Below are 57,671 nucleotides of genomic sequence, written 5' to 3' on the forward strand. Positions count from 1 at the left end.
AGCCTGCTCGCGAAGGCGGTGTGTCAGGCAACATTGATGTCGACTGATATTCCGTCTTCGCGAGCAGGCTCGCTCCCACATTTTTTTGGATTGCGTTTAACAGATCAGGCGCCAAAACCACCGTCGATGGCCAGGCTCGCCCCGGTGATGTAACCGGCTTCCGGCCCTGCCAGGTAGGCGACGAAGCTGGCGATTTCTTCGGCAGTGCCGTAACGCCCCACCGCCATCAGCGGGATCAGGCTTTCGGCGAAGTCACCACTGGCCGGGTTCATGTCAGTGTCGACCGGGCCTGGTTGCACGTTGTTGATGGTGATGCCGCGTGGGCCAAGGTCGCGGGCCAGGCCTTTGGTCAGACCGACGAGTGCCGCTTTGCTCATGGCGTACGGACCGCCACCGGCGAAGGGCATGCGATCGGCGTTGGTGCTGCCGATGTTGATGATGCGACTGCCTTCGGTCATGTGTCTGGCGGCAGCCTGGGTGGCGATGAACACGCTGCGCACGTTGATGGCCAAGGTCTGGTCGAAATCTTCCAGTTTGAAATCTTCCAGCGGTGCAACAGCCAGCACGCCAGCGTTGTTGACCAGGATGTCCAGGCGACCAAAGGCTTCTACGGTGGCGGTCACGGCGCTGCGAATGGCCTCGGCGTCGGCGCTGTCAGCCTTGATGGCGAGGGCTTTACCGCCATTGCCGGTGATGCTGTCTTGCAAGGCTTCGGCTTTGGCCGTGGAGCTGACGTAGGTGAAGGCAACAGTCGCGCCTTCAGCGGCCAGGCGTTTGACAATGGCTGCGCCGATGCCGCGGGACCCGCCTTGAATCAAAGCCACTTTACCGCTGAGGTTCTGAGTAGTCATATCGATCTCCGAAGTCCCGAGGCGAAATGTCTCGGTTGATGGAGCCTAGTATCGATTCAGGATTGCACGCTGAGTAGACGGTAATTGCGATAGTCTGTGTAAACCAAAAGTTTATAGTGGCGCTTATGGAAACCTTCAGCAGTATCGAATGCTTCGTGCGCAGCGCCGAGGTCGGCAGCTTCGCCGAAGCTGCGCGACGCTTGAGTCTGACCCCGGCAGCGGTGGGTAAAAGTGTCGCAAAGCTTGAGGCGAGGCTGGGTGTGCGGCTGTTCCAGCGCAGCACGCGCAGCCTGACGCTGACGGAGGCCGGTCATCTGTTTCTCGGCGAAGTGAGTTCCAGTCTTCACACGATCCAGAATGCCGTGGCCAATCTGGCCAGCGCTGAGGGTCGACCGGCGGGGACGCTGAAAGTCAGCATGGGCACGGTGTTCGGGCGTTTGTACATCGTGCCGTTGCTCGGCGAGTTTCTACGGCGATTTCCGGCGATCAACCCGGACTGGCATTTCGATAACCGTCAGGTCGATCTGATTGCTCAGGGTTTCGATGCAGCGATTGGTGGGGGATTTGAACTGCCGCAAGGCGTGGTGGCGCGCAAGCTGACACCGGCGCATCGGGTGTTGGTAGCGTCAGCCGAGTATCTGGCGATGCGGGCTGTGATCATCGAGCCCGATCAACTCAAGGACCACGACGGCATTCTGATCCGCTCCCCGCAAACCGGCCGTGTGCGTTCCTGGCAGTTGACCAGTCGCACTCAGCAACACAACCCGCTGACGCTCAAGGCGCGAATGACCATGAGCGATTCGGAGGCGGCGTGCGCGACAGCCGCCCAGGGGTTGGGCATTGCATTGGTGAGCATGCCGTTTGCGGCAGGATATCTGGAGGCCGGGACGTTGCAACGGGTGTTGCCGGACTGGTATGTCGACGACGGCAACATTTCTATCTATTACGCGGAACACAAACTGCTGCCGGGCAAGACCCGGGTGTTTGTGGATTTCATTATTGAGCAGTTTGCGGAGCAGGGGTTGGGGCAGAGGTTCAGTGCGGTTTGAGTTGGCTTGAGACCGAGTAATCGTTCATCGCGAGCAGGCTCGCTCCCACATTGGATTTATGTCGTTCACAAATTCCCTGTGGGAGCGAGCCTGCTCGCGATGGCCGCACCTCGGTCTATCTGCCAAACCGTCCCGGCCAGCCAATGATTTTCTTGGGCCGCGGCGTCGCATAAGTCCGCACCTTGGAAGTCGACAACCCCAACCGCACCAACGACTCGGCAATCGTCACCGCCGCCGTCACACCATCCACCACCGGCACGCCAGTGCGCTGCCGAATCTGTTCATCCAGCCCGGCCATGCCGCCGCAGCCCAGGCAAATCACCTCAGCCTTGTCCTCCAGCACCGCCAGTTCTGCCTGACGAACAATCGCCTCCAGCGCCCGTTGCGGATCGGATTCCAGCTCCAGCACTGCCAGGCCACTGGCCCGCACCGACGCGCAGCGGTCCCACAGCCCGGACAGTTTCAGCCGATCCTCGATCAACGGCACGGTGCGGTCCAGGGTGGTGACCACCGAATAGGCATGACCAAGAAACATCGCCGTGCTGGCCGCCGCATCGGTGATGTCCACCACCGGCACGTTGAGCAATTCCTGCAAGCCTTCGCGACCGTGCTCGCCATAACCGGCCTGGATCACGGCATCGAAGGGTTGATCGTAAGCCATCACCCGATCCATCACCGCGATGGCGGCCAGGTAGCTTTCGAAATTGCCTTCGATGGAATCGGCGCCGAAGTAGGGCGTCAGGCCGATGATTTCGGTACCTGGCGCGGCCACGGCTTGTGCGGAACGGGCGATGGCCTGGGTGATGGATTCGGTGGTGTTGACGTTGACCACGAGAATTCGCATGGGAAGTCCTTATTGCGGGTGGTTCCGCGACCCGACGCTGCCGGGCCGCCAGTGAGTTAGTGGCTGACGTTGTCGACCGCGATGCTTTCACCGCTGACGTCGGCGTAATGGGGCTGCCGCTTGGCGATGATCAGGTAGAGCATCCCGGCAATCCCGGCACCAATCAGCCAGGAGAAGGGCGATACGGCGTGGAAACCTGGCACCAGCGCCAGCACGATGGCGATCAGCGCCGCAGGAATGAACGCCGCTACGGCGCGTAAATTGACCCCGCGGCTGTAGTAATAAGCGCCGTTGGGGTCTTCGCTGTACAACTGCGGCACGTTGATCTGGCCTTTTCGTACAAGCCAGTAGTCGACCATGATCACGCCGTACAAGGGGCCAAGCAGGGCACCAAGACCGGACAGGAAATACACGATCACCAATGGGCTGTTGTAGAGGTTCCACGGCAGAATCAGCACCGCAATGGTCGCGCTGATCAGCCCGGCACGGCGGAAAGTCAGGTACTTGGGCGCCAGGTTGCTGAGCACGAAGGCCGGGGCGACGAAGTTGGCCATGATGTTCACCGCCACGGTGACGATCAGGAAGGCCAGGCAGCCAAGCACCAGGAAGAAGGTGTTGGGGATCGACGCGATGATTTCAGTCGGGCTTTCGATGATCCGGCCATTGATCTGGAACTGCGCACCGCAGAGCAGGACCGTGATGGCCGCGAACACCAGAATATTCACCGGCAGGCCCCAGAAATTTCCGACCTTGATGGTTTTGCGGCACGGCGAGGAGCGGGCGAAGTCGCAGAAGTTGAGGATCAATGTGCCGTAGATCGCCAGCCACAACGCACCACCGGCAAAGATGTTGCGCCACATCTCGCCACCGGTCAGCGGTTCGCGAATCGACCAGGCGATGGTTGCGTTGGCCTGGGTGTACATCCAGGCGGCGAGGGCGGCGACGGTCAGCAGAATCACCGGGCCGGCGAACGCTTCATAGCGCCGCACCATTTCCATGCCATAGGCGAGGATGCCCAGTTGCACCAGCCAGATCGCCACGAAGCACACCCAGCCCAGGCTCGACAGGCCAAGGATCGAGTCGTGGGCGTAGTCGGCGAAGCCGGGGTGCACCGCCGTCAGCAACACGCGAAACACCACCGACGCCAGGTACGTCTGAATACCGAACCAGGCGATGGCGATAACGGCGCGGATCAATGCAGGAATTTGTGCCCCATGGATACCGAAACTGATCCGGCTGATGACAGGAAACGGCACGCCGGTCTTTTGCCCCATGTAGCCGGAGAGGTTCATGAAGCAATACACCAGCGCCGCACCGATCCCCAGGGACAACAGAATCTGCCAGCCCCCCAAACCCAACGCATACAACCCGATGGCGAAGGAGTAGTTGGCGATGTTGTGAACGTCGTTGGTCCACAGGGCAAAGATGCTGTAGCGGCCCCAGCGTCTACCTTCGGCTTTGGTCGGCGCCAGGTCCTTGTTGTGCAGGCGCGGGCTGAGCACCACGGGTTCTTGAAACGTTTGGTCGTGCGGGGTGGGTGATAAGGAGGGCAGATCCAGCGCGATGTTGTTATTGGAGAGGCTAGTACGCATTCCGGCAGGCTCCGAGCTTGGCGTCGCGATGACTGTGCATGAGCGTGGGCTCGACAAATCTTCGTCGCGGGCAACAAGCATCATTGGTTACGGGGCATCTGCAGCCTGTACGGGATAGGGCGCTTCAGGCTTGCGGATCTAAAGTGTGTGTATGTTTTGAGGTGATTGTATACAAAACATGTATGCACTTAAGCCAGATCCATGCCAGTTACAGGCCTATGAAAGTGGGTGCTAATTTCGATTTGTTATCGAGGTGAGATAAGTGACTGAAAAAAAGGCGATATAAATTGACCGATTGAACAGGTATTTATTTTTCGGTGGAGTATGTGGCAAAGGGCGACTGAGGAAGTCAGGAAAGGAGGATGTAACTTTTTGGGGCGTAGAAACTAAAAGTGCACACACAAATGGCACCTATGGTGACATTCGTGTGTACACATTTATAAGGTCGCACACAAAACCTGTGGGAGTGAGCCTGCTCGCGATAGCGTTGTGGCAGTCGACATCAATGTTGAATGTCAGTCCGTCATCGCGAGCAGGCTCGCTCTACAGGGGAATTCACAGGGCAGGGGATTACGCCTTGGATTTACTGATGATATTCCCCGCATGCAACCCACATTCTTTCTGCGTCGCTTCTTCCCACCACCAGCGGCCTTCACGTTCATGCTGGTTCGGCAGCACCGGACGGGTGCACGGTTCGCAGCCAATGCTGATGAAGCCGCGTTCATGCAGGCTGTTGTACGGCAGCTCGAGCATGCGGATGTAACCCCAGATCTCTTCGCTGGTCATCTGCGCCAGCGGGTTGAACTTGTACAGGGTGCGTTCCGGAGTGGAAAACGCGGTGTCGATTTCCATTACCGCAACGGCACTGCGAGTGCCTGGGCTCTGGTCCCGACGCTGGCCGGTAGCCCAGGCGCTCACGCCGGACAGCTTGCGGCGCAACGGCTCGATCTTGCGGATGCCGCAGCACTCGCCATGGCCGTCCTTGTAGAAACTGAACAGGCCTTTTTCCTTCACGAATGGTTCAAGTTTCGTGTAGTCCGGCGACACCAGTTCGATGTCGATCTTGTAGTGCTCGCGCACCTGATCGATGAAGCGGTAGGTCTCTGGATGCAAGCGACCGGTGTCGAGGCTGAACACCTTGACGTTCTTGTTCAGCTTCCAGGCCATGTCCACCAGCACCACGTCTTCGGCGCCGCTGAAAGATATCCACAGGTCATCGCCAAACTCGGCAAACGCAAGTTTCAGGATGTCCTGGGCGGATTTGTTGGCATAGGTCGTGGCGAGTTCCACGACATCGAACGATGGGCTCATCAGGGCGGCTTCCTACAGGTCGGTGGCGCTTGGCGCTCTATATGGGGCTGATGGTAACAAAATCCTGCGGCGGCGGGCGCTCCCTCTGCGTTGCACGGGGCAGCCTGAGTCGCTAGAGTTCGGCAGTCCTTTTACTCGCTCGACTCAATAATCAATACAAATGGGAGTGTCTTGTGGAAATTGCCTGTCTGGATCTCGAAGGTGTGCTGGTCCCGGAAATCTGGATCGCGTTCGCTGAAAAAACCGGTATTGAATCCCTGAGGGCGACGACCCGGGACATTCCCGACTACGACGTGCTGATGAAGCAGCGTCTGCGGATTCTCGACGAGCACGGCTTGAAACTCACCGACATTCAGGAAGTGATCGCCACGCTAAAGCCACTGGATGGCGCCATCGAGTTTGTCGACTGGCTGCGCGAGCGGTTTCAGGTGGTGATTCTTTCCGACACTTTCTACGAATTTTCCCAGCCGCTGATGCGCCAGCTGGGTTTCCCGACCTTGCTGTGCCATCGCCTGATTACCGACGATTCCGGGCGGGTGACGAGCTATCAGTTGCGTCAGAAAGATCCGAAGCGGCAGTCGGTCCTGGCGTTCAAGAGCCTGTACTACCGGGTGATTGCGGCGGGGGATTCGTACAACGACACCACCATGCTGGGCGAGGCGGATGCGGGGATTCTGTTTCATGCGCCGGATAACGTGATTCGCGAGTTTCCGCAATTTCCGGCGGTGCACAGCTTTGAGGATTTGAAGCAGGAGTTCATCAAGGCTTCCAACCGCGCCCTGACTTTGTAAAACCGATACCTGTGGCGAGGGAGCTTGCTCCCGCTGGGGCGCGAAGCGCCCCCAAAACCAGATACCGCGCATCGTCAGGAAGAACGTGTGCGCAGTCGAGCGGGAGCAAGCTCCATCGCCACAAAAGCTAGAGGTTTTGCAGGGTATCGAGCAGCACCTTCACCTTGGTGATCGACTCTTGATACTCGGCCTGCCACTCCGAGTCCGCGACAATCCCGCCGCCGCCCCAGCAGCACACCTGCCCATCCTTGACCAGCAAGCTGCGAATCGCGATGGAGCTGTCCATCTCGCCGCGCACGTCCAGGTACAGCAACGAGCCGCAGTACAACCCGCGCCGGGTCGGCTCCAGTTCGTCGATGATCTGCATGGCCCGAATCTTCGGTGCACCGGTAATCGAGCCACCCGGAAAACTGCCGGCGATCAGGTCCAGTGCGTCGCGGTCATCCGCCAGTTCGCCGGTCACGCTGCTCACCAGGTGATGCACATTCGGATAGCTTTCCAGACTGAACAACTCCGGCACCCGCACCGAACCGATGCGGCAGGTGCGGCCGAGGTCGTTGCGCAGCAGGTCGACGATCATCAGGTTTTCCGCGCGGTCCTTGGGGCTGGCCAGCAGTTCGGCGGCGTTTGCCGCATCTTCGGCAGCGGTCAGTCCGCGAGGGCGGGTGCCTTTTATCGGGCGGGTTTCCACATGACGTTCGCTGACTTTGACGAAGCGCTCAGGAGACAGGCTCAACACAGCGTCGCCGTCGGGCAGGCTCTGGAAGCCGGAAAACGGCGTTGGGCACGCGGCTCGCAGCGCGACGTACGCGGCCCACGGATCGCCTTGGCATTCAGCTCTAAAGCGCTGGGCGAAGTTGACCTGGTAGCAGTCGCCGGCCTGAATGTATTGCTGAATGCGTTCCAGGGCGTGGCGATATCCATCGGCACTCAAATCGGCCTTCATCGGCGCTTTCAGTTTAAACGGCTCGATCGGTTCCACCGCCGGCTGACTGAACAAGGCGATCAGGCGCTGGCGCTCGCTGTCGACCATGGACGGGTGGAAGACCAACTGAGTTGTGCTCAGTTGGTGATCGCTGAGCAGCGCCCAGTCGTACAGACCGAAGCGCGCGTCAGGCAGTTGCAGGTCGTCCTGCGCCTGGTTCGGCAGATGTTCCAGATGGCGTCCGAAGTCATAACTCAGGTAACCGATCAGGCCACCGGCGAACGGCAGCTCATCAGGAACGGCCGCGTCGCCGAGTCGGGCCAGATTGTCGCGAAGGCGTTGCAGGAAATGCAGGCCGCTCTCGTCCGGCAGCACTGCCAACTGCTCCAGCGGCCAGGCGCTGAGCAGGTCATAACGCCCGCGATCAGCGGTTGGCCGACCGCTGTCGAGCAGCACGGCACCGGGGGCATGACGAATCGCCGCGAAGTACTCGGCGGGGTTGGCGCGGTAGGGCAGCGGGTGTACGGAACAGGTCAACATGGGCGGGGCAGATCAGCCATCGAGGCGGGGGTGGCGATTGTAGTCCTCTGCAGGAGTTGCTCCTAGAGGGGATGTCGGGGATTGGCAGATTGGGAGCGGCTTGCAGGAGACCTGTGGCGAGGGGATTTATCCCCGTTGGACTGCGCAGCAGGCCTGTTTTTTGGGGCCGCTTCGCTGCCCAACGGGGATAAATCCCCTCGCCACAGGTCAACCCTCAACCGCAGGAATATGCCCAAACATCTCCTGAACAAACTCCACTCGTTCGCGCACCGTCTCAGTGATCCCGCGCGCTTTCAACTCTTCCAACCGCGCTTCGACCGCATGCGTGCGCAGCGTCAGCCCGCAGTCATTGGCAATCTGAATGTTCAACCCGGGCCGGGCATTTAGCTCAAGAATCAGCGGGCCCTTTTCCTGGTCGAGCACCATGTCGACACCGATGTAACCCAGCCCGCACAGTTCATAGCACCCGGCAGCGAGTTTCATGAAGCCGTCCCAGTAGGGCAGCTGCACGCCGTCTACCGCATTGGTGGTGTCCGGGTGTTTGGTGATGATGTTGTTCAGCCAGGTGCCGCGCAGGGTCTGCCCGGTCGCGAGGTCGACGCCGACACCGATGGCGCCCTGGTGCAGGTTGGCCTTGCCGCCGGACTGGCGCGTCGGCAAGCGCAGCATGGCCATCACCGGGTAGCCCATGAGCACGATGATGCGAATGTCCGGCACGCCTTCATAGCTGATGCTTTTGAAGATCTGGTCCGGGATCACCCGGTACTCGATCAGTGCGCGGTCACGGTGACCGCCCAGGGAATACAGGCCGGTGAGGATGCTCGAGATATGGTGCTCGAGTTCCTCATGGCCGATGATCTTGCCGGACACCGTGCGATAACGGCCCTCGAAACGGTCGGCAACCACAATGATGCCGTCACCGCCGGCGCCCTGGGCCGGTTTGATCACGAAGTCGCTGCGCCCACCGATGATCTCGCCGAGCTTGTCGATTTCCTTCTCGGTGGAAATCACGCCATACAGTTCCGGCACATGAATGCCGGCCTTGATCGCGCGTTCCTTGGTGATGATCTTGTCATCGACAATCGGGTACAGACTGCGCTTGTTGTACTTGAGCACGTAGTCTGCGTTACGCCGATTGATCCCCATGATGCCCCGGGCTTCCAGGGCCTTCCAGGTCTTCCAGAAGCCGAACATCAGGCGTCAGCCTTCTTCAGGAAAGCCTTGAAGCGAACCAGTTCGGTCAGGCGGTAACCGCGATAACGACCCATCGCCAGCATGAAGCCCACCAGGATCAGCAGGATCGCCGGGAAGGTGAACACGAAGTACACCAGCTCCGGCACGCTCATGATTAGGTGCGCCAGGGAGGCGGCGAACAGCGTGCCGATCGCCACTTTCATCGCATGCCCGGAGCCGCGTTCTTCCCAGGTGATCGACAGGCGCTCGATGGTCATGGTCAGAATCACCATCGGGAACAGCGCCACCGACAGCCCGCGTTCCAGCCCGAGTTTATGACTGAACAGGCTGATCGCCGCGATCAGCACCACCACAAACGTCAGCACCACCGACAGCCTCGGCAGCATCTGCAACTTCAAGTGTTCAAGGTAGGAGCGCAGCGACAGCCCCAGCGCCGTGATCACCGTAAACAACACGATGCCGAAGCCGAGCTGGGTTTCGCGGAAGGCGAGGGCGATCAGCACCGGGGTAAAGGTGCCGAGGGTCTGCAAGCCGATCAGGTTGCGCAGGATCAGGATCACCAGCACGCCGATCGGGATCATCACCATGATCATGAACGTCTGCTGGGTTTGCAGCGGCAAACCGTACAGCGAGTATTCGAGGAAGTTGGCGTCGGTGTTTTCGTCGGTCAGCTTGGCCAGGCGAATCGCGTTCATTTCGCTGTTGTTCAGGCTGAACGTCACGTTGGCTTTCTTGCCGCCATCGACGGTGATCAGGTTTTCGTCACCGGTCCACCACAGCAGGCGGTCGGTCGGCAGGCCCTGTTCGCCGGTCTCCGGGTTGAAGTACAGCCAGTCGGTGCCGTTGAAGCTGCGCAGCCAGAGTTCCGGCAGTTGCGGCTGGTCGGCCACCAGGCGGATGGTGTGGACCTTTTCTACCGGCACGTGGGCGATGGACAGCACCAGCTCGACGATTTTCGCCTTGTGGCCGGGGGACGGATCGCCGCCCAGCAACAGCTTCACGTTGTCGTCGTTGAGATTGTTGACACGCTTGATGGCTTCGCCGATGAAGGTTTCGACGTCGGCCGAGTGTTGGCGGATCGGGGCGAGCAGGGCCTCGGCGGCGACTTTTTCCGCGCCTTCGACGGCAATGCTGTCGCGGAAGGTTGGACCTTTGACCTTGGATTTCTCGCCGGTGTAGCGCTTGGTCAGCACCAGGCGGTAATAAAGCGTTTGATTGCCCTTGGCCCGACGTGCCGACCAGGTCACCTTGCGGTTGCCGTCGACGCGGTTCACGGCCACGCCATAGTTGTTGGAAATGAAGCTCTCATTGAGGCTGACGTAATCGCGGCTCAGCGGCGGCACGAACATCTGGATCTTGACCGGGTCTTTGGCACTGGCGACGAACTCGACCTTGGCGTCGATGTTCCACAAGTCGTCGGTGGCGTCTTCGGTCACGGGAATACCGAGCACGAAAATCTGATAGGCCGTAACTGAAATGCCCAGCACCACCAGGATGGCGATCAGCAGTTTCAGGTGGAGGGTAAGAGAGCGCATTGGAATTACTCTGCGGTATGTGCGTCGGTGGCGCAGGCGGGTTTGCCAGCAGCGTATTTAAGACTGGGGTCGACCAGCGCGTCGAAGCGTTTCAGCGCTTCGGAGCCAATCAAGAGCGGGTATTGGAAGGCACTTCGGTCAGTTAGGTTCACTTCAATGCTGCGTAAAGCCGAACCCATGCAGATATCCAGCTCGATCACCGGACGGGCGGTGTACTTCTTGCCTTCGTCCGGGTCGTAGTCGCCCGCACGGCGCTTGATCTTGCTGACGCGGGCCAGTGGCCGTTCGATAGGGTGCGAATGCGCGGCGTCGATGGCCAGATAGAAGCGCACCCACGACTCGCCATTGCGTTTGAAGCGTTTGATGTCGCGGGCACTCAAGGACGCTGTTTTCGCCCCGGTGTCGAGTTTGGCGGCGACTTCCAGGTCGATGCCATTCAGCGAAGCGTACTCGTTGAGGCCGTACACGGTCTTTTCCCCCGCCGCGGCGAAACCGGGCAGGCAAAGAAGATAAAGGAAGGTGGGGAAGGGCTTGAGTCTCATAAATCCTGGTGCGCAGCGGTCCGTACTTCGATTCAAGGCCCTGGCATTGCTGCGCAAGCTCCCTCGTATGCCTATCAACTATTTATGACAAGCCGTGCAGATGTCACAAACAAATGCGGGCGGCATTCTAGCACGGTGGGTTTATGGCGCCACCGCTGGCGGGCGGCTATAAACAGAGGGGCTGCTTCGTTGTGGTGCAGTCGGTTATTAGACGATTGTCGACACTATCTATTTATTCTTTGACTGTTGCGCCTGTTTTCGCTAGTTTTTGCGGCATTGGCTTTCAAGGTGTCGACAATATGCTGGATCAACTCGATCCCCCGGTGATAACGCAAGACGAGTCGGAGACGCTGTCCGAAAACGTCTTCCGCCGTATTCAGGCGGCTATCGTCAAAGGCGAGATCGCCCCGGGCAGCAAGATCTCCGAGCCGGAACTGGCCCGTACCTATGGCATCAGCCGCGGACCGCTGCGCGAGGCGATCCATCGTCTGGAAGGCCAGCGCTTGCTGGTGCGTGTGCCGCACGTCGGGGCGCGGGTGGTTTCGCTGAGCCACGCCGAGCTGCTGGAGCTCTACGAGATCCGCGAATCCCTTGAAGGCATGGCCTGCCGTCTTGCGGCCGAGCGCATGACGCTCGAAGAAATCGACGAACTGCGCCGGGTCCTCGAAACCCACGAGCGGGATGAGGCGTTTCAGGCGGGCCGAGGCTATTACCAGCAGGAAGGCGACTTCGACTTCCACTACCGGATCATCCAGGGCAGCGGCAACCGCACCCTGACGCAAATGCTCTGCGGCGAGCTGTATCAGCTGGTGCGCATGTACCGCATCCAGTTTTCCACCACGCCCAATCGCCCGCACCAGGCCTTTGCCGAGCACCACCGAATTCTCGACGCCATCGCCGACCGTGACGGTGAGCTGGCCGAGTTGTTGATGCGCCGCCACATCGGCGCTTCCAAACGCAATATCGCCCGTCATTACCAGGACGGCGCTAACCAGACAGCCACTGAACGAGGTGAGTCATGAGTTCCAACAAGAGCACTCCAGGCCAGCGTTTCCGCGATGCGGTCGCCAGCGAACATCCGCTGCAAGTGGTCGGCGCAATCAACGCCAACCACGCGTTGCTGGCCAAGCGCGCCGGTTTCAAGGCTATTTATCTGTCGGGTGGCGGGGTGGCTGCCGGCTCCCTCGGCGTGCCGGACCTGGGCATCACCGGCCTGGATGACGTGCTGACCGACGTTCGTCGCATCACCGACGTGTGCGACCTGCCGCTGCTGGTGGACGTGGACACCGGTTTCGGTTCCTCGGCGTTCAACGTCGCGCGTACCGTCAAATCGATGATCAAGTTCGGCGCGGCGGCGATTCATATCGAAGACCAGGTCGGCGCCAAGCGCTGCGGTCACCGTCCTAATAAAGAGATCGTGTCGCTGCAGGAAATGGTCGACCGGATCAAGGCTGCGGTTGATGCGCGCACCGATGACAGCTTCGTGATCATGGCCCGCACCGACGCCCTGGCCGTGGAAGGTCTGGAATCTGCGCTGGATCGCGCCGCGGCGTGCATCGAGGCTGGCGCCGACATGATCTTCCCGGAAGCCATCACCGAACTGGACATGTACAAGCTGTTCGCCAGCCGCGTGAAAGCGCCGATCCTGGCCAACATCACCGAATTCGGCGCGACGCCGCTGTACACCACCGAGCAGCTCGCCGGTGCCGACGTCTCGCTGGTGCTATACCCATTGTCCGCATTCCGCGCGATGAACAAGGCAGCGGAAAACGTCTACACCGCGATCCGCCGCGACGGCACGCAGCAGAACGTCATCGACACCATGCAGACCCGCATGGAGCTTTACGACCGCATCGACTACCACACCTTCGAGCAGAAACTCGATGCGTTGTTTGCGGCGAAGAAGTAGAGATTTATGTAGCAGCTGCCGAGCAGCGCGAGGCTGCGTTCGAGGCCGAAGGACTCGCAATATCGGGCAACCGTGTTTGCAGGATTTACGACTGCTTTGCAGCCGAACGCAGCCTCGCGCTGCTCGGCAGCTGCTACGAAAAAACATAACCGTGTAGAAATTGCGGATTCCCTGACAAATTCAAGAAAAAACTGGAGACAGCAATGGCCGAAGCAAAAGTACTCAGTGGCGCCGGGCTCCGTGGCCAGGTTGCCGGGCAAACCGCTCTGTCCACCGTGGGCCAGTCGGGCGCAGGCCTGACCTATCGCGGCTACGACGTTCGCGAACTGGCGGCTGACGCACAATTCGAAGAAGTGGCTTACCTGCTGCTTTACGGCGAACTGCCGACCAAGGCGCAACTCGCCGCTTACATCAGCAAACTGGGCAAGCTGCGCGACCTGCCGCAAGCGCTGAAAGAAGTGCTGGAACGCATCCCCGCCGACGCCCACCCGATGGACGTGATGCGCACCGGTTGCTCGTTCCTGGGCAACATCGAACCGGAGAAAGACTTCTCCGAACAACACGACGTGACCGACCGCCTGCTGGCCGCGTTCCCGGCGATCATGACCTACTGGTATCGCTTCAGCCACGACGGCAAGCGCATCAGTTGCGTGAGCGACGAACAATCCATCGGCGGCCACTTCCTGCACTTGCTGCACGACAAGAAGCCAAGCGAATTGCACGTCAAGGTGATGAACGTTTCGCTGATCCTCTACGCGGAACACGAGTTCAACGCCTCGACCTTCACTGCACGGGTTTGCGCCTCGACGCTGTCGGACATGTTCTCCTGCGTTACAGCCGCCATCGGTTCGCTGCGCGGTCCGCTGCACGGCGGTGCCAACGAAGCAGCGATGGAAATGATCGAGCGCTTCAAGTCGCCTGAAGAGGCAATCAAAGGCACCCTCGGCATGCTCGAGCGCAAGGACAAGATCATGGGCTTCGGCCACGCGATCTATAAGGACAACGATCCGCGCAACGAAGTGATCAAGGGCTGGTCGAAAAAACTCGCTGACGAAGTGGGCGACACCGTGTTGTTCCCGGTTTCCGAAGCCATCGACAAGACCATGTGGGAACAGAAAAAACTGTTCCCGAACGCCGACTTCTACCACGCGTCGACGTACCACTTCATGGGCATTCCGACCAAGTTGTTCACACCGATCTTCGTCTGCTCGCGCCTGACCGGCTGGGCAGCGCATGTGTTCGAACAACGTGCCAACAACCGCATCATCCGCCCGAGCGCCGAGTACGTCGGCGTCGAACAGCGCAAGTTCGTGCCAATCGAACAACGCTGAATGGTGTGGGCCTGCACCGGGATCTGAACTCTACGCAGATCCCTGTAGGAGCGAGCCTGCTCGCGATAGCGGTGGGTCAATCGACATCAATGTCGGATATGACTCAGTCATCGCGAGCAGGCTCGCTCCTACAGTGGATTGTGTTCACTTCAGGAGCTGTGCCAGGCCCCACCCTTTGTTATTACCGTGACCGAGTCCTGACGATGAACACTGAATTTCGCAAACCGCTGCCCGGCAGCCATCTGGATTACTTCGACGTCCGTGCGGCTGTCGAAGCCATCCAGCCCGGCGCCTACGACACTCTGCCGTACACCTCCCGCGTGCTGGCAGAAAACCTCGTGCGTCGCTGCGACCCGGCCACGCTCACCGAATCCCTGAAGCAATTCATCGAGCGCAAACGCGACCTCGATTTCCCCTGGTTCCCGGCCCGCGTGGTGTGCCACGACATCCTCGGCCAGACCGCGCTGGTCGACCTCGCCGGCCTGCGTGACGCCATCGCCCTGCAAGGTGGCGACCCGGCGCAAGTGAACCCGGTGGTGCCGACGCAATTGATCGTCGACCACTCCCTGGCCGTCGAGCGCGGTGGTTTCGACCCGGAAGCGTTCGAGAAGAACCGCGCCATCGAAGACCGTCGCAACGAAGACCGTTTCCACTTCATTAACTGGACCAAAAAGGCCTTCAAGAACGTTGATGTGATCCCGCCGGGCAACGGCATCATGCACCAGATCAACCTGGAGAAAATGTCTCCGGTGATCCAGGTGCGCGACGGCGTCGCGTTTCCTGACACTTGCGTCGGCACCGACAGCCACACGCCGCACGTCGATGCGCTGGGCGTGATTGCCATCGGTGTTGGTGGTCTTGAAGCTGAGAGCGTAATGCTCGGCCGCGCGTCGTGGATGCGTCTGCCGGAAAGCGTTGGCGTTGAACTGACCGGCAAGCTACAGCCGGGCATCACCGCTACTGACATGGTGCTGGCGTTGACCGAGTTCCTGCGTCAGCAAAAAGTCGTCGGCGCATGGCTGGAATTCTTTGGCGAAGGCGCCGCCGCGCTGACCCTCGGCGACCGCGCCACCATCTCCAACATGGCACCGGAATACGGCGCCACGGCGGCGATGTTCTACATCGACCAGCAAACCATCGACTACCTCAAACTCACCGGCCGTGAAGACGAGCAAGTGCAGTTGGTCGAGAACTACGCCAAGACTACTGGCCTGTGGGCTGACAGCCTGAAAGGTGCGCAATACGAGCGCGGCTTGACGTTTGATCTGTCCTCGGTGGTGCGCAACATGGCCGGTCCGAGCAACCCGCACGCCCGTGTGGCGGTGTCGGATCTGGCCGCCAAAGGCATCTCCGGTCAGTGGGATGACGTACCGGGCCAAATGCCGGACGGCGCGGTGATCATCGCCGCCATCACCAGTTGCACCAACACCAGCAACCCGCGCAACGTGATTGCCGCCGGCCTGCTGGCGCGCAACGCGAACAAACTCGGGCTGACCCGCAAGCCGTGGGTCAAATCGTCCTTGGCGCCGGGCTCGAAAACCGTGGCGCTGTACTTAGACGAAGCGGGCCTGACCGACGAACTCGAGCAACTCGGTTTTGGTGTCGTGGCCTTCGCCTGCACCACCTGCAACGGCATGTCCGGCGCACTGGATCCGGTGATCCAGCAAGAGATCATCGACCGTGACCTGTACGCCACTGCCGTTTTGTCCGGTAACCGCAACTTCGACGGCCGGATTCACCCGTACGCCAAGAACGCTTTCCTGGCTTCGCCGCCGCTGGTGGTCGCTTACGCCATCGCCGGTACCATCCGTTTCGACATCGAAAAAGACGTGCTGGGCCTGGATGCAGACGGCAAGGAAATCCGCCTGAAAGACATCTGGCCGAGCGACGAAGAAATCGACGCGGTGGTGAAAGCCTCGGTGAAGCCAGAGCAGTTCCGTCAGGTCTACATCCCGATGTTCGCCATCCACGAAGACACCGGCCCGAAAGTGACGCCGCTGTACGACTGGCGCGAGATGAGCACCTACATCCGCCGTCCGCCGTACTGGGAAGGCGCGCTGGCCGGCGCGCGTCCGCTCAAGGGCATGCGCCCACTGGCGGTGCTGCCGGACAACATCACCACCGATCACCTGTCGCCGTCGAACGCGATCATGCTCGACAGCGCCGCTGGTGAATACCTGGCGAAAATGGGCCTGCCGGAAGAGGACTTCAACTCTTACGCCACGCACCGCGGTGACCACCTGACCGCGCAACGTGCCACCTTCGCCAACCCGAAACTGTTCAACGAAATGGTCCAGGAAAACGGCAAGGTCAAGCAGGGTTCGCTGGCTCGCGTCGAGCCGGAAGGCCAGGTCATGCGCATGTGGGAAGCCATCGAAACCTACATGGAACGCAAGCAGCCGCTGATCATCATTGCCGGCGCCGACTACGGTCAGGGTTCGTCCCGCGACTGGGCGGCGAAGGGCGTGCGTCTGGCCGGTGTGGAAGCGATTGCCGCCGAAGGTTTCGAGCGCATCCACCGCACCAACCTGGTGGGCATGGGCGTGTTGCCGCTGGAGTTCAAACCGGGCACCGACCGCCACACCTTGGCCATCGACGGCAGCGAAACTTATGACGTGATCGGTGAGCGTACGCCGCGCGCCGAACTGACGTTGGTGATCAACCGCAAGAACGGTGAACGCGTCGAAGTGCCGGTGACCTGCCGCCTCGACACCGCCGAAGAAGTGTCGATCTATGAGGCCGGTGGCGTGTTGCAGCGCTTCGCGCAGGACTTCCTCGAAGAATCGGCAGTCGCCGTCTAAAACACGATGTGCGGGCAAGGGATTCCAAGTCCCTTGCCCGCTATGAAGGAGCACCCATGGCTCACGCACCGCAAATCAAAATCCCCGCAACCTACATGCGTGGCGGCACCAGCAAAGGCGTGTTCTTCAGCCTGAAAGACCTGCCCGAAGCGGCGCAGGTTCCCGGACCCGCACGCGATGCCTTGTTGCTGCGCGTGATCGGCAGCCCCGACCCGTACGACAAACAAATCGACGGCATGGGCGGCGCGACCTCCAGCACCAGCAAAACCGTGATCCTGTCGAAAAGCACCAAGGCTGATCACGACGTCGATTACCTGTTCGGTCAGGTGTCCATCGACAAGCCTTTCGTCGACTGGAGCGGCAACTGCGGCAACCTGTCGGCGGCGGTCGGTTCGTTCGCCATCAGCAACGGTCTGGTCGATGCCAGCCGCATTCCGCACAACGGCATTGCCGTGGTGCGCGTGTGGCAAGCGAACATCGGCAAGACCATCATCGCCCACGTACCGATCACCAACGGTGAAGTGCAGGAAACCGGTGATTTCGAACTCGACGGCGTGACCTTTCCTGCCGCTGAAGTGCAGGTCGAATTCATGGACCCGGCCGCGGAAGAAGAGGGCGGCGGTGGTTCGATGTTCCCCACCGGCAACCTCGTGGATGACCTGGAAGTGCCCGGCGTCGGCACCTTCAAGGCGACCATGATCAATGCCGGCATCCCGACGATTTTCATCAACGCCGAAGACATCGGTTACACCGGCACCGAGTTGCAGGGCGCGATCAATGGCGATCCGAAAGCCTTGCTGATGTTCGAGACCATCCGTGCTTACGGCGCGTTACGCATGGGTCTGATCAAGGACCTGGACGAAGCGGCCAAGCGTCAGCACACGCCGAAGGTGGCCTTTGTGGCCAAGCCAGCGGACTACGTGTCGTCCAGCGGAAAAACCGTTACGGCGGGTGATGTCGACCTGCTGGTGCGCGCGCTGTCGATGGGCAAATTGCACCACGCGATGATGGGCACGGCGGCGGTGGCCATTGGTACGGCAGCGGCGATTTCCGGGACGTTGGTGAACCTCGCAGCGGGCGGTATCGAACGCAATGCCGTGCGCTTCGGGCATCCGTCCGGCACGTTGCGCGTGGGTGCCGAGGCCAGTCAGGTGAACGGTGAGTGGACCGTGAACAAAGCCATCATGAGCCGCAGTGCGCGGGTGTTGATGGAAGGCTTCGTGCGCGTGCCGGGTGATTCGTTCTGACCCGAATCCCGAGATAGACGCCAAACCCTGTGGGAGCGAGCCTGCTCGCGATGAGGCCATAACATTCAACATCCTTGTTGCCAGTCATACCGCCATCGCGAGCAGGCTCGCTCCCACAGTGGATCGCATTTCAATAATAAGAATGTTGTCACCGACTGAGATTTATCTGAACCGAGGTCCCATCAACGAACCACTTCAAGAGTGAATCGAACATGAGCACCAACGTCGACCAGAACAACCGCCCCGACTACGACACCGTCCTGCAGGACATCGCCGATTACGTCCTCCACTTCAAAATCGAATCCCAGGAAGCGCTGGACACCGCCCGCAACTGCCTGATGGATACGTTGGGCTGCGGCCTGCTGGCCTTGCGCTTTCCCGAATGCACGAAACACCTCGGACCGATCGTCGAAGGCTCCGTCGTTCCGTTCGGCGCCCGGGTTCCTGGCACCAGTTTCCGGCTCGATCCCGTCAAAGCGGCTTGGGACATCGGCTGCATCGTGCGCTGGCTCGACTACAACGACACCTGGCTCGCCGCCGAATGGGGGCATCCGTCCGACAACCTCGGCGGGATTCTCGCGGTGGCCGACCACCTCTCGCAAAAGCGCCTGGCCAATGGCGATGCGCCGCTGACCCTTCGCGCGGTGCTCGAAGCGATGATCATGGCCCACGAGATTCAAGGCGTGATCGCCCTGGAAAACTCCTTCAACCGCGTAGGACTCGATCACGTCATTCTGGTGAAAGTCGCCTCGACCGCCGTCACCGCCAAACTCATGGGCGCCAATCGCGAGCAGTTGCTGTCGGCGTTATCCCATGCCTTCGCCGATGGTCAGGCGTTGCGCACCTATCGGCATGCGCCAAATGCCGGGTCGCGCAAGTCCTGGGCGGCGGGCGATGCGTCCAGCCGGGGCGTGCGCCTGGCGGACATCGCGATGCGCGGCGAGATGGGCATTCCCGGCGTACTGACGGCCAGGCAATGGGGCTTCTACGACGTGCTGTTCAGCCACACCAACAACGATTTGGCGCTCAAGCCCGAAGACAAACGCGCGTTCAGCTTCTCCCGCACCTACGGCACCTACGTGATGGAAAACGTGCTGTTCAAGATCAGCTTTCCCGCCGAATTCCATGCACAGACCGCCTGCGAGGCGGCAGTGACCCTGCATCCACAGGTTAGAAATCGTCTGCATGAAATCGACAAAATCGTCATCACCACCCACGAGTCGGCGATCCGCATCATTTCCAAGGTTGGCCCGTTGGCCAATGCCGCCGACCGTGACCACTGCATCCAGTACATGACCGCCGTGCCGCTGGCGTTCGGCAATCTGGTCGCCGAGCAATACGAAGATGACTTCCATGCCGCGCACCCGATCATCGACGTGCTGCGGGAGAAAATGATCATCGTCGAAGAGCCGCGCTTCACCCGTGAGTACCTGGAAGCCGACAAGCGTTCCATCGCCAACGCGATCCAGGTGTTTTTCAAGGACGGTTCAAGCACCGACAACGTGGTGGTCGAGTACCCGATCGGCCACCGCCGGCGCCGAGTCGACGGGATTCCGCTGCTGGAAGACAAGTTCAAGGCCAACCTGGCGACGCGCTTCACTGCGCAGCGAAGCGCCGAGATTTTTGCGTTGTGCAAGGATCAGGCTGCGCTGGAAGCAACACCTGTTAATCGGTTTGTGGATTTGTTTGTTATCTAGGAGACCGCGTAATCGTTCAATCGCGAGAAGGCTCGCTCCCACAATTGATTTGTGTTCACCGCTGATCAAATGTGGGAGCCAGCCTGCTGGCGATGAGGCCAGAACAGGCAATAGCGAGCTACTTAAAGCGCCGCTCAACCCCTTTCTCCACCAGAATCTTCGCCGAAATCTCTTCCACGGAAAAATGCGTGGAATTGATGTTGGGAATGTTCTCGCGGCGAAACAGGTTCTCCACTTCGCGCACTTCGAACTCGCACTGGGCGTAGCTCGAATAGCGGCTGTTGGGCTTGCGCTCGTTGCGGATGGCGGTGAGGCGGTCCGGGTCGATGGTCAGGCCGAACAGCTTGTGCTGATGGGCGCGCAGGGCGTTGGGCAGTTGCAGGCGTTCCATGTCGTCTTCGGTCAGCGGGTAGTTGGCCGCACGAATGCCGAATTGCATCGCCATGTACAGGCACGTCGGCGTCTTGCCACAACGCGACACGCCAACCAGGATCAGGTCGGCCTTGTCGTAATAATGCGTGCGGGCGCCGTCGTCGTTGTCGAGGGCGAAGTTCACCGCCTCGATGCGTTCCATGTAATTGGAGTTGCCGCCAATGGAGTGGGACTTGCCGACGGTGTAGGAAGAATGCTCGGTCAGTTCCTGTTCAAGCGGTGCCAGGAAGGTCGAGAAAATGTCGATCATGAAACCATTGGAGGTTGCGAGGATCTCACGGATGTCCTGATTGACGATGGTGTCAAAGATAATCGGCCGGAAGCCGTCGGTTTCGGCGGCTTTGTTGATTTGTTGTACCATGGCCCGCGCTTTATCCACGTTGTCGATGTACGGGCGCGTGAATTTGCTGAAGGTAATGTTTTCGAACTGCGCCAGGAGGCTTTGGCCGAGGGTTTCGGCTGTAATGCCGGTGCCATCGGAAATAAAGAAAGCAGATCGTTTCATTTGCACCTTGGGCCTTAAGTGAGTGTCCTGTATCACAAATGCGCACCTTTTAGGCGGCGCCTGTTGTTGCCATACTACGTTGCCGCTCCTCGCCATAGCCAGCTATGACTTGTCGCGGCGCCTTGTCTGGCAACAACAGTCACTCGCCAAAAAGGCACGCATTTGCGACACAGGACACTTGTGACGAATCTTGGATATAGTAGGCGCGATTTGCCGGCCGCCAGTGGCCCGCATTCTCACTTATTTTCCAGGTCCAGGCCATACAGCCGGCAAACGCTCCCCCGAGCACCGGCTTCTGAGCTTTTCCAACACAGTTAGTGGAGAGATCACCTTGGTAGAGTACGTAGTTTCCCTCGATAAGCTCGGCGTCCATGATGTAGAGCACGTAGGGGGCAAGAACGCATCCCTGGGCGAGATGATCAGTAACCTTGCAGGTGCCGGTGTATCTGTGCCCGGTGGCTTCGCCACGACAGCTCAGGCTTATCGTGATTTTCTGGAACTGAGCGGCCTTAACGATCAGATCCATGCCGCCCTCGACGCCCTGGACGTCGACGATGTCAACGCCCTGGCCAAGACCGGTGCCCAGATCCGTCAATGGATCATGGAAGCCGAGTTCCCCGAGAAGCTCAACGCCGAGATCCGCACCGCGTTCGCCACGCTGTCGGCCGGCAACCCTGACATGGCCGTAGCCGTGCGATCTTCCGCTACCGCCGAAGACTTGCCTGACGCTTCCTTCGCCGGTCAGCAGGAAACTTTCCTGAACATCCGTGGTGTCGAAAACGTCATTCGCGCCGCCAAAGAGGTGTTCGCCTCCCTGTTCAACGACCGCGCGATTTCCTACCGCGTCCATCAGGGCTTCGACCACAAGCTGGTGGCCCTGTCGGCTGGCGTGCAGCGCATGGTCCGCTCCGAAACCGGCACTGCCGGCGTGATGTTCACCCTCGATACCGAATCGGGCTTCCGTGACGTGGTGTTCATCACCGGCGCCTACGGCCTGGGTGAAACCGTCGTACAAGGCGCGGTGAACCCGGATGAGTTCTACGTCCACAAAGGCACGCTGGAAGCCGGTCGTCCGGCCATCCTGCGTCGCAACCTGGGCAGCAAGGCCATCAAGATGATCTACGGCGAAGTCGCCACGGCCGGTAAATCGGTCAAGACCATCGACGTGGACAAGGCTGATCGCGCCCGTTTCTGCCTGACCGACGCCGAAGTCAGCGAACTGGCCAAGCAGGCGATGATCATCGAGAAGCACTACAAGTGCCCGATGGACATCGAATGGGCCAAAGACGGCGACGACGGCAAGCTCTACATCGTTCAGGCCCGTCCTGAAACCGTGAAGAGCCGCACCTCGGCCAACGTCATGGAACGCTACCTGTTGAAAGAAACCGGCACCGTGCTGGTTGAAGGCCGCGCCATCGGCCAGCGCATCGGCGCCGGCAAGGTCCGCATCATTAAGGACGTGTCCGAGATGGACAAGGTCCAGCCAGGCGACGTACTGGTCTCCGACATGACCGACCCGGACTGGGAACCGGTCATGAAGCGCGCCAGCGCCATCGTCACCAACCGTGGCGGTCGTACCTGCCACGCGGCGATCATCGCTCGCGAGCTGGGCATCCCGGCCGTGGTCGGTTGCGGCAATGCCACCCAGTTGTTGAAAGACGGCCAGGGCGTGACCGTGTCCTGCGCTGAAGGCGACACCGGCTACATCTTCGAAGGCGAACTGGGCTTCGACATCAAGAAAAACTCCGTCGATGCCATGCCGGACCTGCCGTTCAAGATCATGATGAACGTCGGCAACCCGGACCGCGCCTTTGACTTCGCGCAATTGCCGAACGCCGGTGTGGGCCTGGCTCGCCTGGAGTTCATCATCAATCGCATGATTGGTGTTCACCCCAAAGCGCTGTTGAACTACGACGGTCTGCCGCAGGACATCAAGGACAGCGTCGACAAGCGCATCGCCGGTTACGACGATCCGGTTGGCTTCTATGTCGATAAACTGGTCGAAGGCATCAGCACCCTGGCGGCTGCGTTCACTCCGAAAAAGGTCATCGTGCGTCTGTCGGACTTCAAGTCCAACGAATACGCGAACCTGATCGGCGGCAAACTCTACGAGCCGGAAGAAGAAAACCCGATGCTTGGCTTCCGCGGTGCTTCGCGTTACATCAGCGAATCGTTCCGTGACTGCTTCGAGCTCGAATGCCGCGCCCTCAAGCGCGTGCGCAACGAGATGGGCCTGACCAACGTCGAAATCATGGTGCCGTTCGTCCGTACCTTGGGCGAAGCTAGCCAGGTGATCGATCTGTTGGCCGAAAATGGCCTGGCCCGCGGCGAGAACGGTCTGCGCATCATCATGATGTGCGAACTGCCGTCCAACGCGATCCTGGCTGAAGAATTCCTCGAATTCTTCGACGGCTTCTCCATCGGCTCCAACGACCTGACTCAGCTGACGCTGGGCCTGGACCGTGACTCAGGGATCATCGCTCACCTGTTCGACGAGCGTAATCCGGCGGTCAAGAAGCTGCTGGCGAACGCGATTGCCGCGTGCAACAAGGCCGGCAAGTACATCGGCATTTGCGGTCAGGGCCCTTCGGACCACCCTGATCTGGCCAAGTGGCTGATGGAGCAGGGCATCGAAAGCGTTTCGCTGAACCCCGATTCCGTACTGGAAACCTGGTTCTTCCTGGCTGAAGGTCAAGCTTCGGCTTGATGGTGTGAGTGAAGCCCCGGCCGGCTTAGTGGCTGGGGCTTTAAGATTCAAGTAGGGCGGGCTCCTCTGGATGCCGCCCTTTTTTGTGCAAGAGCATTATGCAAAGCAGCAGCAACCTGTTTCCTGTCGCCCTGATCAGCGCCGAGCGGCGCGGCGATCTGAGCGAAGATGTCTATCGTTTGAAACCCGGCAACAGTCCTGATGGCACTGTGGAGTTGGCTGTGACCCGTTTGGGCATGGCGGACACGCCCGCGCACGGTGGCGTGCCGGTGATTCTGTTGCACGGCAGCTTTTCCAATCGACGGTTCTGGTTCTCGCCGAAAGGGCTGGGGCTGGGTGCCTACCTGACGCGTCTGGGATTCGATGTGTGGATTCCGGAAATGCGCGGCCATGGCCTGTCCCAGCGCAATCAGAACTACCGCAAGAACCGCGTTGCCGACTATGCCCGTTACGACCTGCCGGCCATTGGCGCCTTCGTGCGCGAGCAGAGCGGCCAGGTTCCGCACTGGATTGGCCACTCGCTGGGCGGCATCACCCTGGCGGCGGCGCTGGGTGGCGAATACATTGGCGAACCTGTCGTCGCGTCTGCGGCGTTCTTCGGTACGCAAGTCAGTCGCACTTACTGGCCATTGAAAATTCCACCGGTGGAGTGGGGCGGGCGCTTCATTCTCAAGCGCTTCGCCCAGCTGTCCGGCTCACGGCTCAAGCGCGGCCCGGAGGACGAGCCGATTGGCCTGGCCCTGGAAAGCATGCGCTGGTACGGCCTGTTCGGGCGCTTCGGCGATGCGGACAAGGACTGGTGGGCAGGATTGGCCGGAATTCAGATGCCCGTACTGGCCGTGAGCGCCGCGGGCGATCATCAGGATCCGGCGTGGGCGTGCCGCAAGCTGTTCGATCAAGTGGGTTGCGAACACAAGCAATTTATCAACCTTGGTCGCGAGCAGGGCTTTGGCGATAATTTCGGTCACGTTGAAATGCTCGTCAGCAAAGCCGCTCAAGCCGAAGTCTGGCCGTTGGTGGCACGCTGGCTGGCCAATCAGCAAGCGCCTTTGCTGGGAGATAAGCCGGATTTGGCTGCGGCAGTTTGAGCCTGATGCTCTAACAAGGGCATTTCGCTCTGATCGGCTTGAGGCTAAGATATGACGCATTGAGCTGTTCCGGTCACTTTGCGACACACTCGATTGTCTTCCTCTTTACAGGAGTTTCTCGATGAACCATTACCTCACGCCTGACCTGTGCGACGCCTACCCGGAGCTGGTGCAGGTGCTGGAACCGATGTTCAGCAATTTCGGTGGCCGTGACTCGTTCGGCGGCGAAATCGTGACCATCAAGTGCTTCGAAGACAACTCGCTGGTCAAGGAACAAGCCGAGCTCAAGGGCAGTGGCAAGGTGCTGGTGGTCGACGGTGGCGGTTCCCTGCGTCGTGCGCTGCTGGGCGACATGATCGCCGAGAAAGCCGCGAAAAACGGTTGGGAAGGGCTGGTCATCTACGGTTGCATCCGTGACGTCGACGTCATCGCGCAAACCGACCTGGGGGTCCAGGCCTTGGCCAGCCACCCGATGAAGACCGACAAGCGCGGTATCGGCGATCTCAACGTTGCGGTGACCTTTGCCGGCGTGACCTTTCATCCAGGCCATTACATCTATGCGGACAACAACGGCGTGATCGTTTCGCCAAGCCCGCTGAAGATGCCTGAGTAAAGCCACCGTACCAAACAAGGGGTGAGGATGTTCGAGGAAGAAAACGCGCAGTGGGGGCTGGTGCATGCCCTGGTGCTGGATGATAAAGGCGGTGCGCGTTCGATAGCCCGGACTGAACTCGATGACTTGCAGCTGCAGGCCCATGAAAGCCTGTGGCTGCACTGGGATCGCAGCCACCCGCAAACCAATACCTGGCTGCGCAAATCCAGCGGTTTGAGTGAGTTCAGCTGCGACTTGCTGCTGGAAGAGAACACTCGACCGCGCCTTCTGCCGTTGCCGGACTCCGAGCTGTTGCTGTTTCTGCGTGGGGTCAACCTGAACCCGGGCGCCGAGCCGGAAGACATGGTCTCGGTGCGGATCTTCGCCTCCGCCCAGCGAGTGATTTCCCTGCGTTTACGCCCATTGCGCGCCACCGAAGAGTTATTGGTGCAGCTCGCCGAAGGCAAAGGACCCAGGACTGCCTCCGAACTCATCCTTTATATGGCTCAGTACCTCACCAACAAGGTGCAGGATCTGGTCAGTTGCCTCTCGGAAGTGGTCGATGAGGAAGAAGAAAAACTGGATACCGACGAACGGTATACGCCCGAGCACGGATCCATTTTGCAGATTCGTCGTCGGGCTGCTGCACTGAAACGTTTTCTTGCTCCGCAGCGGGAAATTTTCGGTCAGCTGACACGGATAAAACTGCCTTGGTTCGTCGAAGACGATGGCGATTACTGGAACGAATTGAACAACAGCCTGACCCGTTATCTCGAGGAGCTGGAATTGACCCGGGAGCGGGTGGGGCTGGTCCTGGAGGCCGAAGACAGGCGTTTGAGCGTGCGCATGAACCGCACGATGTACCGCTTCGGGATCATCACCGGGATCTTTTTGCCGATGAGTTTTCTGACCGGTCTGTTGGGTATCAACGTGGGCGGGATTCCGTTCTCCGCAAGCCCCTATGGTTTCCTGATCGCCTGCCTGTTGGTGGGCTCGGTGGCGCTGGGGCAGTGGTGGTTATTCCGCCGTTTGCGCTGGGTGTGACGATGAGCCATGTGACCCGGGCAAATTTGACCGCGTCTTTCACAGACATCACGAGAGGTGCGTATGCACGATCCGTTTGAACAGTCTTTGCGCGACATGCTGAACGCTTCGCCGTCCACCCGAGACGACGATGCGTGTCTGGGGCGTGTCCTGAAAACCGCCAACCGCCAGGTCGGCGCCGGCGATCTGTTCAGCCTGCTGGGCCGCTGGTTGCCCGCGCTGATGATTGCCCTCAATAACGGCTCGGCCCACGTCTCGCCGGTTTCCCGCCACCGTAAACCTACCGTTCGCACCGCTGATAAGGCTGATTGAATATGGAACTTGATCTCTGGACACAGAGCCTCGTCACTGCAATGACTGCGTTATGGACAAAGGTGGCAAATTTCATTCCGAACCTGTTCGGCGCACTGGTCGTGTTGCTGTTGGGTTTTGTCGTTGCGAAACTTTTGGATACTTTGCTGTCCAAGTTGCTCGCCAAGCTCGGCCTTGATCGCCTCATGGGCGGCACCGGTCTGACAAAATTGTTGTCCCGGGCCGGCCTGCAGGTGCCGATCTCGACCCTGATTGGCAAGATTGTCTATTGGTTCGTTCTGCTGATTTTTCTGGTTTCTGCCGCAGAATCCCTTGGACTTGAACGAGTTTCGGCTACGCTTGACATGCTTGCGCTGTATTTGCCGAAAGTATTTGGCGCCGCGCTGGTGCTGCTGGTGGGTGTTTTGCTGGCGCAACTGGCCAATGGGCTGGTGCGCGGTGCCGCGGAAGGTGTAGGGCTGGATTATGCTGCGGGCCTGGGGCGAATTGCCCAGGGCCTGGTGATTATCATCAGTATTTCGGTCGCAATCAGCCAGTTGGAGGTCAAGACTGACCTGCTCAACCACGTGATTGTGATCGTATTGATTACCGTTGGTCTGGCGGTTGCGCTGGCGATGGGATTGGGAAGCCGGGAAATTGCCGGTCAGATTCTTGCGGGAATCTATGTGCGTGAGTTGTATCAGGTTGGGCAACAAGTGCGTGTTGGCGAGGTCGAAGGTCAGATCGAAGAGATCGGCACGGTTAAAACCACATTGCTGACCGATGAGGGTGAGCTAGTCTCTCTCTCCAATCGGATCCTCCTGGAGCAGCATGTGAGTAGCCGCTAACCCGGCAAACCCTGCTAATGTATGCCGCCGCAAAGTGCCCTGTAAGGGTTGCGGCGGACATTGACCTGACTGTCGGCCCGACTTGTTTTGAATAAAGCTCAATCGCTCTCCACGCGCTACGACCCCCGCGAGCTCTCTGATGAGGAGTTGGTCGCGCGCTCGCATACCGAGCTGTTTCACGTAACACGCGCCTATGAAGAACTGATGCGGCGTTACCAACGAACATTATTTAACGTCTGTGCGAGATATCTGGGGAACGATCGCGACGCAGACGATGTCTGTCAGGAAGTGATGTTGAAGGTGCTGTATGGCCTGAAGAACTTCGAGGGGAAATCGAAGTTCAAGACGTGGCTCTACAGCATCACGTACAACGAATGCATCACGCAGTATCGGAAAGAACGGCGAAAGCGTCGCTTGATGGATGCTTTGAGTCTGGACCCCCTCGAGGAAGCGTCTGAAGAGAAGATGCCGAAACCCGAGGACAAGGGTGGACTTGATCGCTGGCTGGTGTATGTGAACCCGATTGACCGTGAAATTCTGGTGCTACGATTTGTCGCAGAGCTGGAGTTTCAGGAGATCGCAGACATCATGCACATGGGTTTGAGTGCGACAAAAATGCGGTACAAACGTGCTCTAGACAAATTGCGTGAGAAATTTGCAGGCGTTGCTGAAACTTAGTTCAGCGCAAATATCTCTTACGTGTAGGCAAGTTCTGATAGACTTGCCGCCGAGTTGTCCCCCGGTTTGCGGGACTGCTTCACAATCACCAGATGGGGATTTAACGGATGAAACTGAAAAACACCTTGGGCTTGGCCATTGGTTCTTTGATTGCCGCCACTTCTTTCGGCGCTCTGGCACAAGGCCAAGGCGCAGTTGAAATCGAAGGCTTCGCCAAGAAAGAACAATTCGACAGCGCTCGTAACTTCAAGAACGACGGCAACCTGTTCGGCGGTTCGGTTGGTTACTTCCTGACCGACGACGTTGAACTGCGTCTGGCTTACGACGAAGTGCACAACGTACGTGCAGACGATGGCAAGAACGTTAAAGGCGCTAACACCGCTCTGGACGCTCTTTACCACTTCAACAACCCAGGTGACATGCTGCGTCCTTACGTCTCTGCCGGTTTCTCGGACCAGAGCATCGACCAGAATGGCAGCAACGGTCGTAACCGTTCTACCTTCGCCAACGTTGGCGGCGGTGCCAAGCTGTACTTCACCGAGAACTTCTACGCCCGTGCCGGTGTTGAAGCTCAATACAACATCGACCAAGGCGACACCGAGTGGGCTCCAAGCGTCGGTATCGGTGTGAACTTCGGTGGCGGCTCCAAGCCTGCTGCTGCTCCAGTTCCAGCACCAGCTGAAGTCTGCTCCGACAGCGACAACGATGGCGTGTGCGACAACGTTGACAAGTGCCCGGACACCCCAGCCAACGTAACTGTTGACGCTGATGGCTGCCCAGCAGTTGCTGAAGTTGTTCGTGTTGAGCTGGACGTGAAATTCGACTTCGACAAGTCGGTAGTCAAGCCTAACAGCTACGGCGACATCAAAAACCTCGCTGATTTCATGAAACAGTACCCATCCACCACCACTACTGTTGAAGGTCACACTGACTCCGTCGGTCCTGACGCTTACAACCAGAAACTGTCCGAGCGCCGTGCAAACGCCGTTAAGCAAGTTCTGACCAACCAGTACGGTGTTGAATCGACCCGCGTTCAGTCTGTTGGCTACGGCGAATCCCGCCCAGTTGCTGACAACAAAACTGAAGCTGGTCGCGCTGTAAACCGTCGCGTAGAAGCGCAGGTTGAAGCTCAAGCTAAGTAATTAGCCCGCAGCTCTGAGAAAAGCCCGGCTTAGGCCGGGCTTTTCTTTGTCTGCGATTTGGTGAATCAGGGAGATTCAGGCTGATTGATCGGCCGCCATCGCGGGCAAGCCACGCTCCCACAGGGCCGGTGTTGCACGGGCTGCTACGGTTCCAATGACCAGGATCGCCGGGCTTTTCAGTTCGAAGCCGTGGGCATCTTCTTCCATGGCCGTCAGATCGCTGCGACATTCCCGTTGGTGCGGCAAGGAAGCGTTTTCAATCATCGCCACCGGCGTATCCGCCGCCATCCCCCCAGCCAGCAGCTGCTCGCGAATTTCGCTCAGCTTCGCCACACCCATGTAAACCACCAGCGTCGTGCCGCCCTGGGCCAGGGCCTGCCAGTTCAGGCTGCTGCCATCCTGGGTATGAGCGGTGACCAGCGTCACGCCGCGGGCAACGCCTCTGAGTGTCAGTGGAATATCGCATTGGGTCGCACCCGCCAGCCCGGCCGTGATGCCGTTGACCAGTTCGACGTCGACACCGCGCTCGCGCAGCCACTGCGCCTCTTCGCCACCGCGACCGAAGATGCACGGATCGCCACCCTTGAGCCGTACCACGCATTTGCCGTGGCGGGCATAACGCAGCATCAGGCGATGAATGAAGGCTTGAGGCGTGGAGCGACAGCCTCCGCGTTTGCCTACAGCAATGATCCGCGCGCCGGGGCAATGCTCCAGCACCGCCTCATTGACCAGATCGTCGATCAACACCACGTCCGCTTCTCTCAACGCCCGAACGGCCTTGAGTGTCAGTAATTCAGGGTCGCCGGGACCCGCACCCACCAGCCAGACTTTTGCGCTCATAGTGCTTTCCTCACGAGATGACGGCGATCGGCTGCACGGTGGCAGCCAGCAGGCGCTTGATTTCCGGTACGCAGGAACCGCATTGCGTGCCGCAACCCAATTCTTGTTTCAAACCTTGCAAGTCCAGCCCACGGCTGATGCCGGCGCAGACCGCGCCTTGACTGACGTTCTTGCAGTTACACAGAATTTTTGTGGCCGGTGCCGGCGTTCCGGCGTTGCCCGGTGGCGCGCTCAGCGGCGCCAGCAGCCAGCGCCGCAGTTGTTCGTCGGCGCGGCCCTCAAGCCAAAGGTTTTGCAACCAGTGCTGGGCGAGGGTTTCGCCGGCCAGGCGAATCGCAGTGATCCGGCCGTTCTCGATTCGCACCCGTTTGCCGATGGAACGCTTTGGGTCGTCATAGGCCAATACCGGACCGTCGATGAGCGCCAGGCATTGGTCGATATCACGCAGCAATTGCGGATCTGGCGCGCCGGCGCTGGCAGCGCGTATCAGCAGCGCGGGCCGCTCGCGGCCGATCAGGCTGAGGCTGGCGTAGGAAAACGCCTCACAGAGTGGTCGTAGCGTCTCAAAATGCTGTTGAACATTGCCCTCTACCAGGGCGAACAGCTGCCAAGGCAGGTTTACAGGCTCGATTCGGACGCCGCTGTGTTTCAGTTCCGGTTGTTTCGACAGCGGATCGAAGGCGGGCAGGGTGAGGGTATTCACCCCGCCCTTGAGAAAGCGGTCGCCAAAGTGCATCGGCAGAAAGGCTTGGCCGGGCCGTACGCTGTCGTCGCTGGCGACTGGCACGATCACCGCGCCGCGACGACTTTCCAGACTGATCAGCTCGCCGGGTTGCAGGCGATTCCGGCTCAGTTCATCCGGGTGCAGGCTCAATACGGCTTCACTGACATGCCCGAACAACTGCGCGGCGGTGCCGGTGCGACTCATGCCGTGCCATTGATCGCGCAAGCGACCGGTGATCAGCGTCAGCGGGAAGTGTGCGTCGCGCTGTTCCTTGGCGGCGCGATAAGGATCAGCCACAAACTTCGCGCGTCCGTTGGCGGTCGGGAAAATTCCGTCCAGATACAGGCGGGCGGTGCCTGTGCTGGCGCCAGCGGGGAAGGGCCATTGTTGAGGGCCGAGACGGTCGATCAGCCCATGACTGATACCGGACAGGTCCAGATCACGCCCGCGAGTCAGGTGTTTGTATTCGTCGAAGATCTGCGCTGGCGTTTCAAAGGCAAACAGGCTGTTTTGCCCAGGGCGCAGCTGTTTTTCCAGGCGTTGTGCGAAATCCACGGTGATCGCCCAGTCGGAACGCGCTTCACCCGGTGCAGCGATGGCCCGGCGAACATGGGAAATACGCCGTTCGGAGTTGGTCACCGTGCCGTCCTTTTCGCCCCAGCTGGCGGCGGGCAACAGCAGGTCGGCGAACGCAGCGGTTTCGGTGGTGCGAAAGGCTTCCTGCAACACCACGAACGGGCAGACCTCCAGGGCGGCGCTCACGGCGGTCTGGTCCGGCAGCGATTGCGCGGGGTTGGTGCAGGCGATCCACAGGGCTTTGATTTTTCCGTTTCGAACCTGCTCAAACAGTTCGATTGCGGTGAGGCCGGTGTTTTCCGGCAGGTGATCAACGCCCCAATAGGCCGCCACTTGCGCGCGATGCTCGGCATTGGCCGCTTCGCGATGGCCTGGCAGCAAATTCGACAGACTGCCGGTTTCCCGTCCGCCCATGGCGTTTGGCTGACCGGTCAGGGAGAAAGGTCCTGCGCCGGGACGGCCGATTTGCCCGGTGGCCAGGTGCAGATTGATCAGCGCACTGTTTTTAGCGCTACCGGCGGTGGACTGGTTCAGCCCCATGCACCACAGCGACAGAAATGTCTTCGAGGTGCCGACCCATTCGGCGCATTGCTGCAGTTGTTCGATCTCGATCCCGCACAGCTGCGACACCATTTGCGGCGTGTAATCGCGCACCAGGTTCTTCAGCTCGGCCAGACCTTCGGTGTGAGCCTGGATGAAGTCGCGGTCGATCCAGTCTTCCCACAACAGCAGGTGCAAAATCCCATGGAACAACGCGACATCGGTCCCGGGAAGAATCGCCAGGTGCAGGTCAGCCAAATCGCAGGTGTCGGTACGACGTGGATCGATGACGATGACTTTCATCTGCGGACGGCGGGATCGGGCTTCTTCCAGGCGGCGAAACAGTACCGGGTGAGCGTAGGCCATGTTGCTGCCGACGATCATCACGCAGTCGCTCAACTCCAGGTCTTCGTAGCTGCATGGCGGCGCATCAGCGCCCAGGCTGCGCTTGTAGCCGACCACTGCGGACGACATGCACAGCCGCGAATTGCTGTCGATGTTGTTGGTGCCCACCAGCGCTCGTGCCAGTTTGTTGAAGGCGTAATAATCCTCGGTCAGTAACTGTCCGGAGATGTAAAACGCTACGCTGTCGGGCCCGTGTTCAGCGATGGTTTGGGCGAAGACATTGGCCGCGTGATCGAGGGCAGTGTCCCAGTCGGTACGACCGCGAGCCAGGCCTTTGCCCAGGCGCAGTTCGGGATACAGCGCTCGCGCGGTCAAGTCGCCCGTCAGATGCAGGGTCGAACCCTTGCTGCACAATTTGCCGAAGTTGGCCGGGTGGCTTGGATCGCCGCTGACGCCGAGGATGTGCTCGCCGTCATGCTCGATCAGCACGCCACAGCCGACCCCGCAGTAGCAGCAGGTGGAAGCGGTGATCTGGTTCATCAGCTTGCTTCCCGGCCAGGGTGTCCTGCGTCGCCGAGGGCCAGCCCCAGAAACGAAGAGCTGCCAAACATCAGGTGGTCGCGGATCTCGTCGATGGCGTGATTCTCACGGATCTGCCGGAAATACCAACCGCCATCTTCCGTATCGCCGTACAGACAGGCGCCGACCAGCACGTCATCCTTGATCACCAGTTTTTTGTAGACCCCGCCGATCGGGTCGGAAAGGGTGATGGTTTCGGTGCCTTCGCCGCCCATGAAGTCGCCGGCGGAAAACAGGTCGATGCCGGTGACTTTCAATTTGGTCGAGGTCACCGAGCCTTTGTAGGTGGCGAAGCCCAGTTGCGCGAGGTGGTTGGCGCAGACCTTGGCTTGCTCGAACAACGGCGCGACCAGGCCGTACGCGGTGCCACGGTGGCTGGCGCATTCACCGATGGCGTACACCCGAGGGTCGTAGGTTTGCATCGTGTCATTGACCAGAATCCCGCGAAGGCAGGGGATGCCGGATTTTTCCGCCAACTCTGTACGTGGGCGGATACCGGCGGCCATGACCACCAGGTCGGCGGGGATGATGTCGCCGTTCTTGAATTCAACCGAGCCGACCCGGCCGTCGCCAGCATCGTGCAGGGCCTGGGTCTGTTCGTTCAGGCGAAAGTGCAGGCCACGGGCTTCCAGGGCAGTTTGCAGGAGTTGGCCACTGGTTTTATCCAGTTGCCGTTCCAGCAGCCACTCACCGATGTGCACGACGGTGACGTGCATGCCGCGCAGCATCAGGCCGTTAGCGGCTTCGAGGCCGAGCAGGCCGCCACCGATCACCACGGCGTGCTTGTGGGTTTTTGCGGTGTTGATCATGGCCTGGGTGTCGGCGATGTCGCGGTAGCCGATAACGCCCTGCAAAGTGTTGCCGGGAATCGGCAGGATGAACGGGGTCGAGCCGGTCGCGATCAGCAGGCGGTCGTATTCGGCCTCGGTGCCGTCTTCGGCGATCACGCGGCGTTTGATCCGGTCGATCTCCACCACTTTGCGGTTGAGCAGCAACTTGATGTTGTTGTCCAGGTACCAGTCGAGATCGTTGAGTTCGATCTCTTCGAACGTCTGCTCACCGGCCAGTACCGGCGACAGCAGGATGCGGTTGTAGTTGGTATGGGGTTCGGCGCCGAAGACCGTGATGTCGTACAGCTCATTACTCAGCTTGAGCAGTTCTTCCAGGGTGCGAACCCCGGCCATGCCGTTGCCGATCATCACCAGTTTTAGTTTTTTCATCAGGTTCTCCGGGGAGCTCGGACCCGCCTCGACAGGCGTTCAGGTCTTGCTCGACATATTTTGCGCAAACAAAAAAAGGCGTCCCGCTAGTTGCCTAGCGAGGACGCCTTTGTCCTGGTCCCGTTCTCTCGGGAAGCGCACCCTTCGTCGTTGAAGGCTGGGCTTTATGTCTGTTGGGAGAGGTAATGCAGTGGTTGTGCCAAGTCGTTGATGATTCGGGTTTAGTGGGCTCTGAGCAGGATTTCAGGGTCACACTCACTGTTTCTGCACCGATTCGAGGCGGGTTGCCCGGTCTTGGCGCATGTGAAACTTGTGGCGAGGGAGCTTGCTCCCGCTGGGCTGCAAAGCAGACCCAAACATTCTGCGACCGCTGCGTGGTCGAACGGGAGCAAGCTCCCTCGCCACAGTGGATCTGGTTCGAGTCAGGATGAGTGAAACAGCAAAACCAATAGCACCAGATTCACCACCAACGACACCAGCGCCAACGTCCGCCAGACCTTCAACGGTTCACGCTCCAGCAGCGGCCTGGGCCGCACACTCAAACTGCGTCGCTCGCCCTGTTCCAACAGCAGCAACCATTCTTCCGCCGTTTCAAAGCGCTGGCCCGGATCCGCCGCCACCGCGCGCTCCAGGCTTTGGGCGATCCAGTCCGGCAGGTCGGGGCGGTAGCGGCTGGCGCTGACGGGGATACCAAACCGTGGACGCTGGAAGGCTTCGATCTCGCCGTAGGGGTAATGCCCGGTCAACAGGAAATACAGGGTCACGCCGACGGCATACAAGTCCTGCTGCGGCGTCGGTGCGTCACCGCGAAAGGCTTCCGGCGCGATATAGCTCGGTGTTCCGGGCAGGGTCGTGGGCTGATCCTCGGACAGACCCGGGCAGTAGGCGAGGCCGAAATCCAGCAGACGCAACTCACCGTCGTCCCCCAACAACAGGTTTTCCGGTTTGATGTCGCGGTGAAGAATTTGCCGGCGATGCAGCATGCCGACGGCCTTTAGCAGGCGCTCGGCCAGGTCCTGCCACTGCGCCAGCGGCAACGCTGCAACCCGTTCGTGCAGTTCGGCGAGGGTCGATCCGCTATATTCGCGCATCACGTAGTACAAATGCTGACGCTGACTGGCGGCATGAACTTCAGGGAAATGCCGTCCGGCGACACGCTTGAGAAACCATTCCTCCGAGAGTAATGCCTGCCCGGCCAGGTGATCGTCGCACAGTGCAGCGGGCAAGGTTTTCAGCAACCAGGGTTGTTGTTGGCTGTCGCGAACCCGATAGAGCAGTGACTGCTGGCTCTGGCCGAGAATCCCTTCGACCTGCCAACCCTCGAACGTCTGGCCCGGTTTCAGTGCGGGTGGCAGCGGCCATTGCTGCAAATGAATCAACGCGTCGCCGATGCTCGTTTCACCGAGGGCATCGACCCGCACCAGCAGAGCGCTGGCATTGTCCTGGCTGCCGGCCAGATGCGCTGCGCTGACCAGGGTTTGCGCAGCGCTGTGCAGGTCCGGTTGATCGCGCAGAATCGCGGCAATGGCCGTGTCGCCCAGCACAGCCCAGATGCCATCGCTGAGCAGCACAAAGCTTTCGTTTAACACCAACTCGCCATCGAGAAAATCCAGGACCAAATGCTGATCGAGCCCCAGTGCCCGTTTGAGCACATGCTGCATGCCCGGCTGGTCCCAGACGTGATCCTCGCTGACCCGTTGCAACGTGTCGGCGTGCCAGCGATAAACCCGGCAATCGCCCACATGGGCCAGGGTAAAACGTCTACCCCGCATGACCAAAGCGCTGACCGTGGTGAGCAGCGGTTGCCCGCCGCCATTGGCCTGCAACCAGCGATTTTGCGCCAATAACAGGCGGTCCAGCGCCTGCGCGACACCCCAGGTTTCCGGGGTGGCGTAATAGTCCAGCGCCAGGGCTTGCAAGGTCGAGCGGGCAGCGAGACCGCCGTCGGCGCACTGGCTCACGCCGTCGGCGATGGCGAACAGGTAACCCTTGCTCGCCGCCAGCGCCGGGGCCGGAGTGACCAGGCGCAGGGCGTCCTGATTTTCCTCGCGAGGGCCGATGGCGCTCGCTTCGGCAAAACTCAGTTGCAGGCTCATTAAGACTTCAGACTCGAGCAGCGGTCACGGCTGCCGAACCCCAAGTGGTTCTCCAGCGACGTTTCACCCCGTGCAGACCAAACCAGGCGAGCACGCCGAGGCTGGCGAACAACCACAAGGCCAGTTGATAGCTGCCGGTGCTTTGCTTGATCGCGCCCATACCTGCCGCGAGGGCGAAGCCGCCGATGCCGCCGGCCATGCCGATCAAACCGGTCATCACGCCGATCTCCCGACGAAAACGCTGCGGGACCAGTTGGAAAACCGCGCCGTTACCTGCACCCAGACCGAGCATGGTGCAGACGAAAAGCGCCAGTGCCGCGTAGGAACTCGGCAGGTTGAAACCCACCGCCGCGATGCAGATCGCTGCGACCGTGTACATCCCCAGCAAGGTGCGAATCCCGCCGAATCGATCGGCCAGCGCGCCGCCCAAAGGACGCATCAGGCTGCCACCGAACACGCAGGCCGCGGTGTAGTAGCCGGCGGTCACCGGGCTCAGGCCGTATTGGTCGTTGAAGTAGCCGGGCAGGGCGCTAGCCAGACCGATGAACCCGCCGAACGTCACGCTGTAGAAAAACATGAACCACCAACTGTCGCGGTCGCCCAATGCCTTCAAGTAGTCGGACATGGACTTGGCTTTCGGCCGTTCAGGGGCGTTTTTGGCCAGCCAGGCGAAGACGATGATGGTCAGGATCAGCGGGATCAGGGCGAAACCGAACACGTTGCTCCAGCCGAAAGCGGCGGCCAGCACCGGAGCGATCAATGCGGCGAGCACGGTGCCCGAGTTACCGGCACCGGCGATGCCCAGGGCTTTGCCTTGATGCTGCGGCGGATACCACTGCGAGGCCAGCGGCAGCGCGACGGCGAACGACGCACCGGCCATGCCGAGGAACAGGCCCAGCACCAGCGCTTGCTCGTAGCTGTGGATGCCGAGTTTCCAGGCGCCAAACAGTGCACAGATGACGATCACCTGGCCAATCAGCCCGGCAGTTTTTGGCGACAGGCGATCAGCCAGCAAGCCCATGACAAAGCGCAGCACGGCACCGGCCAGAATCGGCGTGGCCACCACCAGCCCGCGCTGTTGGGTGGTCAGGTGCAGGTCGGCGGCGATCTGCACCGCCAAGGGGCCGAGCAGGTACCAGACCATGAAACTCAGATCGAAATAGAGAAACGCCGCGAACAATGTCGGCGTATGACCGGATTTCCAGAAGCTTGAATTCATCGCGCACCTCAGCTGTAGGGAGTCTCGAGAAAGAGTCAGAAGCTTGCAGGTGGGGCGCCGCATCGGCCGCACCACCGGCCCCGATCTGCGGGGCCAAAACAAAAAAACGCCGCCACCGGATTCGCCATGGGCAAATGAGGTGAGCGACGTCTTTGTCGTAGGTGGGGCAACCGCCGTTGGTTACCTGTGTGGATTACTTAGCCAGATTTGTGCCAACACTTTGATACCGAGTTGTGGCCAATCGCGAGCAGGCTCGCTCCCACAGTTATTTTGTGTACGACGCAATTCCCCTGTGGGAGCGAGCCTGCTCGCGATGGGGCCCTGAAGGGCACCGCAATACCTCAGCCAAGCAGTTCACTCATGGCAATAATCTGCTCCGCCACCTGAATCAGCTTCTGCTGCCGGCTCATCGCCTGGCGCCGCATCAGGGTGTAGGCCTCTTCCTCGTTGCAGTCCTTCATCTTCATCAGCAGCCCTTTGGCCAGCTCGATGCGCTTGCGCTCGGCCAGTTGCTGGTCGCGGGCGTTGAGTTGGGCGCGCAGGGCCTGGTCGCTTTCAAAGCGCGCCATGGCCACGTCGAGAATCGGCTGCAAGCGTTGTGCGTGAATGCCTTCGACGATGTAGGCACTGACCCCGGACTTGATCGCCTGGCGCATCACTTCGGGGTCGTGTTCGTCAGTAAACATCACAATCGGCCGCGGCTGATCGCGTGAAACCAGCACCACTTGCTCCATCACATCGCGGCTCGGTGACTCGGTATCGATCAGGATCACGTCCGGACGCACCGTTTCGACGCGCGCGGGCAGGTCAATGGTCAGGCCGGATTCGTCGATGACCTCGAACCCGGCCTCGGTCAGGGCCGCTTTCAAACGGCCGACTTTCTTCGCAGTGTCGTTGATCAGCAGGATACGCAACATATTGGCAGTCTCCTGTCAGCGGCTGGCGATTCGGTGCGAGCTGTCGCTCATGGCATGCAGCTTGAAACTGCGGGCATAGCCAGCAGGGTCGGAGCCGTCCCAGATTTTGCCGTCGATCAACTGGCTGCCGCGCATTTCCTGCCCCTCAAAGGCCACACCGACTGCACTGGCGGCCTCACGGTACAAGTCTAGTTGCTGGACCTGACGGGCCACGCCGAGGTAATCCGGGTCGTCGCGCAACAAGCCCCAGCGGCGGAACTGGGTCATGAACCACATGCCGTCGGACAAGTACGGCAGGTTGACTTCGCCGCCCGCATGGAAGCGCAACGCGTGCGGGTCCAGCCAACGATTGCCGAGGCCATCGGCGTAGTCGCCGAGCAAGCGCGGTTCGATGCAATCGAGCGGTGCATCGAGGTATTCGGGTGCGCTCAACAGCTTCGCGGTGCTGCGGCGGTTTTCGCTGCTTTCTTCGATGAAGCGACTGGCTTCGAGGATCGCCATCACCAGCGCCCGGGCGGTGTTGGGGTATTGCTCGACAAAGGCGCAGGTGCAGCCGAGGACTTTTTCCGGGTGATCGGGCCAGATGCTTTGGCTCGTCGCCATCGTGAACCCCAGGTTTTGCTTCACTGCGCTGGCGGACCACGGCTCGCCGACGCAGAAGCCATCGATGCGCCCGGCTTGCAGGTGCGCGACCATCTGTGGCGGCGGCACCACCACGCTGTCGACGTCGTGCAACGGATGAATGCCCTGGCTCGCGAGCCAGTAATACAGCCACATGGCGTGGGTGCCGGTAGGAAATGTCTGGGCGAAGGTCAGTTTTGGGCGACTTTGGTGCACGTGCCCGTGCAGTGCTTCAGGACTGGTCACCCCGCAGGCTTGCAAACCGTGAGAAAGATTGATGCTCTGGCCGTTCTGGTTCAGGCCCATAAGCACCGCCATGTCGGTCGGCGCTACGCCGCCGATGCCCAGGTGCACGGCGTAAATCAGACCGTACAGGCTGTGGGCGGCGTCGAGTTCGCCGCTGACCAGTTTGTCCCGCAAGTTAGCCCAGGATGACTGGCGCTTGAGGTTCAGGGTCAGGCCGTAAGGCTGTGCGAAACCCTGCGTGGCCGCGACCACCACGGAGGCGCAGTCACTCAGGGCCATGAAGCCAAGATTGATTTCAGTCTTTTCCGGGGCATCGCTGCCATTGACCCAGGCCAACGGGCCCGCTGTAGTTTCATTCATGGCTAACACCTTCCAAAAAAAAAGCGCCGTACCGGGCTGCTTGCCGGGGCAAGGCCAAGTGACGACGCCTTTGTCTTTCGACTCATCCCGCCGTTGGCATGAGTGCTGATGTCAGTGACGGTGCAAGGCATATGCCATCGCCCGCTGATTTTGTTGTGCGCCTCGCTTGCGACCGCGATGCCCGGCTATAATCGCCGCCTCATTTCGCCGCCAATCGAGTCAAAACCGCCCATGTACACCCTGGCCCGTCAGCTGTTGTTCAAAGTTTCCCCGGAAACCTCCCACGATCTGTCCCTGGACCTGATCGGCGCGGGCGGACGTTTGGGCCTCAACGGTTTGCTGTGCAAGGCGCCGGCGAAAATGCCGGTGAGCGTCATGGGCCTGGAATTCCCGAACCCGGTGGGTCTGGCAGCTGGTCTGGACAAGAACGGCGCGGCCATCGACGGTTTTGCCCAGCTGGGTTTCGGCTTTGTCGAAATCGGCACCATCACCCCGCGTCCGCAGCCGGGCAACCCGAAACCACGGATTTTCCGTCTGCCGGATGCCGAGGCGATCATCAACCGCATGGGGTTCAACAACCTCGGCGTCGATCACCTGCTGGCCCGCGTGGCGGCGGCCAAGTACAAGGGCGTGCTGGGCATCAATATCGGCAAGAACTTCGATACACCGGTTGAACGCGCAGTCGACGATTACCTGATCTGCCTGGACAAGGTCTACGCCCACGCCAGCTACGTGACGGTCAACGTCAGTTCGCCGAACACCCCGGGCCTGCGCAGCCTTCAATTCGGCGATTCGCTCAAGCAATTGCTCGCCGATCTGGCGACCCGTCGCGCCGAACTGGCCCTGCGCCACGGCAAACATGTACCGCTGGCGATCAAGATCGCGCCGGACATGACCGACGAAGAAACCGCGCAGGTTGCGCAGGCGTTGATCGAAACCGGGATGGATGCGGTGATTGCCACCAATACCACCCTGAGCCGCGTGGGCGTCGAAGGCATGGAACACGGTGACGAGGCGGGCGGTCTGTCCGGCGCACCGGTTCGCGACAAGAGCACCCACACCGTGAAGGTACTGGCCACCGAACTGGCCGGGCGCTTGCCGATCATCGCCGTGGGCGGCATCACCGAAGGCAAGCACGCAGCCGAGAAAATCGCTGCGGGTGCAAGCCTGGTGCAACTCTACTCCGGCTTCATCTACAAAGGCCCGGCGCTGATTCGCGAGTCCGTCGACGCTATCGCCGCCTTGCGCTGAACCTTGTAGGAGCCGGCTTTTGTGGCGAGGGGATTTATCCCCGTTCGGCGGCGAAGCCGTCGTAAATCCTGCCAATGAATTTTGACTGATTCACCGAGTTGACTGGGTTTGGGGCCGCTTCGCGACCCAACGGGGATAAATCCCCTCGCCACAAAAGCGATTTCCCCCGTGTGTTTTTTACGGGCATAAAAAAGGGCACCTCGAAGGTGCCCCTGGGCCGGAGCCCGCCGCCCGGATGGGGCGTGCGTGGTTAAGTCGTTCAGTAATCAGATTGTCGTGTCGGAGTGTTTGGCCCTGTAATTAGCCGACGGCGTGAAGTTCGTTGAGTCTGTGGATTCCCGCAGTGCCGGTCATACCGTCCCAGTTGTCGCCGCGTCCTTCTCGCCAGCCGTTAATCCAGGCTTGGCGTACCGACGGTAGAGTAAATGGGCAAAGCTCACGGGATTTGCCACCAACGCCATATTGATATCCGCGCAAAAATGCTCTTTCCAACGGATCACGCTTAAGTCTTCTCATAGGGTGTTGCCCTCACTTGTTGACTGTATTTATCGCGTCGACCTCAATTGAGGTCTGGCAGAAAAAAACTCCTGCCGTTGGGGCTCGCTGCCGGCGTCGCGAGCCAAGGTGTTGACGCCGTTGCGACGTCAACCTGTGTTGAGTTCTAACCAATGCGTCACATCGAGGGAATGATCGTTTTGTCATAAGAACGTAACCATAAAGATGCTAAGGCCATAAGTAACAGGAAGTTTGTCCCGTGTTTATTGGTCAAAGCCCTGTATGATCGGCCCCCCGCAGGATGATGGGGTTAATCCTTTAGTGAGAATGGCTCCTGTTGAGCAGGAGGACTATTCGACGAAGGGTCGACTTATGACATTTTGTTGCTTCAACTTTTTTATCTGCCTGTGCATCTAAGCTCTTCTAACCTGAGCAGCACGGGTGGGACGGCACACCTTCGTGCCACGCGGGCGCTCTTTTAGAAAAGCGCCTGATTGAAAAACGGGCCGGCAACGCGTTGCCGGTCCACTTAGCTAAAGGCTCTGAAATTCCAATGTCCGATCAATTTGAAATCTTCCTCACTTGCCCAAAAGGCCTTGAAGGCCTGCTCATCGAGGAAGCCATCGGGCTTGGCCTTGAAGAAGCGCGTGAGCACACCTCGGCTGTGCGCGGCATGGCCACCATGGAAACCGCTTATCGCCTGTGCCTGTGGTCGCGTCTGGCGAACCGGGTGCTGTTGGTGCTCAAGCGCTTCCCGATGAAAGACGCTGAAGACCTGTACCACGGCGTGCTCGATATCGAGTGGCAAGACCACATGCTCAACGACGGCACCCTGGCCGTCGAATTCAGCGGCCACGGCTCGGGCATCGACAACACCCACTTCGGCGCCCTGAAAGTCAAAGACGCCATCGTCGACAAACTGCGCACCCCGCAAGGCGACCGTCCGTCCATCGACAAGCTCAACCCTGACCTGCGCATTCACCTGCGCCTGGACCGTGGCGAAGCCATTCTCTCGCTCGACCTCTCCGGCCACAGCCTGCACCAGCGCGGTTATCGCTTGCAGCAGGGCGCGGCGCCGCTGAAGGAAAACCTCGCGGCGGCGATCCTGATCCGTTCCGGCTGGCCACGTATCGCGGCCGATGGCGGCGCACTGGCTGACCCGATGTGCGGTGTCGGTACGTTCCTCGTCGAAGCGGCAATGATCGCCGCCGACATGGCGCCGAACCTGCGTCGTGAGCAATGGGGCTTCACCGCCTGGCTCGGTCACGTCCCGGCGTTGTGGAAAAAGCTCCACGAAGAAGCCACTGAGCGCGCCGCCGCCGGGCTGGCCAAGCCACCGCTGTGGATTCGCGGTTATGAAGCCGATCCGCGCCTGATTCAACCGGGCCGCAACAACGTCGAGCGTGCGGGCCTGAGCGAGTGGATCAAGATCTACCAAGGCGAAGTCGGCACGTTCGAGCCGCGTCCGGACCAGAACCAGAAAGGCCTGGTGATCTGCAATCCGCCGTACGGCGAGCGTCTGGGCGACGAGGCGAGCTTGCTCTACCTCTACCAGAACCTCGGCGAGCGCCTGCGTCAGGCCTGCCTGAACTGGGAAGCGGCGGTGTTCACCGGCGCGCCGGACCTGGGCAAGCGCATGGGCATTCGCAGCCACAAACAGTATTCGTTCTGGAACGGCGCCTTGCCGTGCAAATTGCTGCTGATCAAAGTTACGCCGGACCAGTTCGTCACCGGCGAGCGTCGCACCCCGGAACAGCGTCAGGTCGAGCGTGAGCAGGCGGAATACGATCAGGCGCCGAACGAGCCGCAGGAACGCCAGTACAACAAAAACGGTAACCCGATCAAACCGGCCGCGGCACCCGCTCCGGTAATCGAGCAACCGCGCTTGAGCGAAGGCGGGCAGATGTTTGCCAACCGCCTGCAAAAGAATCTCAAGGCGATGGGCAAGTGGGTCAAGCGTGAAGGCATCGACTGCTACCGCGTCTACGATGCCGACATGCCGGAATACTCCATGGCCATCGACCTGTACCAGGATTGGGTCCACGTCCAGGAATACGCCGCGCCGAAATCCATCGACCCGGAAAAAGCCTCGGCGCGCATGTTCGACGCCCTGGCGGCCATTCCGCAGGCCTTGAACATCGACAAGCACCGCGTGGTGGTCAAGCGTCGCGAGCGTCAGAGCGGCACCAAGCAGTACGAGCGCCAGGCGGCGCAGGGCAAGTTCGTCGAGGTCAACGAAGGTGGCGTCAAGCTGCTGGTCAACCTCACCGACTACCTCGACACCGGGCTGTTCCTCGATCACCGTCCAATGCGCATGCGCATCCAGAAAGAGGCGGCGGGCAAGCGCTTCCTCAACCTGTATTGCTACACCGCGACGGCCAGTGTTCATGCGGCCAAGGGCGGCGCGCGCAGCACCACCAGCGTCGACCTGTCGAAAACCTACCTGGACTGGGCGCGTCGCAACCTGTCGCTGAACGGTTTCTCTGACAAGAACCGTCTGGAGCAGGGTGACGTGATGGCGTGGCTCGATGCCTGCCGTGACGAGTACGACCTGATCTTCATCGACCCGCCGACGTTCTCCAACTCCAAGCGCATGGAAGGGATCTTCGACGTGCAGCGCGACCAGGTGCAATTGATCGATCTGGCCATGGCACGCCTGGCGCCAGGCGGCGTGTTGTACTTCTCCAACAACTTCCGCAAGTTCACGCTCGAGGAAAATCTCGCCGAGCGTTATGCCATTGAAGAAATCACCGCCCAGACCATCGATCCGGATTTCGCCCGTAATGGCAAGATCCACCGTGCCTGGAAAATCACGGCCCGTTGACACCCAAGCGATTGGATCCACAGAGCCTTGATTTTTAAAGGCTCTTTGGTTCTTTCTGTGCTGGTCAAATTAGTGGCTAATAGCTATAACTCAACTCATGGCCAATGGGCTTTCCCGCACCTGGCGTTTTGAGTTGCGTCTATGTCGTTGCACGCCGTGCGCCCGAAGATCCTGGGTTTTATCAGTGAAGATGTCTCGGCCTGGCTGGTCGCGCTGCTGGTGTTGCTCATCGGCGGAATTCTTACCGGATTGCTGGCCTGGTCGACACTGAGTCTGTTTCACCATCAATTGCGTCAACGTTTCCAGCTGCTCGCCAGCGAACGTTACAGCCGTATCGAAGAACGTTTCGAAGATCAGGAGCAGCGCCTCGACGGCCTGCGCCGGTTCTTTGCCAATTCCGAGTCGGTCTCCCGCGAGGAGTTCGACGGCTACACCCAACCCCTGCTGCACCGCACTCAGGCGTATTCATTCGCTGCACGGGTGACCGGCGCCGAGCGGGCGGAGTTCGAGCGCAAGGTGCGCGAAGAAGAAGGTTTGAGCGACTTCACCCTGCGTGAGCTCAATGCCGAGGGTCAACTGCAATTGGCCGCCGAGCGGGATGAGTACGTGGCAGTGCTCTACAGCCAGACCCGCAGCCGGCTGGGCTCGCCGCTCGGCTACGATTTGTTCGCCCAGCCGTTGCGCCGCGCCACCCTTGATCGGGCTGACAAATCGGGCAGCATGGCGGTGTCGCAACCGATGCATCTGGTCGGCATCGAGCCGGCCTATGCCCGGGGTGTGCTGCTGGTGGCGCCGGTGAAACGTCAGAGTGATGCGGCGACGCCGGCCACGAAACCCTACGGTTATGTCATGGCGGTGATCAGCATGCGCCAGTTGCTGGCGGACGGGTTGCCGGAGGCCAGTTACGACTATCTTTCGGTGCGCATCCTCGACTTGTCCACCGACGATCAGCACGAGGTGCTTTATGAGTCCTATAACTCGCCAGCGCCTAGCGAATTGTCCGCGACCCGCCTGCTGCGTATGGCCGACCACGACTATCAAGTCGACATCCTGCCCAGCGAAGCCTTTCTGAAAGCCAACCATTCCTCGGTGACCAGCCTGGTGGTGCTTGGCAGCTTGCTCAGTGTGCTACTCAGTGCGCTGTTGTACGTGTTGGTCAGCCAACGCCAGCGCGCGCTGAAAATGGTCGAGCAGCGCACCCAGGAATTGCACGCCCGCGAGCAGGAGCTGCGTGGCACTCACGGGCAGTTGCGCGGCGTGCTGAATGCCGCGACGCAAGTGGCGATCATCGCCACCGACCTGCGTGGCGTCATCAGCACTTTCAACGCCGGAGCCGAGCAGATGCTGGGTTACTCCAACGCTGAAGTGGTCGGGCGAATGACCCTGGAAAACCTGCACTTTCCCCGTGAGCTGGTCGCACGCTCGGCGGAGTTGAGTGCACGCTATGGCAAGCCGATTCCCACGTGTCAGGCGATGCTGGTCGAAGGGGGAGAAGAGGGCGGTCACGAAGCGCGGGAGTGGACGCTGGTCCGTCAGGACGGCAGCCATTTAACCGTGAACATGCTGGCCACCCCGGTACTCGACGAGCAGGGCCTGTGGGTCGGGCATCTTGCAATCTGCATCGACATCACCGAACGCAAGCGCGTCTACGAAGCCCTGGCCGCACGCGACCTGTTGCTGAAAAAACTCAGCGCCCATGTGCCCGGTGGCATTTATCAATTCAAGATGGAATTCGACGGTCGTTTCAGCGTGATTTACGCCAGCGACGGGATTCGCGAGATCTACGAACTCGAGCCGGATGTGCTGCTGTTCAACGCGGAAGCGATTTTCACGCGGATCCATCCGCAGGACACGACCCGCGTGCGCGCCTCGATCCGCGCATCGGCGGATACGCTCAGCCCGTGGCGTGAGGAATACCGCGTGCAATTGCCTCAGCGCGGTCTGCGCTGGGTTCGCGGCGAGGCGACCCCGGAGGAACTGCCAGGGGGCGGCGTGCTCTGGCACGGTTACATCTCGGACATTTCCGACCTCAAGCGCGTGGAAGAAGAGCTGCGGGCGCTGTCGATCACCGATTCTCTGACCGGGATCCACAACCGCCGCTACTTTCAGGAGCGCCTGACCACCGAAATGGCCCGGGTCGAACGCGGCGGTGGCGAGTTGTCGGTGATCATGCTCGACATTGATCACTTCAAGCGCATCAATGACCTGCATGGCCACGCCGTGGGCGATCGGGTGTTGCAGGCCGTGTGCGAGCGCATCAGTCATCGCTTGCGGCGTACCGACGTGTTCTGTCGCCTGGGGGGCGAGGAATTCATGGTGCTGTGCCCGGACATCGATGGCGAACAGGCGCACGTACTGGCTTTGCAGCTGTGGCAAGGATTGCGCAGTTCACCGATCGAGGGCGTGGGCACAGTGACCGCGAGTTTCGGGATTGCCAGTTGGCGAGTCGGGGAGGGCGCGGACGCGCTGTTGCTGCGGGCGGATTCGGGGGTGTACGCGGCGAAGCAGGCGGGACGGGATCGGGTCGAGCCGCAAACCAGCTAAGACCCATGCAAAACCTTTGTGAGAGCGGGTCTTTGTGGCGAGGGGATTTAGCGAAACGTCGCACCGCCCCGTTCGGCTGCGCAGCAGTCGTAAAACCATTGCTTGCGGTGTATTTGATACACCGCAGTGTCCTATTCGGGGCCGCTTCGCAGCCCAACGGGGATAAATCCCCTCGCCACAAAGGCCCATTCCCACATTTGGATCTATGGGGTTCTTTGGATTTGGGTTACAGCACGGAGGCTGTTTCCGGCACTTTCGGCTGGCGATACAGGTCCAGCAGCACCTGATCCAGCACCGAAGAAGCGCCAAACGGGGCCTTGTCGTTGAGGATCGCCACCACCGCCCAGGTGTTGCCATTGACGTCACGGCTGAAGCCGGAGATCGCGCGAACGGTGTTCAGGGTGCCGGTCTTGACGTGAGCTTCGCCGCGCATCGCGGTGGTCTTCAGGCGTTTGCGCATGGTGCCGTCGGTGCCGGCAATCGGCATCGAACTGATGAACTCGGCGGAGTACGGGCTGCGCCACGCGGCTTGCAGCATCGCCGCCATTTCACGGGCGCTCACCCGTTCGGCGCGGGACAGGCCGGAGCCGTTTTCCATCACCAGGTGCGGCGCGGTGATGCCTTTCTTCGCCAGCCACTGACGCACCACGCGTTGGGCGGCCTTGGCGTCGTCACCGTCGGCATCGGTACGGAATTTCTGGCCCAGGCTGAGGAACAGCTGCTGAGCCATGGTGTTGTTGCTGTATTTGTTGATGTCGCGAATGATTTCCGCCAGATCCGGCGAGTAAGCCCGGGCCAGCACCTTGGCGTTGCTCGGCGTTGGCGACAGACGATCCCTGCCCTGAATGCTGCCGCCCAGCTCTTTCCAGATCGCGCGCACGGCACCGGCGGTGTAGGTCGCGTGGTCAAGCAGCGACAGATACGTCTGCGAGCTGCAGCCATCGCCCAACTGACCGCCGACCGTCACGGTCACGCTGCCATCCGGCTGCGTTACCGGGTTGTAACGCACGCCACCGGTGCATTGCTTGGAATTGATCGCTTTGACCTGGTTTTCGATGTTGATGCTGGCAATCGGCGGCTCCACCGAAACCAGGACCCGGCCGTTGTCGTTGCGCGCCACGAAACGCAGGGCCTTGAGGTTGACCATCAGCGAGTCGGGCTTGACCAGGAACGGTTTGTTGTCGTCATTGCCGTCGTCGTTGAACTCGGGCAGTTGCGGTTGCATGAAGAAGCCGCGGTCCAGCACCAGGTCGCCGGTGATTTGCGTCACGCCGTTGGCGCGCAAGTCACGCATCAGCAGCCAGAGTTTTTCCATGTTCAGTTTCGGATCGCCGCCACCCTTGAGGTAGAGGTTGCCGTTAAGGATGCCGCCGCTGAGGGTGCCGTCGGTGTAGAACTCGGTTTTCCACTGATGGTTCGGGCCGAGCATCTCCAGCGCGGCATAGGTGGTCACCAGCTTCATGGTCGAGGCCGGGTTGACCGAAACGTCAGCGTTGAAGATGGTCGGGGTGCCCGGGCCGTTCAGCGGAATCATCACCAGCGACAGGGCGCTGTCCGGAAGTTTGCTGGCCTTGAGGGCTTTTTCGACGTTGGGTGACAGACCGGTGTTGATGGGAGCGGCGGAAACGGAGAAGGCCAGAGGAAGAAGGAAACCGGCCAGCAACAATGGACGTAAAGATTTGATCATCTGAAATACAACCCTGCATTCGAGGGGAAAAAAGGCGAGGGCATGAAGATAAATTCCCTCAGTGGTCATGAAAGTGTCGGCATTATGCCCCAAGGTGTAACGGCTTGTGCCTTGCGTTGGCCCTCTAATCCGCAATTTTTTTACCGACGGTAAGCGACGCACCCCAGAGAGTCGGGCAATTAGCGGCTTAAACTGCTAAAGTGCCGCCCGTTATTACTTATGAGGATTGTTCCAATGGCGACTAACCGTTCCCAGCGTCTGCGCAAAAAACTGTGCGTCGATGAATTTCAAGTTTTGCTAATTAGCACAAAATAGTTTGAATGTTGTCAAAAACGCCTTGCCACTATTTTCTCTGAATCCCCCCGCTCTTCCGCCCTCCCTTCAAGCATCAAGCCGCTTTCAGCCGATCACTCCCTCGGGGGTGTGCCACGGTAGTCCTATCACGACCGCAACATTCCAATCTGCAGCCCTCCCGCCATCCGTTTACCTCAATTTGAGGAGATGGAATGTGCTCGAAAGCTAATTGAGATTTGCCGCGATTTCGCCGTAATTGATAGTGAATGGAGTTCATCAAGCCGATTGCGGGCGACACACCCGGATTCTAAATGCAGCATTTCAGATGTGGGTGGGAATAGAGAAGCGGTAAATGCCAGGCATGCTGTGAGAAGAATAGGATCGTCCCCGTGCTTGATCACGGAAAGTAAGGGGGGGGCGAAATAGGGGAGAGAGTTCGGGGGGGGGAACTTAAATTGATGATAAGAGTTCTTATCTTCAGAATCAAAAAGGGCCATCACGATGGATGGCCCTTTGAATATCAAGCTACCGGATTGATCGGTTTTTCCGGGTACCAGACGTCCAGCAGCGGGCTGACTTCAACGCTGGTCAGCTCGGTGCGGCCTTTGAGCCAGGCTTCAACGGCAGCGCGTTGTTCAGCGCTAACCGAGCCACGCTTCTGCAGGCAAACCAGACCGTAGTCGTCGCCGCCAACATAGCCCAGACCGTTGGCTTCCATGGCCTCTTTCAAGAACGCGTCGAGGAAAGCATCGATTGCCTCGTCAGCCAAGTCTTCCTTGAAGTCCAGGTTCAGCTCGAAGCCCAATTCCTGGAACTCGTCTACACAGAGCTTTTTGCGCAGACGCTGGGAGCGGTTAGTGGCCATGAAACAATCCTCTTAAGTAATAACGCCGCGCATCTTATCAGCTAAGCGGCACCTCTGCCTGATTGAGTGAGGCGCTGGCCAAGCGAAGCAGTTGCTCCATCGAATTTTAGCTTCCCAATTTTAGAGGGTGGCCAGTTGCCGCCGGCGCAGATGCTCATGGTCACCAGCGCAAAGACCGCGTTGGCAACGGTTTTCGAAGTGAGCTATGAAAGCGCAACTCAGCTCAGTCCTGATGATTCTGTGCGTGCAATCGATTTAGCTCCCACAGGGAATGCGGGGAGAGTACTCGATTTTGCGGTTTGTACTGTGTGCGGCCCGTCCTATCTTTTTCAGCGGTATCGCATAGCTGAAATCAGTTAGAACCCTATTTCAGCTAGCTCCATTCGAATCCTTTCAAACAAGTGGTCCTTGTTGGCATGCTCGTTTGAAGTGAGATAGCCGGCGAAGATTATGCTCATTGGATGAACCCCGAGGATATCTGCCATCTGCTCGATTTTGTCAATTGAAGCACTACCTCTTCCAGCTTCGAGGTTGCTTATGTAGGGCTGGCTTGGACCTAAGTTTTCCTGGGGAATGTCTCTGTTAAGTCGAAATGACTTGATGGAGGTACCAATAGCCCGCTTGAGTTCCAATCGCATAAGTACTTCTCGCAAAAGGAACGATAAGGCCGGTCAAAGCAATTTTGTTCTATACTCTTCACAGTATAATTTGGCGTCTTATGGTGATTTTTGACCGGACTGGGCGTTATTTTCTACAGAGACTGCGAGATTTATACGTCTATGGAAACGAAATCATCATGCATGCCCGTCTTCATCGATTTGCCAGAGCGCACGTTGCTTGAAGACAGTACTTTTTTTGTCCGCTTGCGAACGCTGGATGAGCTGGATGCATTTTGGAGTAACCATCGGCACAGATTTTTCTACGCCTGTGAGGGGAAAAGCTCCACCAATCCGAGCTTTTTACGCGAGTATGAATGGGTGTTTAGCTCTACAAAGGCAGCAGTGGTTCGCACGGTTTTGCGGTGGGGCCAGTCAGGAATCGACTGCGGATTCTATGAATGGGCTAAACATGATCCTCAAATGCACGAAATGTTTTTTTTGGACCGCGATGCCGACCGCGACTCCATGATTGAGAAGGGCATTTGGTTGGAAAAGAATGAAAAGGATTTTCGCGCCGATTGCATTCGTCGATCTGTAGAGACTTACCGCGGATGGTGGCGCTTTTGCAATCTGCCCAAGGGGTACAACCCTGACGAATGGCTTACTAGCGGTCGGGGTTACGAGGAGTTTATTGACCCTCATATGCCTCGTCAGGAGGTTGCGACCGCACTGCAAGAGCAAACTTTCGATGATTGGCGACAATCCGATTTTTGGGAACTCGAAACCCATAATAGTGAAAGCATCGATCAGCTTATCCAGTATTGGAAGCGAGAGCGTGCGAATGGCGAAGGCTATTATGGTGACGAAAACGAGCCCTTTGAGACCACGAGCTAAGCACGACTGCACGTGTTGATGCGCACTAAACGCATCAAACACGAACGCACGCTGTGGAATGGCGCGATTACCTTACTGCAAAGGTGTTGTCCGGGATTTTGTGAGTGGTCGGGTGAATCACTGAGCTCCATTTCTGGCGGGTGCCGCAAGATGACTGATCAGCGTTTAAAGTTCGGGAGCTACCAGTGGTTTGAAGAAACCTTAGAGGAGCTTCCACTTGATTCGAGTGAGATCGAGGTGCGCTTGGCCATCGCCGAGTTCGTAATTCGGCGGGTTGCCGGAACTCAGGCAGGGGAAGAAATTTTCAAGGGGTTGTTGCAGCTCTTTGAGAGTCGGTATCCCCACCACAAACTGCTTTCGCATTATTTGCTCAGCCCTGGCTACTTGGCGCCGAGCACGGAGGACGTTGAGCCAGACGCGGAGGAAAACACTTTGGGGTTCGGCGCACTGGATGAGCGGCTGGTCAATAACCTGCGCCATCGCGATGGAAGCATGGAGCCACCCGGCCCGCTGGCGGGAGTAGGTACGGAGTTCCCCCCTAGAGGCACTCGCCGTCGAAAACCTTAGAGTCCGTAGTTCTGACAGTGACAAGTACGGATCGATAGACGATGACCTCTCGTCTCAGGTTGTTTTGAATGAGTTAACCACTCACCTATTGTGGCGTTTTGTGGGGTCGCTCCCAATCTTCACTCCGGCGCCATCATTACAGCGAGGGTCATCCTTATGATTTCTACATTTCGGTCGATCGCCACCAGGGCGCTGCGTACGTTACGCATCATTATGTTCAGCCGCAGCTCTTTGAAGCGTAAAGCGGGAAGATTGGCGCCGTGACGGCCATAGAGAATGCTGTAGACGCACTGCAAAAGGCCAGGAAGGTGGTCTTTTTCACCGGCGCTGGCATATCCGCCGATAGCGGCATTCCCACGTACCGCGAAAAACTTTCTGGAGTCTGGGCAGGATATGATCCAAGGGACTTAGAAACGGCAAAGACCTTTCGGGAAAACCCAGCATTGGTATGGGGATGGTATCTGTGGCGGCGGCTCCGTGTTGCGCAAGCAAAGCCCAATACCGCACATTTTGTGATACCGCGCATGGCTAACTCAGAACGCCAGGTCTCTGTTGTTACCCAGAATATTGACGACCTCCATGAGCGAGCAGGCTCGTTCAATGTGGTGCATTTACATGGCAGTTTGGCTATGCCCAAATGTTTCGCATGCCATCGGCCTGCGGTTGTGTCACCCGATCAATCAGTAGTGCCGGATGAAGGTGCTCTGATCGACCCTCCTAGATGTCAGCGTTGTAACGGAAAACTGCGTCCTTCGGTGGTCTGGTATGGAGAGGATTTACCAGTCCAGGCTTGGAAAACTGCAGTGCAGCTGGTGAAGGATTGCGATCTGCTGGTCTCAGTCGGCACCTCCGGAATCGTCATGCCTGCCGCAGGCCTTCCCGATCTTGCGTTGGCGTCTGGAGCTTCGGTCATTCATGTGAACAAGGTCGACGTTGCAATGGGGGAACCGAAGGAGTTCATGCTGATGGGGACTGCCACCGAAGTACTGTCGATGCTATTCGAAAGGATTAGGGACGAGTAAGTCCAGGAAGCTTGAACCTTGAAGCTACGTTTCGAACACGCGATTCTGATCTGCCCATTTGACCGCTACAGGCGTCAGAAAGGTGTGTTGGCGGACGCTTACGATTCAGGTTTATAGGGAATTATAGAGCGATTATAGAGCGATTATAGGTGGCCGAATCTGGTCGCCTTGTATTGGACTAACGACCTCAACGCGTGGAGGCTTAAATGACGATGCCATTTGAACGGAGCAGGTCCGTCGCACAAACTCATGCTTTCCTGACAGAACTTGCTCGCGATACAGAAGTACCCGCACGCGTTAGACAAAACGCTCACTTCCTTTTACGCCACTTTCCCACTAAGCATGATGTGCTCCAGGCTGGCCGAATTGAAGAGCAAGCAAAAAAATTAGGAATAGGTGTATTTGGCCCTGTTTTTTGCTCCTCAACTGAAGACTGGTAGCAGTCTCATCACGGCAGGCAACTTCCGACCCACGCTGTGTGAAAGCAGTCTGAAACTGCTCAATCTTCTGGTCGTCAAGATCATGCTGGGAACGATCATGAAGCGACTCAATTAAGGTGAGGCTAGGACGCAGGTCGCCCTGGTGTCGAGGTGCCTGGATGATTACTGTGCCGAAGAAAAACCAGTGCACACCCCATCATCGGCCAAAAAGCCGCTAATCCTAAGCCATAGATAGGTAGTGATTGATGAGTCCATCTCGCTATCCCATTAAAGATTCACTCATTTCTCAAAGGGAGTACTACTGAGCGGGAGTTAGCTCATCGTCGTCGACCATATGGGTTCTACGCCGATAGAACAGTTAGCAGCCTATTCGTGCAAAAAATAGCCGCGACCTCTCCAAGTTAGCCATTCCCACAACAAATCTTGCCTGTAACGCTAAAAAACTATGACCGACTATCCGACGAGACGCCCGTTTTCCTGGAAGGTCTAGAATTTACGAGGGGGATCACTTCAACGCGTCCTTATAGTCGAGAGGTTTACGATGAACATCGTATCTTCGATGGCGTTGGTGCTAGCGGTCGGATGGATCTCCGGATGTGCAACTACATCAGACAGTCAGATTACCTCCGTTCCCCTAACCGCCACTCTATATAACCCCGGGCATATGGCACAGGCCACCCTCGCGCCCATGGGCAATCAGACAGACATCAGGTTGTTCATTGGTGGGGTACCGCTTGGCAGCGGTTCTCCAGCGCGTTTGTACACATACGTTTACACGGGAAGCTGTTCAAGCCTTGGGCCTAAGCCAGCTTATGATTTGAATCAGAGCGTGAGCTCGCAGTTTTATTCGCCGGAATCGAGCGCACGCGACAGCCGCGGTATCCATCTGCGCAAAAGCGTCCCCGTCGCCTATGAAACGCTACGTTCCGGTGGTTATGCATTGGTTGTGCGAGGAAGTCCGGCCGATGGCGGTCACGATATTTTCTGTGGCAATCTGGGCTGAAAATATCTTCACAGAGGAGTCGCCAAACCGTCAGGCAATAAAAAAGACGCCGCTCATCTCGCGATGGGCGGCGTTTTTTATTGCGTTGTAGCGTTAGGCTTGAACGACCGGAATGTTGGCGTTCGCAGCAGCTTCACGGAACTCGGCGATCTGGTCGAAGGACAGGTAGCGGTAAACATCGGCCGCCATGCTGTCGATCTTGCCAGCGTATTCCATGTACTCCTCGACGGTCGGCAGGCGACCTAGGATGGAAGCCACGGACGCCAGCTCGGCCGAAGCCAGGTAGACGTTCGCGCCGTCACCCAGACGGTTCGGGAAGTTACGGGTCGACGTCGACACCACGGTCGAATTCGGTTCTACACGTGCCTGGTTACCCATGCACAGCGAGCAGCCCGGCATTTCCATGCGTGCGCCGGCCTTGTTGTAGATACCGTAGTAGCCTTCTTCAGTCAGCTGGTGCGCGTCCATCTTGGTCGGCGGCGACAGCCACAGACGGGTTGGCAACTGACCGTCGACCTGCTCCAGCAACTTGCCGGCCGCGCGGAAGTGACCGATGTTGGTCATGCACGAACCGATGAACACTTCATCGATCTTCTGACCTTCAGCGGTCGACAGCAGACGGGCGTCGTCCGGGTCGTTCGGTGCGCACAAAATCGGCTGAGTGATCTCTGCCAGATCAATCTCGATGATTTCGGCGTACTCGGCGTCTTTGTCAGCCATCAGCAGCTCAGGATTGGCCAGCCAGGCTTCCATCGCTTGAGCGCGACGTTCCAGGGTGCGCGCATCACCGTAGCCTTCGCCGATCATCCAGCGCAGCAGGGTGATGTTGGACGTCAGGTACTCGGCAATAGCCTTTTCCGGAAGCTTGATGGTGCAACCAGCAGCCGAACGTTCAGCGGAAGCGTCAGACAGTTCGAAGGCTTGCTCGACGGTCAGGTTGTCCAGGCCTTCGATTTCCAGGATGCGGCCGGAGAAAGCGTTGATCTTGCCTTTCTTCTCCACGGTCAGCAGACCGGCCTTGATCGCGTAGTAAGGAATCGAATGGACCAGGTCACGCAGGGTGATACCCGGTTGCATCTTGCCTTTGAAGCGCACCAGAACCGATTCCGGCATGTCCAGCGGCATGACGCCGGTGGCCGCGGCGAACGCGATCAGACCGGAGCCGGCCGGGAACGAAATGCCGATCGGGAAACGGGTATGTGAGTCACCACCGGTGCCGACGGTGTCCGGCAGGAGCATGCGGTTCAGCCAGCTGTGGATGATGCCGTCGCCCGGCTTGAGCGACACGCCACCACGGTTACGCATGAAATCCGGCAGGGTGTGGTGAGTCGTTACATCGACCGGCTTAGGGTAAGCCGCGGTGTGGCAGAAGGACTGCATTACCAGATCGGTCGAGAAGCCCAGGCACGCCAGGTCTTTCAGTTCGTCACGGGTCATAGGACCGGTGGTGTCCTGAGAGCCGACGGTGGTCATTTTCGGTTCGCAGTAGGTGCCAGGACGAACGCCTTTGCCTTCTGGCAGGCCACACGCCTTGCCGACCATTTTCTGCGCCAGGGTATATCCCTTGGTGCTTTCAGCCGGCGCTTCAGGTTTTTTGAACAAGTCCGAAGGTGCCAGGCCTAGCTCGGCACGCGCCTTTTCGGTCAGGCCACGGCCGATGATCAGCGGGATACGGCCGCCGGCACGAACTTCGTCCAACAGAACCGGGGTCTTCATTTCGAAGGTGGTCAGGACTTCGTCAGTGCCGTGCTTGCAGACTTTGCCAGCGTGCGGGTACAGGTCGATCACATCGCCCATGTGCATGTTCGACACGTCGAACTCGATCGGCAGGGCGCCGGCATCTTCCATGGTGTTGTAGAAGATTGGAGCGATCTTGTTACCGAAGCAGAAACCGCCAGCGCGCTTGTTCGGCACGAACGGCACGTCGTCACCGAAGAACCACAGCACCGAGTTGGTCGCCGATTTACGCGACGAACCGGTACCGACCACGTCTCCGACGTAGGCAATCGGGAAGCCTTGACCGCGCATTTCCTCGATTTGCTTCATCGGACCGGTGACGCCTTGCTCGTCCGGCACGATGCCGTCGCGCGCCATTTTCAGCATGGCCAGGGCGTGCAGCGGGATGTCCGGGCGGGACCAGGCGTCCGGAGCAGGGGACAAGTCGTCGGTGTTGGTTTCGCCGGTGACCTTGAACACGCGTAGGCTGATCTTGTCGGCCAGTACCGGGCGGTTTTTGAACCACTCGCCGTCAGCCCAGGATTGCAGCACGCCTTGGGCGTGAACGTTACCGTTCTTGGCGCGTTCAGCGACGTCGTGGAAGGCGTCGAACATCAGCAGGGTGTGCTTGAGTTTTTCGGCCGCTACTGGTGCCAGTTCGGCGTCGTCCAGCAGGTTGACCAGGGTCACGATGTTGTAGCCGCCCTGCATGGTGCCGAGCAGTTCTACAGCGCGTTTCTTGTCGATCAGAGGGGATTTGGCTTCACCTTTGGCGAGGGCGGACAGGAAACCGGCCTTTACATAGGCTGCTTCGTCCACTCCAGGCGGAACGCGATGGGTGATCAGCTCAACGAGGAATGCTTCTTCGCCAGCCGGGGGATTTTTCAGCAGCTCGACCAGGCCTGCCGTTTGTTCAGCGTTAAGTGCCAAGGGCGGAAGCCCTTCATCGGCGCGTTTTTTCACGTGATGGTTGTAGGCTTCAAGCACTGCAGGATCTCCGGTTTTTGTGTGTGTAATGGAAGTTGAGTGTCTGTCGTGAACGGCACACGGCGATGAATTAAGTACTTAGCGCACCTATAACCATTGCAGTGAGTTGGGTCGTCAGCTGCGAAGAGCCCAACGGTAGGGTTTCATCGAACCAGAACGCCACGCTCGAAAGCATGGCAAGCACCGTTTGGATAGTGGTCGGTAAGTGCTGTGAGCGAAAGACTCCGCTCTGCATACCTTTACTGATGATGTTGCTTAAACAGCTGCGGTAGCGCTTTAGGAGCAGCTTGATTTCTGCCCTTGATGCGGCGTCGAGGCTGCGCAACTCCAGATTGCTCAACAGCGATAGGGATTGGTGCTGAATGTGGACCTTGATATGAACGCGAATGAACGATCTAAGCTGCGCCAACACGTCTTTGCTCTTTCTCACCTCACGTTCGACACTCTTCAGAAGGTCTTGGAGGTGATCGTTGATCATCTCAAACAGCAGCGACTGTTTACTCTCCAAATGGTTGTAGAGCGAACCTGCACTAAGACCGAGCGGCGCCGCCAATTGGCGCAAACTGACATTGCCATAGCCTTCAGTGACAAATAGATGCAAGGCAGTATCACGAATCTGCTGATGGCGGTCCCGAGTTTCACAGGAGGGGTCGACTCTCAGGTGTTCCATTTTTGGCACCTGCGGATTCTTGGCGAGATCAAGCGGTGCAGACA

General features: G+C 59.2%; 45 protein-coding genes and 1 pseudogene (1 of these 46 running past the window's edge). 24 read left to right on the forward strand and 22 right to left on the reverse strand.

Going from position 1 to position 57,671, the window contains the following annotated elements:
* Window positions 1-104: 104 nt before the first annotated feature.
* Window positions 105-851, reverse strand: a complete 747-nt coding sequence (locus ACRC4F_RS19685; protein ID WP_438660836.1) for a 3-oxoacyl-ACP reductase family protein — start codon at window positions 849-851, stop codon at window positions 105-107.
* A gap of 125 nt (window positions 852-976) precedes the next feature.
* Here ACRC4F_RS19685 and ACRC4F_RS19690 point away from each other — a divergent pair, with 125 nt between their 5' ends.
* On the forward strand, window positions 977-1,900 hold the full coding sequence (locus tag ACRC4F_RS19690) for a LysR family transcriptional regulator (protein WP_438660837.1): 924 nt from the start codon (window positions 977-979) through the stop codon (window positions 1,898-1,900).
* A 115-nt stretch (window positions 1,901-2,015) separates the two neighbouring features.
* Here ACRC4F_RS19690 and ACRC4F_RS19695 read toward each other — a convergent pair whose 3' ends face one another.
* The 3 genes from ACRC4F_RS19695 to ACRC4F_RS19705 all read right to left on the reverse strand — a co-directional run bounded on the left by ACRC4F_RS19695 (window position 2,016) and on the right by ACRC4F_RS19705 (window position 5,647).
* Entirely contained in the window at window positions 2,016-2,744 is a 729-nt protein-coding gene (locus ACRC4F_RS19695) for an aspartate/glutamate racemase family protein (protein ID WP_438660838.1), read from the reverse strand.
* 56 nt (window positions 2,745-2,800) lie between these two features.
* Window positions 2,801-4,336 (reverse strand): NCS1 family nucleobase:cation symporter-1, encoded by a 1,536-nt coding sequence (locus ACRC4F_RS19700; protein WP_438660839.1) that lies wholly within the window; start codon window positions 4,334-4,336, stop codon window positions 2,801-2,803.
* 570 nt (window positions 4,337-4,906) lie between these two features.
* Complete coding sequence (locus tag ACRC4F_RS19705; protein ID WP_010456562.1) at window positions 4,907-5,647, reverse strand: phosphoadenylyl-sulfate reductase; 741 nt, start codon at window positions 5,645-5,647, stop codon at window positions 4,907-4,909.
* 173 nt (window positions 5,648-5,820) lie between these two features.
* Here ACRC4F_RS19705 and thrH point away from each other — a divergent pair, with 173 nt between their 5' ends.
* Window positions 5,821-6,438 carry a bifunctional phosphoserine phosphatase/homoserine phosphotransferase ThrH gene (gene thrH / locus ACRC4F_RS19710; protein ID WP_438660840.1) on the forward strand — a complete coding sequence of 206 codons (618 nt, stop codon included), beginning with the start codon at window positions 5,821-5,823 and terminating at the stop codon, window positions 6,436-6,438.
* Between the two features lie 127 nt (window positions 6,439-6,565).
* Here the strand turns inward: thrH and pabB are convergent, their stop codons facing one another.
* The 4 genes from pabB to ACRC4F_RS19730 form a co-directional block, all read right to left on the reverse strand.
* A complete protein-coding gene (pabB, locus tag ACRC4F_RS19715; RefSeq protein ID WP_438660841.1) occupies window positions 6,566-7,903 on the reverse strand; it encodes an aminodeoxychorismate synthase component I in 1,338 nt (445 codons plus the stop codon).
* 207 nt (window positions 7,904-8,110) lie between these two features.
* Complete coding sequence (locus ACRC4F_RS19720) at window positions 8,111-9,097, reverse strand: alpha-L-glutamate ligase-like protein (RefSeq protein ID WP_438660842.1); 987 nt, start codon at window positions 9,095-9,097, stop codon at window positions 8,111-8,113.
* Window positions 9,097-10,632: an osmotic stress tolerance membrane protein RloB gene (locus tag ACRC4F_RS19725; protein ID WP_438660843.1), complete on the reverse strand. Its 1,536-nt coding sequence runs from the start codon at window positions 10,630-10,632 to the stop codon at window positions 9,097-9,099. Before ACRC4F_RS19725 ends, ACRC4F_RS19720 begins: the two co-directional genes overlap by 1 nt.
* Window positions 10,633-10,637: 5 nt before the next feature.
* The gene (locus ACRC4F_RS19730; RefSeq protein WP_438660844.1) at window positions 10,638-11,174 is read right to left on the reverse strand and encodes a retropepsin-like aspartic peptidase RloA; all 537 of its coding nucleotides are present in this window, start codon (window positions 11,172-11,174) and stop codon (window positions 10,638-10,640) included.
* 302 nt (window positions 11,175-11,476) lie between these two features.
* Here ACRC4F_RS19730 and ACRC4F_RS19735 point away from each other — a divergent pair, with 302 nt between their 5' ends.
* From ACRC4F_RS19735 to prpD, 6 genes are all read left to right on the forward strand, one after another.
* A complete protein-coding gene (locus ACRC4F_RS19735) occupies window positions 11,477-12,196 on the forward strand; it encodes a GntR family transcriptional regulator (protein ID WP_438660980.1) in 720 nt (239 codons plus the stop codon).
* Window positions 12,193-13,083, forward strand: coding sequence for a methylisocitrate lyase (gene prpB / locus ACRC4F_RS19740; RefSeq protein WP_438660845.1), 891 nt, complete (start codon window positions 12,193-12,195; stop codon window positions 13,081-13,083). The genes ACRC4F_RS19735 and prpB overlap by 4 nt, the downstream gene beginning before the upstream one ends.
* Window positions 13,084-13,286: 203 nt before the next feature.
* Window positions 13,287-14,414 carry a bifunctional 2-methylcitrate synthase/citrate synthase gene (prpC, locus tag ACRC4F_RS19745; protein ID WP_438660846.1) on the forward strand — a complete coding sequence of 376 codons (1,128 nt, stop codon included), beginning with the start codon at window positions 13,287-13,289 and terminating at the stop codon, window positions 14,412-14,414.
* 203 nt (window positions 14,415-14,617) lie between these two features.
* A complete protein-coding gene (acnD, locus tag ACRC4F_RS19750; RefSeq protein WP_438660847.1) occupies window positions 14,618-17,215 on the forward strand; it encodes a Fe/S-dependent 2-methylisocitrate dehydratase AcnD in 2,598 nt (865 codons plus the stop codon).
* A 56-nt stretch (window positions 17,216-17,271) separates the two neighbouring features.
* On the forward strand, window positions 17,272-18,462 hold the full coding sequence (prpF, locus tag ACRC4F_RS19755) for a 2-methylaconitate cis-trans isomerase PrpF (protein ID WP_438660848.1): 1,191 nt from the start codon (window positions 17,272-17,274) through the stop codon (window positions 18,460-18,462).
* 212 nt (window positions 18,463-18,674) lie between these two features.
* Window positions 18,675-20,159, forward strand: a complete 1,485-nt coding sequence (gene prpD / locus ACRC4F_RS19760) for a 2-methylcitrate dehydratase (RefSeq protein WP_438660849.1) — start codon at window positions 18,675-18,677, stop codon at window positions 20,157-20,159.
* Between the two features lie 118 nt (window positions 20,160-20,277).
* On the opposite strand, the gene ppsR is transcribed toward prpD, so the two are convergent.
* Complete coding sequence (gene ppsR / locus ACRC4F_RS19765) at window positions 20,278-21,096, reverse strand: posphoenolpyruvate synthetase regulatory kinase/phosphorylase PpsR (RefSeq protein WP_438660850.1); 819 nt, start codon at window positions 21,094-21,096, stop codon at window positions 20,278-20,280.
* Window positions 21,097-21,427: 331 nt separating this feature from the next.
* Between ppsR and ppsA the strand changes: the two genes are divergently transcribed.
* From ppsA to ACRC4F_RS19805, 8 genes are all read left to right on the forward strand, one after another.
* Window positions 21,428-23,803, forward strand: coding sequence for a phosphoenolpyruvate synthase (gene ppsA, locus ACRC4F_RS19770; RefSeq protein ID WP_438660851.1), 2,376 nt, complete (start codon window positions 21,428-21,430; stop codon window positions 23,801-23,803).
* Between the two features lie 98 nt (window positions 23,804-23,901).
* The gene (locus ACRC4F_RS19775; protein WP_438660852.1) at window positions 23,902-24,891 is read left to right on the forward strand and encodes an alpha/beta fold hydrolase; all 990 of its coding nucleotides are present in this window, start codon (window positions 23,902-23,904) and stop codon (window positions 24,889-24,891) included.
* 121 nt (window positions 24,892-25,012) lie between these two features.
* A complete protein-coding gene (gene rraA / locus ACRC4F_RS19780) occupies window positions 25,013-25,504 on the forward strand; it encodes a ribonuclease E activity regulator RraA (RefSeq protein WP_438660853.1) in 492 nt (163 codons plus the stop codon).
* A 27-nt stretch (window positions 25,505-25,531) separates the two neighbouring features.
* On the forward strand, window positions 25,532-26,527 hold the full coding sequence (locus tag ACRC4F_RS19785) for a zinc transporter ZntB (protein ID WP_438660854.1): 996 nt from the start codon (window positions 25,532-25,534) through the stop codon (window positions 26,525-26,527).
* A gap of 63 nt (window positions 26,528-26,590) precedes the next feature.
* Window positions 26,591-26,839: a hypothetical protein gene (locus ACRC4F_RS19790; protein ID WP_007944521.1), complete on the forward strand. Its 249-nt coding sequence runs from the start codon at window positions 26,591-26,593 to the stop codon at window positions 26,837-26,839.
* A gap of 2 nt (window positions 26,840-26,841) precedes the next feature.
* Window positions 26,842-27,666 carry a mechanosensitive ion channel family protein gene (locus ACRC4F_RS19795; protein ID WP_008027407.1) on the forward strand — a complete coding sequence of 275 codons (825 nt, stop codon included), beginning with the start codon at window positions 26,842-26,844 and terminating at the stop codon, window positions 27,664-27,666.
* Window positions 27,667-27,753: 87 nt separating this feature from the next.
* Entirely contained in the window at window positions 27,754-28,344 is a 591-nt protein-coding gene (sigX, locus tag ACRC4F_RS19800) for an RNA polymerase sigma factor SigX (protein WP_429529663.1), read from the forward strand.
* A 107-nt stretch (window positions 28,345-28,451) separates the two neighbouring features.
* A complete protein-coding gene (locus ACRC4F_RS19805) occupies window positions 28,452-29,486 on the forward strand; it encodes an OmpA family protein (RefSeq protein ID WP_438660855.1) in 1,035 nt (344 codons plus the stop codon).
* A gap of 75 nt (window positions 29,487-29,561) precedes the next feature.
* Here the strand turns inward: ACRC4F_RS19805 and cobA are convergent, their stop codons facing one another.
* From cobA to ACRC4F_RS19840, 7 genes and pseudogenes are all read right to left on the reverse strand, one after another.
* Entirely contained in the window at window positions 29,562-30,326 is a 765-nt protein-coding gene (gene cobA / locus ACRC4F_RS19810) for a uroporphyrinogen-III C-methyltransferase (RefSeq protein WP_438660856.1), read from the reverse strand.
* A gap of 10 nt (window positions 30,327-30,336) precedes the next feature.
* Window positions 30,337-32,925 (reverse strand): nitrate reductase, encoded by a 2,589-nt coding sequence (locus ACRC4F_RS19815; protein WP_438660981.1) that lies wholly within the window; start codon window positions 32,923-32,925, stop codon window positions 30,337-30,339.
* A gap of 33 nt (window positions 32,926-32,958) precedes the next feature.
* Window positions 32,959-34,310, reverse strand: a pseudogene (locus ACRC4F_RS19820) (FAD-dependent oxidoreductase); the annotation flags it as partial.
* Window positions 34,311-34,732: 422 nt separating this feature from the next.
* Window positions 34,733-36,406, reverse strand: a complete 1,674-nt coding sequence (locus ACRC4F_RS19825) for a protein kinase domain-containing protein (RefSeq protein ID WP_438660857.1) — start codon at window positions 36,404-36,406, stop codon at window positions 34,733-34,735.
* Between the two features lie 7 nt (window positions 36,407-36,413).
* Window positions 36,414-37,625, reverse strand: coding sequence for a nitrate/nitrite transporter (locus tag ACRC4F_RS19830; RefSeq protein ID WP_438660858.1), 1,212 nt, complete (start codon window positions 37,623-37,625; stop codon window positions 36,414-36,416).
* Window positions 37,626-37,966: 341 nt separating this feature from the next.
* Window positions 37,967-38,542 carry an ANTAR domain-containing response regulator gene (locus ACRC4F_RS19835; RefSeq protein WP_438660859.1) on the reverse strand — a complete coding sequence of 192 codons (576 nt, stop codon included), beginning with the start codon at window positions 38,540-38,542 and terminating at the stop codon, window positions 37,967-37,969.
* A 15-nt stretch (window positions 38,543-38,557) separates the two neighbouring features.
* Window positions 38,558-39,769, reverse strand: coding sequence for a CmpA/NrtA family ABC transporter substrate-binding protein (locus tag ACRC4F_RS19840; RefSeq protein ID WP_438660860.1), 1,212 nt, complete (start codon window positions 39,767-39,769; stop codon window positions 38,558-38,560).
* Between the two features lie 231 nt (window positions 39,770-40,000).
* Here ACRC4F_RS19840 and ACRC4F_RS19845 point away from each other — a divergent pair, with 231 nt between their 5' ends.
* Window positions 40,001-41,020 carry a quinone-dependent dihydroorotate dehydrogenase gene (locus ACRC4F_RS19845; protein WP_438660861.1) on the forward strand — a complete coding sequence of 340 codons (1,020 nt, stop codon included), beginning with the start codon at window positions 40,001-40,003 and terminating at the stop codon, window positions 41,018-41,020.
* A 300-nt stretch (window positions 41,021-41,320) separates the two neighbouring features.
* Here the strand turns inward: ACRC4F_RS19845 and rmf are convergent, their stop codons facing one another.
* Window positions 41,321-41,536 carry a ribosome modulation factor gene (rmf, locus tag ACRC4F_RS19850; RefSeq protein WP_003223300.1) on the reverse strand — a complete coding sequence of 72 codons (216 nt, stop codon included), beginning with the start codon at window positions 41,534-41,536 and terminating at the stop codon, window positions 41,321-41,323.
* Window positions 41,537-42,068: 532 nt separating this feature from the next.
* Between rmf and rlmKL the strand changes: the two genes are divergently transcribed.
* Window positions 42,069-44,339, forward strand: a complete 2,271-nt coding sequence (rlmKL, locus tag ACRC4F_RS19855) for a bifunctional 23S rRNA (guanine(2069)-N(7))-methyltransferase RlmK/23S rRNA (guanine(2445)-N(2))-methyltransferase RlmL (RefSeq protein WP_438660862.1) — start codon at window positions 42,069-42,071, stop codon at window positions 44,337-44,339.
* Between the two features lie 141 nt (window positions 44,340-44,480).
* The gene (locus tag ACRC4F_RS19860) at window positions 44,481-46,883 is read left to right on the forward strand and encodes a sensor domain-containing diguanylate cyclase (protein WP_438660863.1); all 2,403 of its coding nucleotides are present in this window, start codon (window positions 44,481-44,483) and stop codon (window positions 46,881-46,883) included.
* A gap of 226 nt (window positions 46,884-47,109) precedes the next feature.
* On the opposite strand, the gene dacB is transcribed toward ACRC4F_RS19860, so the two are convergent.
* The 3 genes from dacB to ACRC4F_RS19875 form a co-directional block, all read right to left on the reverse strand.
* Window positions 47,110-48,570 carry a D-alanyl-D-alanine carboxypeptidase/D-alanyl-D-alanine endopeptidase gene (gene dacB / locus ACRC4F_RS19865; protein WP_438660864.1) on the reverse strand — a complete coding sequence of 487 codons (1,461 nt, stop codon included), beginning with the start codon at window positions 48,568-48,570 and terminating at the stop codon, window positions 47,110-47,112.
* A gap of 814 nt (window positions 48,571-49,384) precedes the next feature.
* Window positions 49,385-49,729, reverse strand: coding sequence for a YggL family protein (locus tag ACRC4F_RS19870; RefSeq protein WP_007971486.1), 345 nt, complete (start codon window positions 49,727-49,729; stop codon window positions 49,385-49,387).
* Between the two features lie 356 nt (window positions 49,730-50,085).
* Window positions 50,086-50,367 carry a helix-turn-helix domain-containing protein gene (locus tag ACRC4F_RS19875; protein WP_438660865.1) on the reverse strand — a complete coding sequence of 94 codons (282 nt, stop codon included), beginning with the start codon at window positions 50,365-50,367 and terminating at the stop codon, window positions 50,086-50,088.
* Between the two features lie 162 nt (window positions 50,368-50,529).
* Here ACRC4F_RS19875 and ACRC4F_RS19880 point away from each other — a divergent pair, with 162 nt between their 5' ends.
* From ACRC4F_RS19880 to ACRC4F_RS19900, 5 genes are all read left to right on the forward strand, one after another.
* Window positions 50,530-51,222 (forward strand): hypothetical protein, encoded by a 693-nt coding sequence (locus tag ACRC4F_RS19880; RefSeq protein ID WP_438660866.1) that lies wholly within the window; start codon window positions 50,530-50,532, stop codon window positions 51,220-51,222.
* 150 nt (window positions 51,223-51,372) lie between these two features.
* Complete coding sequence (locus ACRC4F_RS19885) at window positions 51,373-51,789, forward strand: hypothetical protein (RefSeq protein ID WP_438660867.1); 417 nt, start codon at window positions 51,373-51,375, stop codon at window positions 51,787-51,789.
* A 260-nt stretch (window positions 51,790-52,049) separates the two neighbouring features.
* Entirely contained in the window at window positions 52,050-52,811 is a 762-nt protein-coding gene (locus tag ACRC4F_RS19890; protein ID WP_438660868.1) for an SIR2 family NAD-dependent protein deacylase, read from the forward strand.
* Between the two features lie 212 nt (window positions 52,812-53,023).
* The gene (locus ACRC4F_RS19895) at window positions 53,024-53,251 is read left to right on the forward strand and encodes a BPSL0761 family protein (protein WP_438660982.1); all 228 of its coding nucleotides are present in this window, start codon (window positions 53,024-53,026) and stop codon (window positions 53,249-53,251) included.
* Window positions 53,252-53,792: 541 nt separating this feature from the next.
* Entirely contained in the window at window positions 53,793-54,254 is a 462-nt protein-coding gene (locus ACRC4F_RS19900) for a hypothetical protein (RefSeq protein WP_438660869.1), read from the forward strand.
* Window positions 54,255-54,347: 93 nt separating this feature from the next.
* On the opposite strand, the gene acnB is transcribed toward ACRC4F_RS19900, so the two are convergent.
* Both acnB and ACRC4F_RS19910 read right to left on the reverse strand, forming a co-directional pair.
* Window positions 54,348-56,957, reverse strand: coding sequence for a bifunctional aconitate hydratase 2/2-methylisocitrate dehydratase (gene acnB / locus ACRC4F_RS19905; RefSeq protein WP_438660870.1), 2,610 nt, complete (start codon window positions 56,955-56,957; stop codon window positions 54,348-54,350).
* Window positions 56,958-57,027: 70 nt separating this feature from the next.
* On the reverse strand, window positions 57,028-57,671 hold the 3' portion of the coding sequence (locus ACRC4F_RS19910) for a TetR/AcrR family transcriptional regulator (RefSeq protein ID WP_438660871.1). 22 nt of this gene lie beyond the right edge of the window; only the last 644 of its 666 coding nucleotides appear in the window; its start codon lies off the right edge, out of view; its stop codon occupies window positions 57,028-57,030.

Origin of the sequence: Pseudomonas sp. (assembly GCF_051660785.1) — a bacterium.
Taxonomy (GTDB): Bacteria; Pseudomonadota; Gammaproteobacteria; order Pseudomonadales; family Pseudomonadaceae; genus Aquipseudomonas.

Bases quoted from the DNA above. Each gene is read 5' to 3' on its own strand.
- ACRC4F_RS19685 (WP_438660836.1), bottom strand. From the start codon at position 851: ATGACTACTCAGAACCTCAGCGGTAAAGTGGCTTTGATTCAAGGCGGG.
- ACRC4F_RS19690 (WP_438660837.1), top strand. From the start codon at position 977: ATGGAAACCTTCAGCAGTATCGAATGCTTCGTGCGCAGCGCCGAGGTC.
- ACRC4F_RS19695 (WP_438660838.1), bottom strand. From the start codon at position 2,744: ATGCGAATTCTCGTGGTCAACGTCAACACCACCGAATCCATCACCCAG.
- ACRC4F_RS19700 (WP_438660839.1), bottom strand. From the start codon at position 4,336: ATGCGTACTAGCCTCTCCAATAACAACATCGCGCTGGATCTGCCCTCC.
- ACRC4F_RS19705 (WP_010456562.1), bottom strand. From the start codon at position 5,647: ATGAGCCCATCGTTCGATGTCGTGGAACTCGCCACGACCTATGCCAAC.
- pabB (WP_438660841.1), bottom strand. From the start codon at position 7,903: ATGTTGACCTGTTCCGTACACCCGCTGCCCTACCGCGCCAACCCCGCC.
- ACRC4F_RS19720 (WP_438660842.1), bottom strand. From the start codon at position 9,097: ATGTTCGGCTTCTGGAAGACCTGGAAGGCCCTGGAAGCCCGGGGCATC.
- ACRC4F_RS19725 (WP_438660843.1), bottom strand. From the start codon at position 10,632: ATGCGCTCTCTTACCCTCCACCTGAAACTGCTGATCGCCATCCTGGTG.
- ACRC4F_RS19730 (WP_438660844.1), bottom strand. From the start codon at position 11,174: ATGAGACTCAAGCCCTTCCCCACCTTCCTTTATCTTCTTTGCCTGCCC.
- prpB (WP_438660845.1), top strand. From the start codon at position 12,193: ATGAGTTCCAACAAGAGCACTCCAGGCCAGCGTTTCCGCGATGCGGTC.
- prpC (WP_438660846.1), top strand. From the start codon at position 13,287: ATGGCCGAAGCAAAAGTACTCAGTGGCGCCGGGCTCCGTGGCCAGGTT.
- acnD (WP_438660847.1), top strand. From the start codon at position 14,618: ATGAACACTGAATTTCGCAAACCGCTGCCCGGCAGCCATCTGGATTAC.
- prpF (WP_438660848.1), top strand. From the start codon at position 17,272: ATGGCTCACGCACCGCAAATCAAAATCCCCGCAACCTACATGCGTGGC.
- prpD (WP_438660849.1), top strand. From the start codon at position 18,675: ATGAGCACCAACGTCGACCAGAACAACCGCCCCGACTACGACACCGTC.
- ppsR (WP_438660850.1), bottom strand. From the start codon at position 21,096: ATGAAACGATCTGCTTTCTTTATTTCCGATGGCACCGGCATTACAGCC.
- ACRC4F_RS19775 (WP_438660852.1), top strand. From the start codon at position 23,902: ATGCAAAGCAGCAGCAACCTGTTTCCTGTCGCCCTGATCAGCGCCGAG.
- rraA (WP_438660853.1), top strand. From the start codon at position 25,013: ATGAACCATTACCTCACGCCTGACCTGTGCGACGCCTACCCGGAGCTG.
- ACRC4F_RS19785 (WP_438660854.1), top strand. From the start codon at position 25,532: ATGTTCGAGGAAGAAAACGCGCAGTGGGGGCTGGTGCATGCCCTGGTG.
- ACRC4F_RS19790 (WP_007944521.1), top strand. From the start codon at position 26,591: ATGCACGATCCGTTTGAACAGTCTTTGCGCGACATGCTGAACGCTTCG.
- ACRC4F_RS19795 (WP_008027407.1), top strand. From the start codon at position 26,842: ATGGAACTTGATCTCTGGACACAGAGCCTCGTCACTGCAATGACTGCG.
- ACRC4F_RS19805 (WP_438660855.1), top strand. From the start codon at position 28,452: ATGAAACTGAAAAACACCTTGGGCTTGGCCATTGGTTCTTTGATTGCC.
- cobA (WP_438660856.1), bottom strand. From the start codon at position 30,326: ATGAGCGCAAAAGTCTGGCTGGTGGGTGCGGGTCCCGGCGACCCTGAA.
- ACRC4F_RS19825 (WP_438660857.1), bottom strand. From the start codon at position 36,406: ATGAGCCTGCAACTGAGTTTTGCCGAAGCGAGCGCCATCGGCCCTCGC.
- ACRC4F_RS19830 (WP_438660858.1), bottom strand. From the start codon at position 37,625: ATGAATTCAAGCTTCTGGAAATCCGGTCATACGCCGACATTGTTCGCG.
- ACRC4F_RS19835 (WP_438660859.1), bottom strand. From the start codon at position 38,542: ATGTTGCGTATCCTGCTGATCAACGACACTGCGAAGAAAGTCGGCCGT.
- ACRC4F_RS19840 (WP_438660860.1), bottom strand. From the start codon at position 39,769: ATGAATGAAACTACAGCGGGCCCGTTGGCCTGGGTCAATGGCAGCGAT.
- ACRC4F_RS19845 (WP_438660861.1), top strand. From the start codon at position 40,001: ATGTACACCCTGGCCCGTCAGCTGTTGTTCAAAGTTTCCCCGGAAACC.
- rmf (WP_003223300.1), bottom strand. From the start codon at position 41,536: ATGAGAAGACTTAAGCGTGATCCGTTGGAAAGAGCATTTTTGCGCGGA.
- rlmKL (WP_438660862.1), top strand. From the start codon at position 42,069: ATGTCCGATCAATTTGAAATCTTCCTCACTTGCCCAAAAGGCCTTGAA.
- ACRC4F_RS19860 (WP_438660863.1), top strand. From the start codon at position 44,481: ATGTCGTTGCACGCCGTGCGCCCGAAGATCCTGGGTTTTATCAGTGAA.
- dacB (WP_438660864.1), bottom strand. From the start codon at position 48,570: ATGATCAAATCTTTACGTCCATTGTTGCTGGCCGGTTTCCTTCTTCCT.
- ACRC4F_RS19870 (WP_007971486.1), bottom strand. From the start codon at position 49,729: ATGGCCACTAACCGCTCCCAGCGTCTGCGCAAAAAGCTCTGTGTAGAC.
- ACRC4F_RS19875 (WP_438660865.1), bottom strand. From the start codon at position 50,367: ATGCGATTGGAACTCAAGCGGGCTATTGGTACCTCCATCAAGTCATTT.
- ACRC4F_RS19880 (WP_438660866.1), top strand. From the start codon at position 50,530: ATGCCCGTCTTCATCGATTTGCCAGAGCGCACGTTGCTTGAAGACAGT.
- ACRC4F_RS19885 (WP_438660867.1), top strand. From the start codon at position 51,373: ATGACTGATCAGCGTTTAAAGTTCGGGAGCTACCAGTGGTTTGAAGAA.
- ACRC4F_RS19895 (WP_438660982.1), top strand. From the start codon at position 53,024: ATGCCATTTGAACGGAGCAGGTCCGTCGCACAAACTCATGCTTTCCTG.
- ACRC4F_RS19900 (WP_438660869.1), top strand. From the start codon at position 53,793: ATGAACATCGTATCTTCGATGGCGTTGGTGCTAGCGGTCGGATGGATC.